Consider the following 47,531-nt stretch of genomic DNA (forward strand, 5'->3'; position numbering starts at 1 on the left):
GCTTTACCTTCTTACTCCTTATACGTCCGATTGGTGGTTTTATTGCACTATCAGGATTGAACTTACCTCGTACCGAAAAATACGCGATATCAGCATTAGGTATTCGCGGTATCGGTACTTTATATTATCTGTCCTATGCGCTCAATCAAGGCTTCTTCGCTGATAAAGATGCACTCAAACTGTGGATTGTTTGTTCAATTGTGATTTTGACTTCCATTTTTATCCACGGTCTAAGCGCAACGAAATTGCTTAAAATGACACCAAAATAAGCAGCATTGATTATCAACGCTGCTTGTAGCTATTATTTCGCTAATAAGAATATTATTGCATCTCTTCTACCCAGCTCAAGACTGCTTCTGTCAATGCAAACTGACGAATATCATTGAGCATAGTGGTATCAAAATTATGAATAAAGGCAAATGACAATTGGCGCTCAGGGTCACACCAAGCAACCGAGCCGTTATACCCCATATGTCCAAACCCTGATAATGCAGGATCAACTTTCTTATCATTGTTGCTGTTATGACTGCATACGCTAAACAATCTATGATAGCCCAATCGCCACTGCATCGCTGCTGGCATGACAGCATCTAGTCCTGAGACTTGTGGTGTGGATAGCTGTTCAAAGGTTGTGCTATCAATAAGCGTCTTTCCTTGCCAAACGCCACCATTGGCTAGCATTGCGTAGATAGTTGCCAGCGCCTGAGCTGAAGCGACACCGTTCGCCGCTGGAATGACAGCTTGTAGCGTCTGACGATTATGATAATCAAGCGCTTGTTTGCCAGCAGGTATCAACGCTGCCTTATAGTTTTTTAGATTAAGCTGACTGGTATTGAAGTACAAACGACTGATATGAGCCGTGTCCAGTATCGGCAATTTATTTTGCTCACTGTCTTTACTCGGGTCTGTCACTTTGCTATCAACTAAGGATTGCTGCTGCCAGCAAGCATAACTGGGCAGGCTCGCATAAGTATGTAAAGTGCTTTGTGAGTCGGCTTTTAGCGTGGGTTTTTGACGTTTATTACGCAGTTGCGTGTTGTCTTCAGTGGATGCCACAAAGTTTTTGGCCAGTTTTGCCACCTGATCTACTTTACTATCTGGCACACCAAAATAGCAGCTGTCTGCAATGCCCAAAGGTGCTGTTAAATAACGGCGCAATGCCTCGGCTAATGACAGATGAGTGACCGCCTCTACGACGCCGCCCAATATCCAACCGTAGACCAATGCACTATAAGCGCTGTCATACGATGCTGCATCCTCAGGTTGTGTGATAGGCATGTCCGCAATATGGCTCAGCATGGTATGCCAATCAAGCACCATCTTACTATCGACATCGAGACTCTGAATCGAAAACAAATCAGCCTGATGAGACATGATTTGTCGCAAAGTAATTTGGTCCTTTCCGTTTGCAGCAAAGGCTGGCCAGTAATGTGCAATGGGTTCGTCATACTCAAGCAGCTGCTGCGAAACCAACACATGCACCAGCGTCGCCAACACCCCTTTACCCGTCGAAAAATTAATCGCTAAGCTATCGGGCCGCCATGACATATCTGGACGCGCCAAGCCCACACTCGCCTGAGCAATGCACTGACCTGCTTGATACACGGCCACAGCCCCGCCAGCAGGTGCATCATCAAGCTGTAAATCTGTCAGCAATTGCTGTAATTTGTTTTGAAAGTCAGCGTTTATAGATGTATTAGAATTTTCTATATTATGATCCATTATTATTACCTTACTCCAGTGATATGAATTATTCTATTTTTAAGATGATAGTAATACGTAAGCTATAGTCAAAGAAGTCTAAAACGGATACAAGCTAGCCGATTATAGATTGCACAAGGATTTCTTTGACTATAAAAAGTATTCGAACCAGTATAAATGAATGGTGAACCAATAAAAAAGGCCACCTATTGGTCGCCTTTTTTATTGTCACACCTGTTTATATTTTAACGTGGTACGAGCAATCGATTATGAACTTCTTGTTCGAGACTGGTCAGACCGTGGCTATGCCCACGCGCCATAGCCGTATCCATCTTACGCCCGCGCAACCATCCTGCCCGTAGAGCCATAGCAGCCCCCACTCTGTTGCCCGACCCACAGTGCATGGCGATTTTTTTGCCATGGTACTGACGCAATATATTATCAAATGCCAATATTTTGAGCTGCTTTAACTCTTTAGCACCGCTGATTGGCAGATGTTCATAATACATACCTGCTCGCTCAACTGCTGCCGACTCATCAAAGCTCAATTCATCATCAGGCTGCAAATTGATGACCAGCTCAATGCCAGCTTTCGCTAAGGCGACGACTTTTTCGTCATCTAACGCACCGCATACAATGGTGTTTGCATCTGGACGAAAATAAGGCTCAAAGATAGATACCAAATCAATGCCATTGTCAGCATCACGGTCAGCGTTGCTATCATTAGCAGCGATGGTATCAGTCTCTACTGAGCCATCCGTTTGATTGGTGTTTGTTGCATTTTTTTGTGAAGTCATTTCTTGTGAAGTCATAATGATAAATATGTTCGTTAAATATGGCTATTAATATAGACGTTTTATGACGCTGTATGCTACTTGCTGTCACGCTTTAGTGTCACAACACCAGACAGATGCGGCTTGTTGTTTTTAGAGCTATACAGTCCAAACTCACAAGTATCGTCTGTATTTGTCAGCTGTGCGACTGGCTCAGCGATCAGCTCTACTTCAGCTGGCAAAAAGATAGGCAGTTTGAATGCGACATCAATGGTATAAGCATCAGGCAGATCACCCATCAGAGCAAGACTCTTGGCTTTTGACCACATACCATGTGCAATCGCTTTCGGAAAACCAAACGCACGCGCTGATAATGGATGTAAATGAATCAGATTAAAATCACCTGATACAAAGGCATAACGACGACCGATGTCTTCAGGCACTTCAAAAATACTATGAACACCTTCTTCATGTACGTCTGGCTTGACCAAAACTGGACGCGGTGTACCTTTTTTATCTTTGCTACTGCTGGCTTTTTTGCTGCGTGATAAGTAAGTCGATGTTCCTTCCCAAATCACTTCGTCTTCCGACTTTACGATAGTCACAAAGTCAAACTGCTGACCTTGAGCATGATCGCGCAGGTTATCAAAAGTGACTGACATGGCTACCGTCTCGCGCTCTCCGATTGGGCGGTACTGAGTGACGCTATTATCGACGTGAACAAGACCTAGCATAGCAAATGGAAATGGCTCTTTGACCATCATGTTCATCTGCAACGTTTGTGACAATACCGAAAAGTAAGTCGCTGGGACTTTACCATCATCTGCAAAGCCGCAAATTTTGCGATAGTCATTTAGGTTTTCTTGATCGATATGCAAGTCATCTACGTAATAAGTAGATTGCGGCAATTGGTCTCTACTGACCTTGCCACCATTACCAATAGGCAATAAGCTTTTGACAATATTGGCATAGGTGGTGTGCGCCTTTGGCAACGCATCATAATGTTTGTCTGACATAAATAAATCCTAAGTGTGGCTTAAACAAGTTCTGTAACGTATATAAAGACATTTTGGCGTCATTGACTAAAGCCTACTATTAAATCATCTAATAAGCATTATATTTAGTCAACCTCATGAGTATTTCTAATAGCAAAAAATAGTTTGGCGGTTGGTTCTTGTGTTTTTATCATAAAAAAGCCACCCTTGGGCAGCTTTATTATAATTTATTAGCGATTATTTCGTAAGCATATGTGATACCAATCAGAAATAATAGCTCGTATCATACAACTACTGTCTCTATCTGCACCTTACTTCTCACACATACCTATTAATTAATCAACATTATGCACCAAGTAAGCTTTGACCACAGACGCGAACCGTGTTGCCATTTAGACCGCCAGACGCAGGTGAAGCGAACCATGCGATGGTCTCAGCCACATCTACTGGTAAGCCACCTTGGCTCATCGAGTTCATGCGGCGACCCGCTTCACGAATAGCAAATGGAATGGCTTCGGTCATTTGTGTTTCGATGAAACCAGGAGCGACTGCATTGATCGTCATGCCTTTAGCGTTGTCTTCTAATTGCTTGGCAGTTGCGTTAACCAAACCAATCACACCTGCTTTCGACGTGGCATAGTTGGTTTGACCCATGTTGCCTGCAATACCTGAGATTGACGACACACATACGATACGTGCGTTTTCTTTGAGTACGTCATTGTCCAACAAGTAACGGTTCAATCTAGCGATACTGCCCAAGTTGATATCGATGACCATATTCCACTTTTTCTCATCCATCTTAGCCAACGTCTTATCACGAGTCACGCCAGCATTATGGATAATTGAATCGAGGCCGCCACGTTTTTGGGCAGCGTCAGCGATTTCTGCACCAGCATCTTCGCTAGTGATATCTACCGTCAAAGCAGAGCCACTGATTTCATTAGCGACTTTCTGTAGGTCAGCTTGCTGCTGCGGTACATCAAGACAGATAACATGCGCCCCTTCGCGAGCCAATACACGAGCGATGGCTTCGCCAATACCGCGACTTGCGCCAGTTACTAGCATAGTCTTGCCACCTAAAGGCTGATTCCAATCAACATCGACTGAGCTGCCCTTACTGACGCGCACCACTTGTCCTGACACATAAGCTGAACGTGCTGAGGTAAAAAAGCGTAAGGTCGAATCTAGGTTTTGTTCTGCACCTTCTTCAACATAAATCAGCTGCGCTGTGATACCGCGCTTAAATTCTTTACCCACTGATTTTACAAAGCCTTCAAGCGAACGCTGAGCCATTGCAAATTCGATATCAGTGATGTTTTCTGGCGTGCGACCAACCACAACCACACGGCCTGATTTTTCTACGCGGCGTGCAACCGTGTGGAAAAATTCATAAAGCTCTTTTAACTGTTCAGCATTGCTGATATTACTGGCATCAAAAAGCAGTACTTTGAATTGATCATCGCTGCCCGTGTTGGCTTTTGCCTCTACGCCTGCATCGGCAAGGGCGTCTTTGATGTCATCACTGCTGTTTACATATACTTCAGCATGAACGTCTGACAGGATACGCGCAACAGACTCACTAACGCTCTTATCATCGCCAGTGGCACGGCCAACCAACACACTACCACGGACCAAACGCTCGCCGCTTTCAAAACGATCAAGCGTTGTTGGCATCGGTAAGCCTAAGTTTTTTGCTACTTTTTTGCCAATAGAAGACTGAACAAAATCACCATAACGGTCTGACATAATATATTCCCTATAAATAATGAATGAATGGTTCGAATAATAGTAAACGAAAAATATAATGTGCCTATTATATAGATACATCAACATTGTAATTATTGATATTTAGTAAATTGCCTCAAAACTAGCCTAACTATACACTTCCCTTATAAACAAGTCCAAAAACAGGTAATGTCTACAACAATCTGTAAACAAGTCAGTATACAAGCCAGTCGTTTTTAGCAGCATTAAAAGCCACTATAACATGCTAAAATCCGACCTATAAGTTATGGCACATTTGATTATCGATAACAATATATTATCAAACGTACGGTGATGCAATGCTACTATTTTTTACTAGTCAGTCTATCAAAATCCTGAGTTATAGTTATGAATCTACTACTGACCTTATATAAGCGTCACATAGTTTGCCAAAGATATACATTAAGTGGGCAAAAACGCCTTATGATAAACAACAGTATCGCGTAATAAATGATAATATTTGCTTGTATAAAATAACTTAACCATTTCACTTCTTTCTTCCAACCATACTTTTTAAGGATAATATTATGATTAATAAAAACAATCACCCTGATAGCCCTGTTGTCGAAAGTACTGTTGTTAAAGCGACTGATACAAAAGCGGACAATACGCAAAAAGAAACCGCTGCAAAAAACACGGCTGCTAAAGATAATAATGTTAAAGAAACGGCGAACGAAAAAGCGGTCGATAATAAAGTAGAAACCACTGCGGCTAAAACGCCCACCCCTACTGCTAAAAAAGTCAGCAAAACCAAACCAGCTTCAACTCTAAATCGCGTGGCAATCTTAGGTGGTAATCGTATCCCATTTGCTCGTTCAAACGGCTCATACGCTGACGTTAGCAACACAGATATGCTAACGGCTGCATTAGACGGCTTGGTTGAGCGCTATAACCTACAAGACGAGACATTAGGTGAAGTCGTGTCTGGTGCAGTCATGAAGCTGAGCCGTGATATCAACCTAACTCGTGAAGCGACATTGAACACAGCACTAAACCCACACACGCCAACTTATGATATCTCACAAGCTTGCGGTACTGGCTTGCAGGCGACATTTGCTTCTGCTAACAAGATCGCGCTTGGTCTGATTGATTCAGCCATCACTGGCGGTGTAGATACGACGTCTGATGCGCCTATCGCGATTGGCGATGGTCTGCGTAAAGTACTTATCAAACTTGGCGCAGCAAAAGACAACAAGCAGCGCCTAAAAGCCCTGATGGGTCTAAATCCAAAAGACCTGATTGATTCACCACAAAACGGTGAGCCACGTACTGGCCTATCAATGGGCGATCATCAGGCGATCACCGCACTTGAGTGGAATATCAGTCGCGAAGCACAAGATGAGCTTGCCTTTAATAGCCATCAAAACCTAGCGCGTGCTTATGATGAAGGTTTCTTTGACGATTTGATCACACCGTATAAAGGTCTGACTCGTGACAATAACTTGCGTCCAGATACCACTTTAGAAAAACTGGCTAAGTTAAAGCCTGTATTTGGCAAAAAGAACGCCAACCCAACGATGACTGCTGCCAACTCTACACCGCTCACTGACGGGGCGTCTTGTATACTACTAGGTACTGATGAGTGGGCAAAAGAGCACGGCCTAAAACCACTTGCTTATATCGTTCATCAAGAAACTGCAGCGGTAGATTTCATCGGTAAGTCTGGCACAACTGAAGGCCTATTAATGGCACCAGCTTATGCTGTGCCACGTATGCTTGAGCGTGCGGGCTTGACACTACAAGACTTTGACTTTTATGAAATTCATGAAGCCTTTGCTTCACAAGTGTTATCAACACTCGCCGCTTGGGAAAATGAAAAATTCTGTGAAGAGCGTTTAGGGTTAGATGCACCTCTAGGATCAATCGATCGTAGCAAATTAAACGTCAATGGGTCATCACTCGCGGCAGGTCATCCATTTGCTGCCACTGGTGGTCGCATTCTAGCCACTGCGGCTAAACTGCTGGATCAAAAAGGCTCAGGTCGTGCACTAATCTCTATCTGTGCCGCAGGCGGTCAAGGTGTGACTTGTATTCTAGAAAAATAATCTTGATTACTTTTAAATTAAGAAGAAATGCTGATTGATTATTTTAATCAGCACCCATCTATCAATAAAAAATGCCCTTTAATTTATTTAAAGGGCATTTTTTATTAGCCGTATTTTGTTATTATAAAAATGATCTAGATAACAGCCTCTCAAAAAAGCCGATACGCCAAACAAAGGTAATATTTATGGGTAAGACAAAAAATTTATTGAAAAAAATGAGGCAAATCATTTTTGGCTCTGAAGCATTGGTAATAACAGAACCGCGCACAACAACTGATTTTCAATCCCTAGTGACCAAGGAGCACTTAGATCAGTATAATCGTGAGCAAACCATTCTTTCTGAACGTATCGAAAAAGAAGTGCTTGATGATGAGCTGCGACGAAAAATGCATCAAGATTTAATCGATACTTATGATGAAGAATTAGAAAATGAAGTAGATGACTATGCACGCGACTTTCGTTTTAATGGGCGTGAGATGAGCGAGCAAGAAAAACTGGATCGACGTACCTACTTTCATGAATTGGTACGATTACAGCGAGAGCTGATAAAACTACAAGATTGGGTGGTTGATCGTGGTGAGCGTATCGTCGTTATCTTTGAAGGGCGGGATTCTGCTGGCAAAGGTGGCGCCATTAAACGCATTACTCAGCGCTTAAATCCAAGAGTTTGCCGTGTCGCAGCCTTACCTGCCCCCACTGAACGCGAGCAAACACAATGGTATTTTCAACGCTATGTCGCCCATTTGCCAGCAGCGGGTGAGATCGTATTGTTTGACCGTAGTTGGTACAACCGCGGCGGTGTTGAGCGAGTCATGGGCTTTTGCACAGATGCACAGTATGAAGAGTTCTTTCAGTCGGTGCCAGATTTTGAGCGTATGCTCGTACGATCAGGCATTCGCTTAGTAAAATATTGGTTTTCCATTACCGATGATGAGCAACATGCACGCTTTATGAGTCGGATATATGACCCTCTCAAGCAGTGGAAACTCTCACCAATGGATCTACAATCACGCCGCCGCTGGGAAGATTATACCAAAGCAAAAGAGACCATGTTTGAACGCACTCATATCCCTGAAGCACCGTGGTGGGTCGTAGAAGGCAACAATAAAAAGCGCGCAAGGCTAAACTGCATTGCCCATTTACTCGAACAAATCCCCTATAAAGAAGTGCCTCGTGACGAAGTAGAGTTGCCCAATCGCAAACGCGATGATGAATATTACCGAGAACCCATCCCAAATGACATGTATGTACCGCCTCGCTATTAGCCCCTACTTATATACGACCTAAGTGATTTTGGCATTCATATGCAGCCTTATAATATTATAAGGCTGCTTTTTTAGCGAGTGGGTTAAAAAAAGCGATGCGTGCAATCGATCAGAAAAAATACCAACCCAAAAAACGCTACATGGTATAAGTTGATTGTAAGCTATCAATTTTCCCAGCCAACAATCGCTCAACTTCGTTTTTGATTCTTAGACCAGCGACATCACTGCCAATTTGCACAGCGAAACCTGCTGGTCGACTGCCTTGAGTTTTAGCATTGATCCAAACGATCTTTCCGTTCATCGGTAGGCGTTCGCTTGAGTTAGGTAACGTAACGGCAATGAACACTTCATCACCCAATTTTTGAGGCTGATTGGAGGGTACAAATAAAGCGCCATTACTTACGAAAGACAAATAGCTGGCATACAACGTTTCAATATTTTCCATATGACAGGTTAAAATCCCGCCACGTCCTGGCATTGCCATAGTCAGCTTCCTTTATCAATTGGGTCTAATGTATTTTTATGAATTACTGAGAGTATATAAATAAAGTCGATTGCAAATTGCCAAGCTCTCATTAAACGTGATCTCACCGCTTTATAAGCATGCCAATTCCTGCATTAGCTTATCATAAGCAAATTTTTCTTGCACATTTTGTTGTAGGGCAACTTTGGTCTGCTGCATACTATTGGCAAATGCCTCTAATCCACTATCCGTGGGTTGATAAGAGGCTAGTATCGTGGATAGATTGACGTCTTTTTGTAATTCATCAAGTCCTAAACAGACACGGCGTATGTCAAGAAGCATCAGCTCAGACAGCTGTATAAATTCTTTAATGCCCAATTGGTTTTGCCAATAATCACTGGCTGCCACACTACTGCGCTTACCGCTACGTAGCGCCTGCCATGTCGTCAGCCATAAGGCGCGCTTGCTATACCATGGTGCCTGTGCCATGGCTATAGCCGCCAGTGGTGCACCATTTGCCAGCTGTATCAGCTGTTCAATCGCCGTTTTAGCAACGGCTTCACGATTGATGGTATGACCGAGTGCATACGTCACATAATCGACCGCTACAGTGGGCTCGATAGTCTGTAATGCCAACTGCTGTACGCGGCTTTTAATGGTTGGCAGTAGCTGTGCTGGCGTATCACTAATCAAAAACAGATGTACTTGCGCTTGCGGCTCTTCCAATGTTTTAAGCAGTGCATTGGCAGCAGCAATAGTCATTTTCTCCGCATGATCTAACACACAGATACGCATCCCTTGCCCGCCTTGATAAATAAAAGGTTGCAGGGCACGAATGTCATCAATTTTGATTTTAAGGGCGCTATGACTGGCTGCTTTGCTGGATTTTTTGTCTTTTGCGCTGCTGCTTGGTTTTTCCTTAAGGCTATCACTCTCTGCACTGACTGGCATACTGACCAGTGGTAATACTTGCAAGCTTGGATGAGTTCCCGACTTGAGCCACTGACAGCTCTCACACGCACTACAAGCGCCCAGTGGGTTTGTGCTACGCTCACGGCATAATAGCCAAGCGACCAATCGCCAGACAAAAGCGCGTTTGCCCATACCTTGCATACCAGCAGCGAGCAGCGCATGCGGCAAAGACTGCTGTGTTAATACACGTTTGGTCAATTGTAACCACAACGCCTGCTGCCATGGCAGTAATGGGGCAAAATACATACGGTCGGTGTTATCTAGTGCGTCCATACTTCCTGTCAAATCATTCATGGTTATGGCTCTATCACGTTTTTTAGGTACTTAGGATGCAGCACGATAACGATGCTCTGAAATTGTACACAACTTCGCTCAGACTATGATTCAGTAGAATGTTGAAAGTTATCTAAACTCATCGCGTTTAAGCGGTCTAAATCTTCTTGTGTGTCGACTCCAGCCGGTAATTGACAGGCAGCTTCTGCGATTGCGATATGCTCACCATTTTCTAAAACCCTTAACTGCTCTAGGCTTTCGAGTATCTCAAGTGGCGTTTGTGGCCAGTTTACGAACTGCTGCAATAGACTGACACGATAAGCATATAAACCCAAGTGACGATAAGCATTTTTTGGTGTTGGTCTTTGGTTATCACTCGCCAACACGACATCACGATCACAAGGAATGGGCGCACGGCTAAAATAAAGCGCACGCTGTAAGTCGTGAGCATATTGGCTGACCACTTTTACCACTGATGGTCGTTGGAATGTCTCGTAGTCATCGATAGGCTCACAGAGTGTGGCCATCACGCTATCTTTGTCCGCTACCAAAAGTGCCTGCACTTGCTCTAGTAATAAAGGTGGCACAAGGGGCTCATCCCCTTGCATATTTACCACAATGTCATGGTCAGCCCAGCCTTTAATAGCGGCAACTTCTGCCAAGCGATCAGTACCAGAAGCATGTTCGCTACTGGTCATAACGACATCAAAGCCCGCATCACTACATACCTTTGCAATTTGCTCATCATCAGTCGCAATACACATATCGTCAGCAAAGTTCGCTGTCTGCGCCTTTTCGGCCACCCAAAGTATCATTGGCTTACCATGAATACTCAGCAATGGCTTACCAGGTAGCCGTGTACTCTTAAAACGTGCAGGAATCACGATATGGGTTTTGGCAGGGGTGGCGACAAACGACATGGTGTATTCCTATGAAAATTATACGGCGATTTAAAATATTAGCGGCTATCTATAAATTAGGGTGTGTCCTCATTTTAAAAATGGTGATAAAAATGAGATAAATTGCAGTCAAACAAGGAAAATAGCGCAGATAATATCGGGATATTAACCAGCTATTTAACGATGTTTGGCAAAATTTAGCCATTTTTAGCCCGTTTAGATATGATCAATTGAATTGAGGACACGCCCTAGGCTGTCGTACTTATATCATGGTCGATACGAATCCCTAACGCCTGTAGCTGCTCATCTAGATTATCATAACAGTTATCGGATAATATGGCGGTCACTGGCAACACCCACAACCTGCTTACGAGTTCTGCATACTCATCATTTAATGCTTGCGCCGCAATATGCTCTGACAACAACGCGCTTATTTTTACCGCATCTTTACTGGTCACAACAATAGGACAATCGCGATATTGCAAAAGTTCAGCCAAGCTAAAATCATAGTGATCAGGATAAGGGTGCCCGATAACCTCAAAGCCAATAGACTCTAACGTATCAAAAAAACGCTGCGGATAGCCGATACCACTAACAGCATGAATTTGGCTGTTATTAGCAGGCTTGACATTGTTTGGTTGAGGCGCAAGTGATGTAGGACTCCATAGACGCTGCAATTCATCAGCTTGCAAATGCATGGTCAAACGTTCAAGACTTTGAGTTAAATTTGTATCTGGCTTTTCATGATAAATAACATTGGCACCCTCTAATCGTGACACTGGCTCTCGCAAAAAACCCGTTGGCAGTAGTTGCTCATTGCCAAACCCACGAGCGGCATCCACCACAATCCATTCGATATCACGTTGTAGTGCATAGTGCTGCAAACCATCATCCGCAATAATCAATTGCAAATCAGGCTCAACATTTAATAAAGCAGTAATCGCTTGCTGACGATTGGGGCACACTGTCATCGCAGCACCCGTCATATGAGCAATCAAGCATGGCTCATCTCCTACCACGTGGGGTAAACTGGTCGTGCTAACCAATGCGGGCATTTGGCTCGTATCACCGCCATATCCGCGACTAATCACCCCTACTTTTATGCCTTTTTTTTGCAGATAAGTGACCAAAGCTATAATCAACGGCGTCTTACCGCTACCGCCCACACTAATATTACCAATGACCATCACTGGAATAGGTGCTCGATAGCTTGATAATAGGCCAATCTTATAAGCTTGACGACGCAGCATCGTCATTAGCCCATATAACCAGCTAATGGGTAGTAATAGCCACAGCCAAGCCGCCTTACGTTGCCATGCATCGGTTATTGTCGTCTCAATGCTCATTAATAACGATCACTTATCTTATTGGTTCATGGCTGCTTAAAAGCTGGCTGACAACTCTATAAAATGACTACTCAAAATCTCGAGCATACATTTGCGCATAGTGGCCTTGCAGCTGCATTAGCGCATCATGCGTTCCTAACTCAACAATCTGGCCGCCATCCATCACCGCAATACGGTCAGCTGACTCGATAGTCGTCAATCGATGTGCAATCACCAATGTCGTACGGTCTTTCATAACGTTGTCGAGCGCTTGCTGAATGTAATACTCAGACTCATTGTCAAGGGCACTGGTGGCCTCATCTAAGATTAGAATCGGTGCATCTTTTAATAGCGCACGAGCAATCGATAATCGCTGACGCTGTCCGCCAGACAATTGCAATCCTTCAGCACCGATTTCACTTTGATAGCCGTTTGGCATTTTCATAATAAAATCATGAGCAAAAGCTTCTTTCGCTGCTCGCTCAACTTCAGCTTGAGTCTTATTCGCCAGACTTCCATAAGCAATATTGTTGAATACCGTGGTATTGAACAGTACAACTTGCTGGTTCACCATCGCGATTTGGGCGCGCAAACTCTCTAATTTAATATCTTCGATTGGTATGCCATCTAATGTAATCTGCCCTGAGGTCGTGGTGAGCGTACGTGTCAATAAGTTGACCAAAGAGGATTTTCCCGCGCCACTTCGTCCGACCAACGCTACTGTTTCGCCTGCTCGGATATCCAAACTAAAATCACGTAAAGCGATGGTTGAGTCAGGATAGGTTAAACCGACATTATTCAGATTGACCTCACCTGATAAAGAAGGGCTTTGTATGCCTGTATCAACTTCTTCAGTCTCATCAATTAACGCAAAAATCGACTCACCAGCGGCAATGCCTCTTTGTAGCTTTTGGTTGACATCAGTGAGCGAGCGTACTGGTTTGCTGAGCAAGCCAGCGGCGGCAATATAAGATATGAATTCGCCCGCTGTGATATTGTCAATTATCGATGGCTGTAGTGCTAGCCATACTACTACAGACATGGCCATCGCCATCAATAGCTGTACGGCTGGGGTGTTAATACTATTGGTAACCACGATTTTCATACCTTGACGCAAGTTCTTTTTCGATACTTCGTCGAAACGGTGTGCCTCATAAGGTTGACCACCATAGTTTTTTACCACTTGATAGCCACCAACCACCTCGTTGGTTATGTGACTAACACCGCCCATGGTTTCTTGGATACCTTTGGAAAGTTTGATATATCGTTTGGAAGCCACTCTAACCAACCATAAAATGGGCGGCAAGACTAAAAATAAAATCAAGGTCAATCGCCAATTGGTATAAAGTAAAAACCCAATTAACGCTACAACGGTCAAACCATCACGCACTAAGGTTTTCATTGAATCGGTACTGGCCGCTGTTACCTGCTCTACATCAAAAATAAGCTTCGATGAGATCGTTCCAGAGGAGTTGGCCAAATAAAAAGAGCTTGGTAAACGCAATAATTTATTAAAGACTTCCACCCGTAGCTCATAAACCAAGTTACGTGAGACCAAAGCAGAGTAGTAATTACCTAAAAAGCTACCGACACCCCGTACAAAGAATAGGGCAATAATTAAAAGTGGAAATAAAGCTTGTTTACTACGGTCATCTTGGTTAATCGCATCGGTGATGTATTGCAATAGTTTGGCAATCCAAATCTCTGTTGCCGCATTGATTGCAAACCCTAATACAACTAACAATAAGGCCCACCAATAAGGCTTCAGGTAGCTTAGCAGACGTAATAATGTATTGAGTTTGGGTGGTGAAGATGACTGTACATTATTGGATGCTTTATTTTTTTTAGAATGGCTCATAAAAGCCTCAATTTGGATATCATGATATGAATGAGCTGTGTTTATCACACAGTTTTATGATGGTAAGAATACACATATTATTGTGGCAAAGTTTGACCAAGTGGCACAACCGTACTGATGTTTAAGTTCAAAAATCCAAGCTTTCCAGCGATATCCATCACTCGTACCACAGATTGATGGGTAGCATTGGCGTCCGCTGCAATGACAAACAACATATCGCGATTACTACCCGCCTCTTGTTGTAGCATACTGGTCAACTCTGCCTCATTACTACTGGCAAGCGTAATACCATTGACCAAGTAACTGCCATCTTCTTGTACCGCCACTTCAATACTGTTTTTTTGTTCAGTTAATGCGACACCTTCAGCTTCAGGCAGAATGATATTTAAGCGACTAAAATGATTAAATGACGTTGCTAGCAGCAAAAATATGATCAAAAATAGCAAACAGTCAATCATTGGGGTTAGATTAATTTCGAGCGGCTCAACAGTCGGTTTTCTAAAGCGCATATCACTCTCTTTAATTTACTTAATACTCATGTTCTCGATGGGTTATCACTATCATCACTGATACTAAGAAGTAACGGCAACATTCTGATTTGGGCTTAACGCATCTGCTGGATATGCGTTGTCTACCGTGTTATCCAATGATGCACGGTGTGCAGGCACATTCACATTAGTAGCAGGTATGTTTTCGATCAAATGATAATCATATAGCTCTTGAATCATGAGTCCCGCTTGAGTCTCAAATTGGGCATTAACATCGATGATACGGCGCTGAAAATAGCGATAAGCAACCAGTGCTGGGATAGCAACAATCATACCCGCAGCAGTCGTAATCAACGCTTGTGACACACCAGCAGCAAGCATCGTTGGGTCTTGCATAGCACCATCGGTAATCGCCAAGAATGAAGAGATAATACCTAGTACCGTACCTAATAAGCCCAGCAATGGCGCAATCGCACCTATAGTTCCAAGCATATTGATGTTTTTTTCTAACTGATGCACTTGCACACTTGCACGATTTTGCATGTGCATCGTCATTGAATCTAAACCATATTGCCGATAAAGAAGCCCTGTCGCTAGAATATCACCCAATGGTGTTTTTTCTTTGACATTCATCAATTGTGTACGACCAATATCGCCATTTTCACGTAGACGAGTTATTAGCTGTTCACGCAATCTACTGGGTGCAACTTTATTAAACTGTAAGGTATGGCTACGCTCAATGATGATAACCAATGCCAATATTGAACATACCACGATAGGTGTCATCAACCAACCACCCGCTTTTACCAATTCCCACATACTGACTCTCTTCCATATTCTTGCAAAAATAGTTGTTATAGAGACGATTTAGCGTTTGGATAGGGGCTGCTAACTCGTAAATGACCTGAAATTTAGGCTTCTATATGTTTAATTAAGGCAGCCAGCTGATCTTGATTTTGAAAAAATATTTCAACACTGCCCTGTCCATCTTTTTTATGCTTCAGTTTGACTTCAGCACCAAGCACATCTGTCAATCTCTGTGTCAAACGCTCTACATCACGAGACTGAGCTTGTTCAGTGCGATTGGTTTTGGGCGCAGGCTGCAAAATTGACTTAACCAATTTTTCAGCTTCTCGCACAGTCATACCACCATCGATAATTTTTTGCGCGATGATCGGCTGCTGCTCAGAGGATAGTGCCAAAAGCGTGCGGGCATGACCCATGTCTAGAGCGCTATTGGCCAAATGATCTTTCACCGTATCATGTAGCTGATTCAAACGCAGCAAGTTCGATACCGTCGTACGTGCTTTACCAACGACCTCTGCAATCATCGCATGACTCATACCAAACTCAGTATGAAAGCGCTGCAATGCCGCCGCCTGCTCAATCACCGACAAATCTTCACGCTGGATGTTTTCAATCAACGCCAATGCAATCGCCAACTCATCAGACAAGGCGCGCTCAATCGCAGGAATAACGAACTTTCCTGCCATTTTTGCGGCACGCCAGCGGCGCTCACCAGCAATAATTTCGTGAGTAACAAACGCCTCACTCTTGTCTTCATTTGCCAGTAATGGACGAATAACGATAGGCTGCATCACACCATGCTGTTCAATAGAAGACGCCAACTCTGCCAGCGCCGTTTCACTCATATCGCGGCGTGGTTGATACTTACCTGCTTGCAAGCGAGTGACATCGATTTGTACTAGGCTGATCTGATCTTCTGGCGCGTTCATATCTGTGTTATTGCCACGGGATTTATTGATAGTGGCCTTGCTCGTAGCACGTGGTGCGCGCGATGAGCGAGTGCTATTATCACTAGCAACCGCATTATCCGTGGTTTTTGCCGTCGGTTTTTTACTGGCTTTGGCCGGCGCGGTATCAGTAGACTCACTATCTACAGAAACACTATCTACAGGCACATTAGCATCTGGCGCAACACTGTCACGCGCAGCCATATCATCTTGCAAGGCAGAGGCGGTAATTTGCTTTTCTTTTTTGATCGACCCTAATAAGGCATCTAAGCCCCGATTAGCAGCCAACCCTCTTTTCTTCGCCATGATTACCTATCCTCTAACGCTAAAATAAAAGCCAATTGATTACTGATGCGGCTTACTAAATACGATGTTAAGTGCTCTATTGTTAAGCCGTTCTTATAGAAAAGATTCACTGCTTTGTTTCATTACTTCAGCAGCCAGTTTTTGGTACGCGCGTGCGCCCTTCGACCATCTTTCATACGCAATGACTGGCAAGCCATGCGCAGGTGCTTCTGCCAAGCGAATGTTTCTTGGAATATGCGTCTTGTACATAATATCGCCAAAGTGTGCTTCTAGCTCAGTAGACACATCACGGGCGAGCGTGTTGCGTGCATCAAATAGCGTTCTAACCACGCCGCGAATGTACAGCTTAGGATTCAACTCTGTCAAACGTTCAATGGTTTGTGATAAGTCTGCCAACCCTTCTAATGCATAATACTCGCACTGCATAGGAATAATCACACTATCAGTAGCAACCAATGCGTTAATCGTCAATAAGTTCAAACTAGGTGCACAATCTATAATCACATAATCGTATGGCTGTTTTTGCGCAGAGACCTGATCTTTAACCAATTCAGCCATGGCGGTTTTGAACAATTCGTGACTGTCGGTCTTACTCATCAATGTGATGTCCATGCCAGCCAAATCACGATTGGCACCAATGACATCAAACCCTGCTGGACTAGTAACAATGACTTCAGACAACGCGACGCCATCTAGCAAAACGTCCGCTATGGTCAGATCTAACTCGTTTTTGTCAACGCCTGTACCACTGGTCGCATTACCTTGTGGGTCTAGGTCAATCAGCAGTACGTGCTTGCGCTTAGCAGCCAAGCTGGCGGTCAAATTTACTGCTGTCGTGGTTTTACCCACACCGCCTTTTTGATTCGCAATTGCTATGATTTCCATACACTCACTCAATTTTATTAGGGTCTATTACTTTTGATTCGATTGGTAACATGGTCTTTTCTGCTCAGCCCTTCATAATAAACAGCCGTTTATCGTATAAATAGCTCGATTTACGTTCGCGCATTTTAAATGCTTTTAAATACTATGTCATTTAAATACGGACGTAAACTGAGTTTCACGAAAAATAGCGGCCGCTTCATGACTGCAAAGTATTTATGATTTAACTATCTTTGCTAGACATTTCGATTAAATGGCGACTGTCATGCAAGCGCGGTACGGTCAGCTTAATCGTTTTAATATGCCAATCACTATCCAGTGCTTGCAGCTCTTCTTCACTCGGCGCTTTGCCTTTCATCGCGCATAAATAGCCCCCATCTGCCAATCTTGGCTGTGCCACTTCCACAAAATCGATCAAACTGGCAAACGCTCGTGATGTCACGACATCATAGCTGGCTTCATGCGCTTCAATGCGCGAGGCAATCGGCTGCATATTACTCAAGCCAAGCTCACTACTGATTTGCTTAATGAAGCGAATTTTCTTCTGGTTGCTATCAAGCGCTGTACATTGGCGCTCAGGCTGACAAATAGCGATAATAACCGCTGGTAAGCCTGCTCCCGTGCCAATATCAAGCAACGATCCAGCAGGTAAATGCGCTATAATAGACAAACAATCAATCACATGTTTGACAAGCGCTTCTTCTGGGTCAGTAATGGCGGTCAGATTATACGCTTTATTCCACAACAAAAGCTGGTCTAAGTACAATAATAACGTGCGCTGTTGCGTTTCACTTAACGGTAGACTTAGCTCATTTGTCGCTTGAGCCAAGATATTGGCCAGCTTTGGCAATTGTGCGCCAAGCTTTACAAAGCCAGTCGGATCGATACGGATATTATCCGTGCTAGCAGACGATGAAGCATTTTTAGTGGAAGCTGACATACAACGAGTTATCCAGTTTTGACTTGTGAACCGTTTATTTTATCATGCAGTCTGCCCATTGAATAGTTGCAGATTGCGCCAATGTGGGACATCTTATACTATCTACGCTGTTCATGAGGCGTTATTCTGCTTTGATTGCCTCCAATTCGCTGATTAAGTCATTCGTTTTTTACTGTTTACGCTCAAGCATTTGCCTAAATATGATACAAAACTGCGCTTAATGACTTCGCTAATAGGTGACTATATCTTGTAAGATGTCATGATTGATTATAAAAACTCAGAATACGCATGATCAGAAAAAACCAATCACTTCTCATATTCCTTTAATACTTTTTAAGATGATTTTTCAAACGCCTATGACAGAACAACCCTACACCCCTATATCGCAAGTATCAAAAGACGCTAACAATATGGTAGCACTTACTACCGATACAAAAAACATTAAGCAAACAGCACCTGATACCCCAAACCCTATCTTCACAGAAGTTCAGCAAAATTGTCGCATTTCCGCTGAGCAATTAAAACGCTATAGCGACCCTGATGAATTGCCTACAGACACACGTACTGCGCCTGACCTAGATGTTGGCTTCGGTCAACAACGCGCGCTCAAAGCCTTACATACAGCATTGGACATTAACGCCAGTGGCTATCATGTGTTTGCCGCTGGTGAGAACGGTCTGGGCAAGCGTACTGTTATTAGTCGCCTGCTCACTCGCATTGCCGCCGATGCGCCAACGCCTGATGATTGGGTTTATGTGCATAATTTTACCGATCCACGTACACCATTGGCGTTACGCCTATCTGCTGGTCAGGCCTCACTACTACAACAGCAAGTCAATAACTTATGGCAACAGGCAAAAAAGCGGTTGAGCCAACGCTTTCGTAGTGATCAATACCAAAGTAAAATTGAAGCCATTAAAAACAATACTCATCAAAAAGAGCGTCATGCCTACGACGCCCTCAATGCTGAAGGCAAACAATATGATTTGGCGTTGACGTTTAGATCCTTTGATAATAAGGCAATGTTTGTCCATCCCAGTCAACTGCCTACAGAAAATAATAACGATGATGACAAGCAGGTAAAGACACCTAGCAATCGTAAAGATTTAGCAAATACCCATGATAGCAAAGAAGATACCATTCTGAGCGATGATGGCACTGATCTTGATAGCAATGAGAACGACAACCAAGACTCTACATATGGCAATAATGAATATGAAGCCGAGCTGAGTAATTTTGTCCAAAAAAATCATATGCAGAAGCGACTGAGTCAGCTGACCATTGCTTTAGAGCAATTAGAAGACGAAGCCAATGATGAGATTGAAACCCTACATCGAAATATTGCACGCCGTGCGCTACAGCCTTTATTTGTGCCTATCTATGAGCAGTTTTCTACTCAACCGCTGGTCAGTGATTATCTCAAGGCTGTGTTTGATGATATGGTCACTCATGTCGAGCGCATCGTCAATGGTGATGATGAAGAGTTTGTAACGGCAGTATTGGCTACGACGCCTAGCCGTTATGCGGTCAACGTTATTGTTAGTCACACGCCAGACAGTGGTGCACCAGTGATTTTTGAAGATTTGCCAACCCATCTTAACTTGTTGGGTCATGTCGAACAAATCACCCAATTAGGCACTGTGACCACTGATGTCAGTATGATTCGCGCAGGCGCTCTACACCGCGCCAATGGCGGCTATTTACTTTTAGAAGCCAGCCATTTACTGGAGCACCCCTATGCATGGCAGGGCTTAAAGCGTGCATTACAATCACGCAAAATCAAGCTATCGAGCCTTGAGCAAATGCTGACGCTAACAGGTAGCTTGTCTCTATCACCAGCGCCCATTGACTTAGGTATCAAAGTCATATTACTAGGCGAAGCGGACTTATATTATGAGCTGTTAGAGCTTGAGCCTGAATTTGATGCGGTATTCAAAGTCCGAGCTGACTTTCATGACGATGTGCCTCGTACCAGTGAGCATGAATTGGCCTTGGTCGCAAAAATGGCCGATATCATCGATTATGCTGGTCTTTATCCGTTTGATAGTAGCGCGCAAGCCACCCTACTTGAGCATTTAAGCTTGCAAGCGGAAGAACAAGATCGCTTAAGCCTACACAGTGATTTATTGATCAAACTATTGCATGAATCAAACCGTCATGCTCGTTTAAACAATGAGAATATGGTGACGGCAAATCATGTCACTCAAGCAATCGATGACATGGATGAGCGTTCAGGATATTTGCGCGATCTGTACTGGGATGAACTTAAGAATGGTCAGCAGCTGATCCAAACGCAAGGCGACGCTATTGGACAAGTTAATGCGCTTACTGTGGTCAGTTATGCCGATAGTGAGTTTGGTATGCCAGCACGGCTTACTGCGGTCATTCAGCCCAATATTGGCACAGGTGAAATCCTCGATATTGAGCGTGATGTAGACTTGGGCGGTAGCTTACACGCCAAAGGCATGCTGATTATGACCAGCTATTTGCGAGCATTGTTTAGCCAGCATCATGCGCTGAATTTTAGTGCCTCGCTCGCATTCGAGCAGAGCTACGCGCAAATTGATGGCGATAGTGCCACCGTTAGCGAAGGCTGTGCGCTGCTATCCGCGCTAGCAAATGTCCCAATCAATCAGTCTCTTGCTATTACTGGCTCTATGAATCAGCTGGGCGAAGTACAGGCGGTTGGTGGCATCAATGCCAAAATCGCAGGGTTTTTTGATGCCTGCCGCGAGCAAGCACTGACAGGCGAGCAAGGCGTGGTCATCCCAATGGCCAATGTCAAACAACTGATGCTACGTGACGACATTATTGATGCGGTCAATGCAGGCAAGTTTCATATCTATGGCGTCTATACCTTAAGTCAGGCATTAACGTTAATGACGGGTCTGCCCATCGACACTATGAACAAAAAAGGGCGTTATCGTAAAGACACCCTGTTTGGCAAAGTATTAAGCCGTCTGATGCTGTGGGATGAAAACCAAGAAAACAGTGATGATATCGATGATGAAAAATCCAAAAAGAAAGCCAAGAAAAAGCGCAAAGCAAAACGTCAAAAAAAAGACGGCAAGAGCATAAAAGAAAAGCTGAAAAGCGAAAAAGGCAGCGAGAAAAACGATACTGAATCTGCAGATGCATTAGATGATAGTGAGACAAAAACCATCAAATAATCATCAGCATTTGAGAACGTCTCTAGACGCTGCGATGCTTTTCTGCGATGATTAACGGTGCTTGACCGAGCAACAACTTGTACGAAACCGACTTGTAATTTCATAAAGGGTATCTCTTAATGACTGTACATCCTACTGATGCTGATAACATCCAAGCTCAGTCCAATCCTGATGCGCCAGCCAATACGCTTGCAGCTGCAGACAATGGTGCCTCAAAAGACACCAACGACAATCGACATGGTGCGGCAACCACTGCGCGACAATGGCAGGTACTATCGCAGTTACAGCGTAATCGTTGGGTGGGCACGACGCACATCTATGAGCAGCTCATGATGGCAGGTTTTGATATCAGTCTACGTACGGTTCAACGCGATTTGAATGCGCTGGCCAAGCGTTTTCCTATCGAAAAAAACAATGCCAATCCACAAGGCTGGCGGTGGTGCGATGATGCACCGCTGCAAAGCTTGCCGCATATGAACCTATCACAAGCCGTTGCTTTTAATATGGTCGAGGCCAATCTTACTCAGCTGCTGCCCCCTGTTATTTTAGATGAATTATTTCCTTGGTTTGACTTGGCAAGACGACAGCTCAAAAACAGCAAGGTGACGCATTCATGGATAGACAGAGTGCGTATCGAACCCGCCACGCAGCCTCTCATCGCACCAGACATAGACTTGGACAGCAAAGACAACATTTACCACGCCCTATTTTATCAACTCCAGATTCATGCTTGCTATACTCGCAGCAACAAATTACAAGCCAGCGAATACACCCTAAACCCTATCGCAATTATCCAGCGCGGCGTGATTATCTATCTACTGGCAACTCGTACTGATGATCCAAAAGCCACTATTCGCACCTTTGCGCTACATCGTTTTGACAACGTTGAGATTCTCGATACTGCTGCAAAAACGCCTGATAGCTTTCAACTCGACACCTATTTGGACGAAGGCAGCATGGGCTTTAGTCATCCACTGTTTGGTGAGCTGGCTGAGCGTGGCAAGAATACAGTCGTTGAGCTACAGTTCACCCAACAAGCTGGTAAGAGCCTTACGGAGAGTAAGCTCAATGACGATCAGACCGTGACCCTAAATGATGATGGTACCCTCACGATAACAGCCACTGTCAATTTGACCTCACAGCTGGTCTGGTGGCTACGCGGTTTTGGCAGTGGTCTACTGAATGCTAAGCCTGAGCTGCTCTATCAAGCTGTATTAGATAACGATTAGAATAAAGTATTAAAATTAAAAATAAAGAACTAAAAAGGAAAGTTATGTCGACCACTGCCCCTTCACCACTACTTTCAGACAGTTTACGAGGACTGGGATTGGACGCAGGAACCTTATTTTTTGCGCTCAATTATGAATTTACTAAGATTGAGCCAAAAGGATTGCTTAAGCGCTTCAAAAAAAATCAAAGCGCAATGGATATTGATTTGGCTTGCGTCTTATATGATGACAACTGCGTTACGAGTGACATCGTCTGGTTCAAACAATTGCGTGATAAATATGAGTCAATCAAGCATCAAGGAGACAGTCTAAACGGCAAAGATCGCGGTGAGCAAGCCATGTATCTTGCCCCCCTTGATCAAGAGCAAATCAGATTGGAACTTGAAAAAATTCCAGCTCATATCACTCATATCGCTTTAATCGCCAACTCATACCACGGTCATCCATTTTCTAGAGTTAAAACAGGCGAGATTCACTTAAGTGATGATGAAGGCAACCGTTGCTTTGAGGTCAACCTTAAGCAACTCCCACGCGATTGTACAACGCTTTGGGTAGCGCATTTGCGGCGATCTGTTGATGACTGGCATTTGACATTGCAAAACTTGCCACTTACTGCAGAAGAGTTGGCTGGGGCCGCGCAAGAAGTGGCACATGAATTAGCACGGGCACTGCCTATCCCTCAATCCATATAAATAAACAAAATATTTATGATCATAAAAAAGGTGCGATGTTATCAAAACGTCGCACCTTTTTTTATGGTGATTTTCTAAATATCAAATAGGGCGTGTTTGATATTCGACCATGGCACTGGTAAGTTTTATAACGATTCGCCGCAATGTGGGCAGAAGTTCTTTTGGCGTGTTTCAACCTCTCTTTCACGGCGCTCAAGCGATTGCTCTCGAAGCACCTGTAGCACGATATTTTGCGCCTGCTCTTTATCCAACCCCAGCTCGCGGCGTATTTTATCGATCATCATCTGATTTTGTACCAGATCAAAGTCACTATCAATTAACTGCTCACGAAAGTGCTGTTCGAGCTCCTCACGGCGCTGAGCCAATTCATTCGCCAACCCTGTCGCTAGAATACCCGCAGGCAATGCCGCCAGACCCACACCCAATATCGTAATGACAGCGCCTAATATTTTACCAGCATTGGTGATTGGTATGACATCACCATAGCCCACCGTTGTCAGTGTTACCACAGCCCACCACATCGCTTTGGGTATAGACTCAAATTCTTCTGGCTGCGCGTGATTTTCTACCAAATAAATACCACTAGAGGCCGTTACGATCATGATAATCAAAATGAAAATGACGGCTTGAAATGAGCCTTTTTCTTTACTAAGGACCACCAGCAAAATACGCATCGACGCAAAATAGCGGGTCAGTTTAAGAATTCTAAACAAGCGTAAAATACGTAAGAAGCGTAAATCAATATTGACAAAGAAATTTAAGAAGGCTGGTACGATGGCTATTAAATCAATCAATGCAGATGGGCTTAATAGCCAATCCCAACGCTGTTTCCACGTTGTGTTATCAGGTTTGGCTTCCGCCACACACCACAGACGCAACAAATACTCAACAGAAAATACAAAGATAGAGAAGTTTTCGAATAAACTGAAATAGTCTTGATAAGGGTAATACCACTGATCGACAGACTCTGTGATCACAGCAGCCACGTTGGTCATGATTAAAAGTATTAAAAAATAGTCCACGCAGCGGCTAAACAGCGTATCGTGCGCATCATTTTGCAGAATATTGTAAACAAAAAGACGCAAGCGCCGTATAGATTGGAATAGCATACCAGCCCTATGCGGTGAAATACCGATTTGATATTAATAGAATAAAACAACTATCTCAGAATACGATCCAACACGCTATCACGATCTACTATCTATATCAGTGCGTGTTGAACATTGGCCAAGGCCTGTCTTCATTGCAAAAATGGTGATAAAAATGAGATAAATTGCCGTCAAACCAGAAAAATAGCGCAGATAATATCGGGATATTAACCCACTATTTGACGATGCGTGGCAAGAATTAGCCATTTTTAGCCCCTACAAATGACTATCGAATGCATTGAAGATACGGCCTAGGCAAAATGTAGATAATAAATATAGATAGACATCAGCAGTATAAACACAATGGCGACGATAGAGAACCTTAAGAACTGCTCATCAGCACGAAGTTGTTGGCTAATATCTTGAGCAGGTATCAAAAATAAGTGGCATTCTGGACAGCAAGAATCCACTTGATTCAATATCTTTGTAGTACGCGCATTTGTACAGCGTAGAGGAGAGTTACTGCAATAGCCCAGCATAATATATTGCACCTCTTGTTAGAACATAAATAAGAAAGACTGACTCACATCAATGAAACTTACCTAAAAAGCAGCTTTGACTTTATTTAATTATAGACTGTAGTCAATTAGATTGCGTAGAAATGTAATTTATTACAGAAATCTTGCTAATTTATACGTAAAACCTTACAAGTAGTAATGTTTTCGTACTATAATAGCGACTTAATGTTACAGATTAAATATCAATCATAACATTGTGTATCGGTAACTAATGCGATCCCTTATTAGAAACTGACCAATAATTATCTATCACATTGAGGAACTAAACGATGAAACTACAATCCCTAGTTTTAGCCGCTGCTACTGCACTTACAATGACTACTGCTTTTGCCGTACCTGCTGGCACTTGGTCTGTTGCTGCCGGTGCACACATGGTCGATCCAAAAAGTGATAACGGTACAATTGCAAATGGCACTATTGGTGTAGATGTAGACAGTGATATCCAACCAACTATTAGCGGCGAATACTTTATCGCTAACAACGTTGGTGTAGAATTGTTAGCCGCCACACCATTCCATCATGATATTACATTAACTGCTGGTAACGCCACTATTGATGCTAAAACCCAGCATCTACCGCCTACGTTATCAGTACAATATCATTTTGATTATGAAAATATGCCAATGAACATCAAGCCTTTCATTGGTGTTGGTGTTAACTACACGACTTTCTTTAAAGAAAAAATCTATAGTGATGCTTACGAAAAATTAGAACTTGATGATAGCGTTGGCGTAGCTGGCCACATTGGTCTTGACATTCCTTTTGCCCCAACTGAATACTTCCGTATTGATGCTCGTTATATGGACATCAAAACAGACGCCAGTGTTGAGTCTAATGGTAATACTGTTGAGCTTGGCGAAGTCGATATCAGCCCTTGGGTATACGGTGTAGCATTTGTAAAACAGTTCTAATGTCATAGAGAAATCGTTAAAAAAGGCCAGCTACCATGCTGGCTTTTTTGTGCCTGCTAATTACGGCTATTACTGTCTACTCTAGCTACTAAATAATAATGCATAAAAAAGACCGTCCGTAGACAGTCTTTTTTCAAACCAACACTATTATGTATTTAGATTTATAGCAAAATTCGGCGTGGGTCTGCCAGTAGCGTTGCAATATAACGGGTAAATACTGCGGCATCTGCCCCATTAATGACACGGTGATCATAAGACAGTGATAGCGGCAACATCAAACGTGGCTCAAAGCTTTGCTTTTTGGCATCCCAACGTGGCTGCATACTTGCTTCAGAGACACCTAAGATACCAACTTGTGGCCAATTTACCAGTGGTGTAAACGCTGTACCACCTAGGTTACCTTGGCTTGAGATCGTAAAGCTCGCTCCTTGCAAATCTTTGGTGCTGAGCTTCTTATCACGCGCTTTAACGGCAAGCTCACCGATTTCAATAGCAATTTGCTTCAGACCTTTATCTTGCACGTTTTTGATAACGGGTACGATGAGGCCGTCATCAGTTGCCACTGCAATACCCATATTGACACTTTTACGCAAGATAACTTGAGTATTGTCATCACTTAAATGACTGTTGAAGCGTGGATGCTGTGTCAATGCATAAGCAGTTGCTTTGACCACAAAAGCTAAGATAGTGAAGCCAATACCTTCTGCTTTCATGCCACCTTTTAGCTCACCGCGCAGCTTTTCAGTCTCGGTAATATCTGATAAGTCAAACTGTGTCACTTGCGGTAGCAATGTATTGTAATTGAGCTGCGGTATCGATACTTTCTGCAAGCGGCTAAGATCTTGGGTCGATGTTTCACCCCAAATCTCAGTATTACTCATATCAGGCAAGCTCGGTAAGCCTGAGCTAGCCACACCACTACTGACAGGTGCTCCTTTTTGAGTACTCAGACTCTCTTTGACATGCGCAAACAAGTCTTCTTTTAGAATACGATCATTTAGTGCCGAACCATTCACTTGTGTGATGTCCACACCCAACTGACGTGCCAGCTTACGTACGGCTGGACCTGCATAGACATTGGCCAGCTTTTCATTTACTTGTGTTTCTGTCAGCTTGTCATTGTTTTTACTGGCGGCCGCCTTAGGGGCCGTAGGTTTTGCTACTTGTTTTGGCTCGCCAGTTGTTTTAGCAGCAGCTTTGTCATCTGATTTAGCTGGTACTGATTCTTTTGATTTAGACGTCTCAGGCTCGTCATTAGCATCATCTGTACCACTGGCCACGATAACGATAAAGTCCTGACCGTTGGCAACCATATCACCTGCTTCGACCAAGATTTTCTCAACCTTACCAGCAACTGGCGCGGGCACTTCAACAGAGGCTTTATCAGATTCAATCAGCAAAATTGACTGTTCAGCACTGACCATGTCACCAACGCTGACCATGATTTCTGAAACTTGTGCTTCATCAACACCTAGGTCAGGCAGTGCATGAGTCGTCGCCTTGCCCGCATTAGCGGCTGGCTTTGCAGCAGACTCTGATGGCTTTGACTCAGGGGCCACTGGCTCGACTTTTGCTTCTGACTTAGCAGCGGTGCTTTCTACATCACTCGCTTTTTGATTGTCATCACTTTCTGCACTGTCATCTGTACTCTCAAGCTCAATCAGCACCATGCCTTCACTAACTTGATCACCAATGGCGATGCTAATCTTAGTAACTTTACCAGCAGCAGAACTTGGTACTTCAACCGACGCTTTGTCAGATTCTAATAACACAATGTTGTCATCTTTTTCGATGACATCACCGATTTCTACCATAATCTCGCTGACTTCGGCGCTATCAACACCTAAATCGGGGGCTTTAATGTCCATGATTTATTTCCTCGTCTTATGGTTATTATTATTTGACATCACTATCATCGAGTACATTTGCATCTGCTTGATCTTCAGCACGACCTTCACTACTGATTTCGTCATCATCTTCCGCAACAAACTCAGGGACAGGATTTGGATTTACATTACCTGGTGCTGGTGCATCTGGAGAATGATCGTAGTAAGACTGCTGTTGCCATGCAGGTGGATGATCCACATCGATACCTAGGCTAGAAATAGCGTCTTTAACCAAACGCATCTCAACTTCACCCTCATCCGCTAGACGTTTGAGCGTTGCAACGACGATATGCGCGGCATCAACATTGAAGAAACTGCGTAAGTTTTCACGAGTATCTGAGCGACCATAACCATCAGTACCCAACGTGGTATAAGGGCGGCTATCTGGCAACCAAGCACGAATCTGCTCTGAATAGTTGCGCATGTAGTCGGTGGCAGCAACAACGATACCTTCGTGCGGCGCCAATTGCTCAGTAACCCATGGCACACGCTCTTCATCCATTGGATGCAGACGGTTATAATCGTCACAAGCCATACCATCACGAGTCAATTCGTTGAAGCTGGTCACACTCCATACGTTAGACGTAATGTTGAATTCGTCTTTTAGTATCTGTGCCGCTTTTTGTACTTCACGTAAGATAACACCTGAGCCCAATAGCTGTACTTGTGCTGAGCCATTGTCCTCTAACAAGTACATACCACGTTTGATGCCTTCTTCGGCACCTTTTGGCATTTCAGGTTGCTCGTAGTTCTCATTCATTAGCGTTAGATAGTAATAGACGCGCTCGCCTTCACCATACATGCGGCGTAAACCATCATGCATAACCACTGCTAACTCATAACCAAAGCATGGATCATAGGTCACACAGTTCGGCACGACATTGAACAAGATTTGTGAATGGCCATCTTGATGCTGTAAGCCTTCGCCATTAAGTGTCGTACGACCAGCAGTTGCGCCTAATAAGAAGCCCTGTGCTTGGCAATCACCTGCCGCCCAAGCCAAATCGCCCACACGCTGGAAACCAAACATTGAATAATAGATATACATCGGAATCATCGGCAACGCATTCACAGAATAACTGGTTGCCAACGCAATCCAAGTACTCATTGCGCCTGCTTCGTTGATGCCTTCTTCTAACATGTGACCGTCGATGGCTTCTTTATAGCCCATCAATGCTTCACTGTCTTCTGGCGTATATTTCTGGCCAACAGCTGAGTAAATGCCCAGTTGACGGAACATACCTTCTAGACCGAAAGTACGTGCTTCATCAGGCACGATTGGTACGACACGGTCTTGGATATCTTTGTTTTTTAGCATCGCTGATAGTAAGCGGACGAATACCATGGTCGTCGATTGCTCTTTACCGTTACTGCCTTTTAATACCCGATCGAACATCGATAATTCAGGGATATTCAGTGGAATATGACCACTGCGACGATTTGGCAAATGACCACCTAACGACTCACGACGACCTTTTAGATACTTCATCTCCGCTGAACCTTCTTCAGGGCGGTAGAATGGTAGGGTCTCTAGCTGCGCGTCCGTAAATGGCAAATCAAAACGATCACGGAAATACATCAAGGCTTCTTGATCAAGTTTTTTCACCTGATGCGATTTGTTGACCGCTTGCGTTTGAGCAGACAAGCCATAACCTTTAACGGTTTTAACCAAAATAACCGTCGGCTGACCTTTGGTTTTCATGGCTTCACTAAATGCAGCATAAACTTTAACTGGATCATGGCCACCGCGGTTCAGACGCGAGATTTCTTCGTCAGTCAACGCATCTGCCATCTCTTCTAGCTCTGGATATTTACCAAAGAACTCTTTGCGGGTAAATTCAGGCGTACGCGCTTCATATAACTGATATTCGCCATCCACCACTTCTTCCATACGTTGTTTAAGGACACCCGTATGATCTTTACCAAGTAATGAATCCCAGTTGCCACCCCAAATAACTTTGATGACTCGCCAGCCTGCGCCGCGGAATACTGACTCTAGCTCTTGAATGATTTTGCCGTTACCACGGACTGGACCATCAAGACGCTGCAAGTTACAGTTAACTACCCATATGAGGTTGTCCAACTTCTCACGACCAGCAAGAGAAATAGCACCCAAGCTTTCTGGCTCATCCGTCTCACCATCACCTAAGAATGTCCAAATCTTACGACCTTCTTTTTCTAGCAATCCACGGTTTTCCATATAGCGATGTACATGGGCGTGATAGATAGACATGATTGGGCCAAGTCCCATCGATACCGTTGGGAACTGCCAATAATCAGGCATGAGATAGGGATGTGGATAGCTTGATAGACCTTTGCCACCTACTTCACGGCGGAAATTATCTAGCTGATCTTCGGTCAAACGACCTTCTAGATAAGAGCGCGCATAGATACCTGGCGCTGAGTGACCTTGATAATAAATCATGTCACCACCGAAGTGATCGCTAGCCGCGCGGAAGAAGTGGTTAAAACCTGTTTCATAAAGCGTCGCACTAGATGCGAATGTCGCTAAGTGACCACCCAAATCATCATCGTTTTTATTGGCACGCATAACCATGGCAAGTGCGTTATAACGAATCAAAGCACGTATCTTACGCTCCATGCCTAAATCGCCTGGATACATTGGCTCATCTTCGACCGCAATACTATTGACGTAAGCGGTGTCTAGTCTATTGAACGGTAGTCCTTCCTGAACTGCCATATTATATAAGGCTTTTAATAAAAACTGAGCGCGATCCTTGTCTGCATGTTTAATCACAGACTCAAAGGCTGCTAGCCATTCCTGAGTTTCGGTGCTATCAGCATCCTTATAATAATTCATTATTTTTGATCCTTTTATATCAGTCATACCTACCTAATGGCAGGGCTCTGTTGAATAATTTGTGATGAGGAATAGGTTTACTTATGACATCCTTGCTACGCCCAAGCATTCCTTTGTTTTATGCGGTGACATACAGCTCGATTATAAAAAATAGTATTACATCGTATTAGCCCATGCGTCAAATCAACACATTTGCTAAACAATCCATCATGTTATGGCTATCTTTTTTATCGCGCAATGCTAATCATTGATTGATTATGACATTCTATTATAAGCGTTTATTATCCAGTTGTTTATGGCTGTAGAGAAATGATGAAGTAACAAGTATTTTTTAAATAAATAATGATTAGTTTTTTTAAAAATGACTACTCATATGTACCGATTATTCTCTATACATCGTTACTAGGGCGTGTCCTCATTTTAAAAATGGTGATAAAAATGAGATAAATTGACGCCAAACGAGGAAAATAGTGCAGATAATATCGAGATATTGACCAACTATTTGACGATGTTTGGCAAAATTTAGCTATTTTTAGCCCATTTAAAGGACACTCGTTTGAATTGAGGACACGCCCTAGGCCATATCCTCGTTTCAGGGCGTGTCTTCATTTCAAAAATAAGAGGCTTTGCCGTCAAACAAGAAAAATAGCGCTAATGATATCGAGATATAAACCAGCTATAGTTGATTCAAAATAAAGCTGGTTCATACGAGCATCATCGTTCTACTCTTCTTAAAACCAACCGACTATATTTGATCATTTTTGGCAAAATTTATCTATTTTTGGCCCATTTAGAGGACTATCATTTGCATTGAGAACATGTCTTAGCACCCTCATTTTTCATTAAATACAGCTTTTAGATATAGTTAAATTGTTTATATACAATTGGTTACATAGTGTTTATGATTAATAGTAATGCACACTTTTCATCGTGCTTGTTACCTTACACTTGCCAAGGCCTTTTTTGCTTGAGTGATGAACTAACTTAGCGTTTGCCGACTACTAGGACTGGCATTATGAAAAAAAATCATGACTCTCTATCCTTACCTCCTCATTCATGTAACCATACTTTGTATTACATAAAAATGCTGGTGGCAATGATTTTAGTGTCAGGTTTTAGTCGTTCAGTATTTGCGGCAGCCACATGCCCTACCGATCAACGGATGTACTATGTAGGTGCAGCAGCCCCAAGCACAGCATACAAATCACTACCTTTATCTGGCTGGGTAGAAGGCAGCTTAACCAGAACTTATACTTTTTTAGAGAGCACTGGCAATAAAACCCTAACCATCAACTTTCCTTTATTTTTAGATAAGTATACGACCTACACTTCACAGCCTCCTTACTATGGCACACTCAATGGCGCTACATTAAATGCCATTACTATGATACATAATTCTACTGCCATTAAAGAAAACCATATCATGGATGTGACCGTCAACAGACCTGTCACAAGGCTTGGTTATGTCGCACAAGATGTGGACTCGATTAGCAGAAACGGCAATAGTAATGGTCGTGTTCCCTATCAAGAAGCGGTTGACGTATCCTCAACGGCTGGCACGTTGACCTACCAGCCCAACTTTCACACGATCAATCTTTCATTTGATATAGTCACCTCTATTTTACGATCCGCTTGTAGTGGTGGTTCGACCAGCTATGCTTGTCCCATTGAAGCAACATGGGGCCCAAAAGCCGCTAACAGTCCTTTTAGTCTGACTCATAGTAACCAGCGCAGTGATTACGACGTAGGACATGTTTTAGGGTATTCAGACTTTTATTTTTGTATGGCGCCGCCCAAGCTCGTGGTAAAAAAAGTATTAAACGGTGCACGTGTGAATAATAATGATCAGTTTGAGATTGTCGTTAGTGAGGGATCAATAGCGACAAACAGCTTCACCACTACGGGCACAGGATCAGCTATTACCAATGGTACGAGTGCGACACTTAGTTTGGCAGAAAGCACAAGCTATACCATTACTGAACGAGTGATAAATGGTACTTTAGGTGATATCGCAAATTACAATGCGACTTATACTTGCGTCAACACCACCACAGGTAGCACCACCATTATGCCAACTGCGGCGATGTCTTATGATGCCACTGCCAAAACTCGCTCCTTTACGCTTGCCAATACTGCTTATGGTGATGACATCACGTGTACGATTACTAATGAGTCAAACTATATATTTTCAGGCATTGTCTTTAATGATAATGGCGGTATCGTCGCTAGTGACGGCAAAAAATCAGACATTTCTAGTACTTTTACTGGTAATAGTAACTATTTTAATGGCACTTACGATAGTGCAAATGAGCTGGGAATATACGACAGTAATTTGAGTATACGTTTGACTGACTGTAATGGTAACAACATTACTAGCCCTACACCCAATCCTCAAACCGTTTCAAACAGTTCTGCTACCAGAGGTCGATATAGCTTCATAGTACCCGCTAGTGCACTAGTCAACAAAACAAAAGTCTGTCTCATAGAGACTGAGCCAAATACGTGGGATTACACAGTAGACACGACCGCAGATAGCCGAGAAGTGACGCTCACCGATAACGTTTATAACTACAATAACTTGGACTTTGGTGAGGTCAAAGCAAATAATGCTGCTCTGGTATTGATAAAATCGCAATACTTTCATAAGTGCAACGACAGCTTAGACTACCAAAGCATTAGTACCAATAACAGCGATCCAACCGTGGGTTTTAGTATGAACTCAGTCAGTGGCGCTATTCCAAGAAACTGTATTGCCTATGCCATTCACGCTTACAACCGTGGTCATCTAGGACTCCAGCAAGTACAAATTCGTGACCAACTACAAAGCAACCTTGTTACTTCAGTATTTAGACGTCCTACGCCTTTATTTTTGCCGACATCAGTGAGTAGCCCTATCGTTACGTATGGTAGTAACGGTGAAATACGTTCTAATCAATTTAACTTGGCGGCTGTCCCTTTAGGCAGCACGCAACCAATTTCAGCCGTTTTGTATTTCAATACAAAATATGGCACAACACCGTAGACTTTGCCTGTCATACTTATCTGAAGCGAAAAACCCATCGCTTTTGCTTTTATCAAGTATCTATATCGTTGTTATCTTTAGACAAACAGTTTTAGGCTACATAGTGTCTGTGCTTGATTTCAATCATTCGATATGGACACTTCGTCATACTATAACTACCTTTCGTAACATATTGTTAGTATTTACTTACTATTGTATTTAATATTGTGTACTGAAGAATTCTAACGGTAATGTTTGTTTTGCTTGTTACTTGAAAAAGCAAAAATAAGAGGGTGCGATAATATGTTTTATACATCTCGAAATAATTTATATTCACATGTAAAAAGTGTGCCTATCTATCAATTCATTATATTAACTGCCTTTTTATTCATTGTTTTCAATAGTCATTCATCCTATGCGATCGCCCCAAACCCTGGCGCGATTTGTGCTAATAACTTCTCACAAGGTAGCCTCACGAATAGTGATTACACCAATCTGGTATCGGCCGTCAATACTAATAACTACGTTAGCATCGCGGGAAATGCTTCAGGTAGCATTCCATTACAGATCAAAATAAGTACGATAGAATCTAGCACGGCCACATTAAAGTCGAACTTCGGTGTCATTACCGCATCCAACACTAGTGCCATTAATATCAGAAGAACCTTTCCTACCACCGCAGATTTTACTGACATCACGCTTGAATTTCGTAATAGCATAACGGCGCAGCCTCTATACTTGACCAATGTCGCACTTAGTGCTTTCGACATTGACTACGCGAATAGCAATGGCAACACTTTTGATGACTTTATACAAATTACTGGTGTGAATGAATCAGGTAACACCATCGCTGGTACTTTTCAGTCAATAACTGGCTCAAATATCGGGTTCAATCAAAGTCCACAAGGGCAAGGGTTGTTTACTAGAACGGTGACTGATCCTAACTGTCCTGCCAAAGGTTTGGGCACGCAATGCCAAGGATCTGTACAGTTTTCTCAACCAGTATCATCGGTGAAAATTCGCTATGCAAACACCGGTTACCTTGCAACCACCTCCAACCAAGAAGTCGACTTTCGAGTAGACAATTACTGCTATGTTCCACAGTATGTTTTCTCTGGTATTGTTTTTGATGACAATGGTGGTATTACAGCAGCTCAATCAAGTGCAACCAATGCGGATATTACCGCTGGCGTTTATGCAAACAATTCAAACTATTTTAATGGGGTTTTTAACCCTTCTGCCCCTGAAACAGGTATTAGTGGTAGCACGGTCAAACTCGCAAGTTGTACCAATACTTCAACGGTATATGCCATGCAGCCAGTGACAGCCAGTGGTACGACAATCGGTCAATATCAAATCAGTGTACCGATTAGTACTCTAAATGGTAATACCAGTAATCTTTGTTTGGTAGAGGAGCGTACTGGCAATACATACCCTCTACGCACTACGGGCGATAGTAAAGCCCTCTCATTTGCAACCAGTACGTATAGTTATCCAAATAACAACTTCGGTAGAGTCATCGCTAAAAACGCAGGATTGGTACTCGAAAAAGAACAAGCGCCTAACAACTGTAAATTTACTAATTTCAGTGGCTTAACTTATAGTAAGAATGCGCTGACCAGCTCTGATACGGGAATAGGGACTGACATACGCCCAGGATTATGTATTGCTTATAAGATTACCGTCACCAATCGCGCCAATATTGATATTAACGACTTTGTCATGAAAGATGTTTTGCAGAAAAAATCGCCGAATGGCGCCACTATTACGTCCGTACTGGCGCTGCCTGCAAGAGCTGCAAATGAATTTTCTGACAACCTTACGGCAGGTCAGAACGGCACGGTGATTACAAAACCATTTACATTGATTAAAAGAGCGAAACGATCGTTTTACTTCAACACCCAATATGGATCAACACAATCTAACTAACTTTAATACCTTCCTCATTGAGGTAGCGCTGATAGACAAGCATCCGTCATTTTTATCAGCGCTACCCCTCGCCTTTACTGTTAAACCCTCATTTCTATCATTACTCATTGTCTCGCCACAAGAGATAAACGAGCGTCAAGTAAATACCAACGCCCTATAAAACTCATTACCGTTAAAGTCATTTTTGATTCCGCCTATCAGATTTAATGGTCTTAAATCAAGGATTTATTAGCACCTTCGATGATATAACGATATAATAAAATCAAGTTACATTATTAACACAATTAAAAAACGCGAAACACATGGTCGGTTTGAATTTATGTTTTTTTAATCCTGATTTCTTGATTTTGACGAGCCAGATAACCGTATTGTGCGCTACTTGGTTGTAAACATGATATTAACAACTCCTTAGGAATCTGTAATGACTATTAAATATTCTCTAAAACGGATCATATTACCTGCCATTGTGGCCTTGGCAATGCTCAGCAACGCGCAAGCAGCTGAAGCGTTAAAAATGGAACTGCAAGCCAACAAAATCACCAAAACAGCAGATGGCAAGGTGAGTTATATCGCAGCCTCCAACGCTCAAAAAGGTGAAACCGTACAATATCGCGCGACTTATACCAATACCATTGATACGCCTATTAGCGATGTTTCCGTAACGCTGCCTATCCCTGCCAATATGGTGTTTACAGGGGAGGCCAAACCTAATAGTGCACAAGCAACTATCGATGGTAAAAACTATGCCGATATGCCTCTCATGCGTAAAGTAGATGGCAAATTGGTCAAAATTCCATTGTCTGAATATAAAGCACTGCGTTGGAACATCAAATGGCTTCCAGCAAGCAAATCCGCTGACGTATCTCTTAATACAACAGTTAATTAAACAACGGTTAATTAATTTTTATTACTTTTACCTTACATTTTTGCTCAGGAGAATAACGGGATGACTTCCAACGCTTTTAAATACTCAGTACTCGCTGTTGCTATCACAACATCTTTGGGTGTTGCTAGCACTGCCAATGCTGCTAAATCAGTGGGCGACTCGACGCCGACTATTGATAACATCGCGACAGCAACTTATAGCATCGCAGGTATCGCACAAACACCTGTAGAATCCAACAAAGTTACGGTTAATATTACACAGAGCGCCGCCTTTAGCTTAACAGCTAAGAATGTGGATGGTGATCTCACGGATGATTACAACAAGCTGGCGGTTGTGACCCCTAAAGGTAGAGTCGCGTTTAACCATACATTGACCAACTCAGGTAACGTAGAAGATACCTATACGCTAAACTTGGCGCAGGGCGGTGATATTCCGAATAACCCGCAAGGTGCAGGATCTTATGATTTTGCCACTACCAACGTGACTTACACTATTTACAATGCAGACGGGACTGAAAAAAGCACCCAAACCGTTACAGGCACGGTATTCCAAAACACTAATATAGTGCTTAAACCCAATGAACGTGCTGATATTTTGGTTTCTGCTAAAACCTCTGGCAACATCGGTGGTGACTCGCAGAACCTAACATTATCTGCTACTAGTGCGTTCTTTACAGCGTCTGATGTGACCAAAGCGACGCTAACCAATATTGACAACAGTGTGACGAAAGTACCTGTTTTCAAAATTACCAGTAAAGTCAGTAGCACTCTGAACTTGAATGACCCTACCTCAAAAGTTACTTATACCGTGACTGTGCGTAATGATGAAAATGCTCCATACGCTGCTAATGCTAATAACATTATGGTTTTTGATGGCTTGCCAGCAGGCTTACGTTTAGCAGACCAGCCAAATATCAGCGTCAGTAACAACGCGACCATCACATCAGGAAACGAAGGTAAAGGTACGAGTAGTGCAAGTGATAGCATTAGGGTCACTTTACTGAATCTTGCACCAGGTCAAGAAGCTACTATCAAGTTTGATGTGCAAAAAGATCAAGCGGAAACACTGGCTGATCTCAAAACCACACTCAATCATGCAGCCGTTACGCTGGATCTTGGCGAAAATCAAATCATCTATGATACGACTGATGCCAATGATACCCAGCAAAATACTGCTAACTTCTACCCTTCAACTGATGACAGTGAAATCACAGACGGCACCGTAAACACAGTCATCGGTAGTGACTCAACAGCACCACTGGTATCCAATCAACGTGCCGTTAGCATTGTCTCCCCTACCAAAAAAGAAATTCCTACCACGACTACTGCTAACACACTAGTAACCCACTCTGCCGTCATCAGCAACACGGGTAAAGAAACGGAAGGTGATGCCGTTGGCGAAATCAAGCTGACCATTACCTCTGGCTCTGGCAACAAAGTGACCGTGGTTGCTGGATCAGTTGAGCTGGTATACGACGCTGATAACAATCCAGCCACACCCAATACGACTTACACCATTACTAGAGATGGCAACGGTGATTACGACTTAAGTACCGCCATACCTAAAAATGGTGCGCCAGCTTGGACAGGTATGGTTCCAAACTCAACCGTGACCATCAATTACCAAGTCGAATCTAACGAAGCAGTGGTTGGTACGACAGAAAATACGACCGTGACATTAGTCGTTGGTGGTCAAGATGCACCAACAACAGGTGATCGTCTTGTTAGAAATGAAACCACTGTGAAAGGATTGAAGCTTCTGAAGGAGCAAGCACTTAATGAGACTTGTGCGGCCAGTAGTACGCTTACCTTCACTCAAGGGGCCGTTGCTGCCAAGCCTGGCAACTGCATCGTGTACAAAATCACCGCTTTCAATGACTTCTCTGCGGCAGACCCACGTTTTACTTTTGACAACGTGGTGATAACAGATACGACAGCACGTTTTAACGACAAAGCCATTATACAAAGTGCTAGTACCACTTATGTGTTCCCAGTCAAATTGGATGATGTTACTAGTAATAGCGAAATACCAGCAACCAACAGCTACAACGCATCTGCCAGCACCTCAGCTATTAGTGGCACTGTGACTAGCTTGGCTCCGCAAAAATATGCAGCCATGGTATTTGCTGTGAAGCTCAATCCTGCGGGCTCTACAACTCCTTAATAGTTGACTTTTTGTACCGTGTTATCTGTCATTCAATGACAGATAACATGATTGCTGTCTTTACGCCCCTTTAATAAGAACATAAAAGCAATTCATACATTTTATAGGTTTTATTGGATAAGCGACTTATGACTAACTCTGTAATGACACCGTCTAATCGTAATACATTGTGTACAGCGAAGGTTTCTGCGCTGTCATTGGCAATGTTGTTTATGCAATCAAACATAGCATTCGCGGCACCTGACTCACTGGTACAGCTAATCAACAATACGGCTCAAGCCAGCTACAATATCAATAATCAAACTGAGGTGCTGATTAGCACCCGCTCAAACCAAGTACAAGTCAAAACCTCTGCCCTACCTGAATACGGTATTAGCTTAACGCAGCAATCGTTACGCACGGCCATGCCTAATACAGAAGTAAGTTGGGTCAACGTATTGAGCAACACAAGCTATAGCGATCAAACGGTTGAGCTAACATTTGATATATCGCCAACCGTTTCTAATTTAAAAGTCTATCAAGACCTTAATAATAATGGAAAGGTTGATTCAGAAGACAGACAAATCATGCTCGATAACTTGAGCGCTCAGATCAAGCTTGGTCAGAGCGAAAGCATTCAACTTATCGTACAGGCTCTATCAGACACCAATGGCAAAGATGGCGATACTGCCGATGTGAAGATCGGCGCTATCATACTAGAAGATCCATCTATCGCGGCGGTTGAAGCAATCGACAGGCTGATTATCGTCGAACCTGAAATCAAATTTACTACTTCGCAATTTGATGGCACTAGAAGTACCTCACAAGTTGATGAAAACGTCTATGTTGATGCAAGCTACGCACAATGTAACGTCAATCCCAATGAGCCTGATGAAGTTTGGATTACCATTAAATCCTCTAATCGACCTACTGGTAGTGGTGATAGTTACACCCTAAAAGCGATAGAGACTGGTAACAATACTGGTAAATACCGCCTGTCTGCTCCGACACAAAACAATGCCAACGCCATCAATGATGATATTATTCAAACCTTAAAAGGCGATGCTTTAATCGCCACATTAGATGCTTGCGTTGATCCGACAGCTGATAGTATTAGCAGCAACCTCAGCAGTAATATTGCCATCATAGACAATTCATCTGCTTTAAAAGTAGAAAAGGAAGGCGATGTAAAGACCGCAGAGTTTGGCGATTATGTCAATTACACTATCAAAGTCACCAATGATGGTAAATTCCCCGCCTACAATGTTGAGTTGAAAGATGCGCTGCCACGTGGCTTTGATTACGTTGAGAATAGTGTACGTGTTAGCCCAACTTCTGATATCACTATCAACCAAACGCAAACGACTGAGTTCAAAGCGGACGGTAAATATCAAGTACTCAACTTGGGCACGCTCACTGCAGGCGAAACCAAAAACATTACTTACCGTGTCCTTATTGGATCAACAGCATTAGGTGGCGATGGTATCAACCGCGCGACTGCACACGGTCGTGATGACAGCAACAATACATTGACATCAAGAGAGGCGCAGTGGCCTGTCGAAGTAAGCCGCGGCGTCATGAATACTGATGGTATTATCATCGGTAAGGTCTATCACGATATCAACCGTGACGGCATTCAACAAAAAGAAGATGGCGAGCTGGGTGTCGCTGGTGTACGTATCTACATGGAGAACGGTAACTTCATCGTAACCGACCCTGAAGGCAAGTACAACTTTTATGGTGTCAGCGCCAAAACACACGTACTCAAAGTTGACCGTACTACCATCCCTCATGCCACTGAGATGGTTACCCAAAGTAATCGCAATGCGGGTGACGCGGGCAGCCGTTTTGTTGATTTGAAATACGGTGAACTGCATCGTGCAGACTTTGCGATAGTTGGCGGTATGGCAGATAGTACTGAGCGCTTGAACACCGAACTGGTCGCTCGTAGCAAGCGGATCAGTGCAAAAAACGACACGCTTGAGCAAGCGGTGAAGTCTGAGCTGACATTAGAGCCTGATTATGATACCGACACGACCGACAATGTAAATGCTAGTGGCTGTACCCTCAATCGCGACCTAGATCTTGGTAATAACTGTGACTCTGCGATCGTCAATGAGATGGTCAATCCAGTAGACAGCCGTGTTGATATGGCAGTAACCACTGTCGCACCGCCTGTAGAAAAAGAGCTCGAAGAGTACTTAAAAGAAGTCGCCAATAATGATGTCACCTTTATTAACCTAAATGAAGGTCAGCAGCTCAGTACTTATAAACAAATGGTACAGGTGCAGGCTCCACTCGGGTCTTTGTTCACACTATATGCCAATGGCAAAGCCGTCTCAGAACAAAAAATCGGTAAAACCGCTGAGCAAGAAAAACAAAACGTAACTGCTTTCGACTATTATGCCGTAGATTTACAGCGTGGCAAAAACACCTTACGTGGTGTCGCCACTGACGTAAATGGTCAAACAATCTCTGAGCGCACGATAAATATATTGACGCCAGATAGCCTGCAAGCCATTGACTATCGTACTCAAACACAGCTAGTGCCAGCAGATGGCGTTAGCGAATATCAAGTGGTTATTAGTCTAAAAGACCGTGATGGTCGTCCATATATCGCTTCAACGCCAATGACGATTGATACCAATATCGGACGTATCAATCTCAAAGACGGCAGTCAGGATCAAGCGGGCACGCAAGTGATCGTCACTGGTGGTGAGCTACTAATACCAGTAGTTGCACCAAGCGCACCAGGTAAAGGCGAGCTGGTTATCGACACGGGCAGTAGCAAGCAAGTGATTCCGCTACAGTTTACCGCGCAATTACGTCCTCTCATTGCCGTCGGTATTGTAGAAGGCGCTATTTCTCTCAAAGATTTTGATGGTGGTAGTATTACAGATGCCCAAGGTGCATTTGAACAAGAGCTGAATGATTTTTCTGGTAATGATGATTACACCGCCTCTGGTCGTGCTGCGATGTTCCTCAAAGGAAAAGTGCGCGGCGACTATCTGCTAACGCTTGCTTATGACAGTGACAAAAAAGGCGAGCGTTTGTTCCGTGATATCGACCCTGGCGAATACTATCCTGTCTATGGTGATTCATCCGCCAAAGGATTTGATGCGCAATCTACGAGCAAACTCTATGTACGCCTTGATAAAGGTCGCTCATACGCTATGTATGGCGATCTGAAAACGCAGGTGTCCAACGATGAAGGCATCAAACTTGGTCAATACAACCGTACATTAACTGGTATAAAAGCTCAATTTGAAGACAGTAATACTCGCGTTACTGCATTTATAGCAGAGACCAGTACCAGCCAGCGTGTTAATGAAACTCGCGGTTTGGGCATATCAGGCCCATACCCACTGGCTGAAAACTTTGATGCGGTATTAGAAAACTCTGAAACGGTTGAAGTCATTACTCGTGATGCCAACAATCCTGGATTAATCATCAACCGTAAGACCCTTACTCGCTTTGCTGATTATGAAATCGACCCTATCAGCCGTAGCTTGTTCCTTACCTCACCGATTGCCAGTCAAGATATCGAAGGCAACCCTAACTATATTCGTGTCACTGTAGAAGTGGATGAAGGCGGTGAGGATTATTTGGTTGGTGGTATCGCCGCCAAACAACAGCTGACTGACAAAGTCGCTATCGGTGGTAGCTATGTCAATAGCGATGATCCACTCAACAAAGAAGCGCTTGCTAGTATTAATAGCGTCATCAAATTCAACGATAAGCTAAAGCTAGTCGCTGAATTTGCCATGAATAAAGCTGAAAATCCAAACTTTCAGCCAAGTAATCAAATCAACGCTACAGAATTAGATGATAGTGATGTCGAAGGCAATGCGCTACGTATCGAGCTTGACTTTGATAATAAGAAAAACACGCGTGCCAAGGCTTATTATAATGATGCTGACGAAGGTTTTGTCACTGGCGCATCACCACTTACCGCTGGACGTACTGAGTCTGGTGTAGAAATCACTCATACTCTAAACAACAAGCAAACCGCTCTTAAATTAGAAGGCATACGCACAGAAGAGCATACGACCGAAGCCACTCGCCAAGGCGTACAAGCAAGCATCGAGCAACGTCTAAGTGAAAACGTCGTTGGTGAAATTGGGGTTCGTTATTATAAGCAGGACGCCACTGCTGCCTCACGTAATACTCAAGCGGCGACAGACGTTTTAGATACCACAGACGATACGCTGTTCAATGATGACATCATCAACCAGTCCGCGTTAAGTAGCGTCAGTAATGCTGAAAAAGACATCGAAGGAACGACCGTTCGTGCTCGCATCACCTCTCGTCTACCAAAGTTAAATAATAGCTTGGTATTTGCAGAGTATGAGCAAGATATCGAAAACAGCTCACGTAATGCCACTTCTATCGGAGGCGAGACGCCACTCGGAAACTTGGGTCGACTATACGCGCGTCATGATTTGATCAATAGCCTATCTGGTACTTATGGCCTTGATGATACGAACGAACGTCAGCGTACCACCATTGGCTTTGACGCAACTTATATGAAAGACGGTAAAGTTTATAGTGAATACCGTATGCGTGACGCCATCAGTGCTCGCGAAGCTGAAGCTGCTATCGGTCTTAAAAACAAGTGGTATGTTCAAGAAGGGCTGACCTTGAACACGTTGTTTGAGCGTGTTGAATCACTCGAAGGTGAAGAAAACAACACCGCGACGGCGGCAGGCATAGGCGTTGAATACCTTGCCAAAGAGAATTACAAAGCGTCAGGACGTTTTGAAAAACGCTGGGGCGAAACCAGTGATACGTTGCTTGGTAGTGCAGGTATTGCCTATCGCTATACCGATGAAATTACCTTGTTGGCTAAAGACATCTATTCACGCACTGACTATGATGATGGTGATCGTACGATCAATCGTTTTCAACTAGGGGCAGCTTATCGTGACTACGACAGCAATCAGCTGGATATGCTTGCAAAGCTCGAATATCGTTTGGATGACAACAACACTGGTGACGATGCTTATCAAAAAAATACGACCGTTTGGTCATGGAATGGCAATTACCATCCCACACGTCCGCTGACATTGTCTGGTCGTTATGCAGGTAAGTATACAGAGTATCAAGCAGATGGATTGACCAGTGATAACACGGCTCATGCGGTCTACGGCCGTGGCCTTTATGACATCAGTGAACGATGGGATGTTGGCTTGCAAGCGGGTACTTACTGGAATGAGCAAGCGAATGATTTGGCCTATATGCTTGGTGCAGAAGTGGGCTATAGCCCAATGACCAATCTTTGGTTGTCACTTGGTTATAACTTCATGGGCTTTGAAGATGAAGATATTGCTTATGACGACAGTACTCAAGAAGGCGCTTACTTTAGACTACGCTTTAAGTTTGATGAAGACTTATTCAAACGCGAAGATCCTCGCAAAAATAAACGCCTAAATAGCAACTCTGCATTTTAGGGCGTGTTCTCATTCTAAAAATGGACTCATTTTTGCCAAACGAGGACACACTCTAACATAAGGTTTACACCATGTTTCATTCTGCCATTCAAGCAATGTCACCTAAGCCACCAGTATGTATTATGCTGTCAGCTATCTTTTCGTTAACCTTGATGCAGCCTGCTTTAGCTGAGAGTGAGACTGTTCAAGCAGTAACTACAACTAGCATTGCTGACTATTGTCGCCATGACATCCAGACCCAAACACCTTCTTATCAGCATCAAAGCAACCAACAACGTATGTTGAATTGTATGGTGGCGCAGTTACAGCCCTATCAACAAAAAGATAAGACCGCTTATCAACGGTATTTTGCTTATAAAGCACAAGCGTGGCTCAATTATGCCATTCATCAAGACAGTATGAATAGCCGCTCAGCGGCTGGTGACGTTGCGATAGAAATGGCAGAACCCTTATTGCAAGCGCTAGAGACTGATACGACACAAAACATCGCACTACATCAAGACATACCTTCAAATTCTGCTCTCATGCGACCTGATCTATGGGCAACCTTGAGTGCGCTTAAAGACGGTAATGGAATAGCGTCAGCGCCACGTGAGATGGCATTTAGTGAAGTGGCTTTGATTTGGGCGGCAACCAATCAATGCACGCGAGGCTGGCGAGAGTCAGGTATGCACTTTCGTATGGCAGATCGTTGGCTTGAACAAGCACGTGAGGCTTATGTGAATGCGCACGATGCGCAGACCAATGTAAATTTAGAACAGCTAATCGTCCGTTATTATAAGCAGTATGCCCCTTTAGACACGGGTCATGATGTTTGCCGCGGGCAAGTGTTAACCCCAGTTTCATAAATCCATCATAGCCATATTCATGGGCAGTGATATTGTTAAAACCACAGACACAAAAAAGCCGACATATGATGTCGGCTTTTTCTATATATTCTTTAGGCGATTGTTCTACACTGATACTTTTTTACGTGGTAGCTTCTCTGGTAGATAGCAACGTAAATAGGCAATAAATGCTGTATTCGCTTCTTGAACATACTCATCAGTAATGCTTTGATGGCGGCGATAAGACAATGTAAATATAGAGTTGATAATGCTATAGGCAATCAACAGCGTGTCTTGAATATCGTGAAATCCTGGCATTTCATAGCGTTCTGATAAACGCTTATAAACCAAATCAACGATTTGATGGTTCAGATCTTCACCGAAGCCATCCCCTTCAAAATCAGGCGTATTGGTATCATAGATGAGTTTTGCTTTGGTCGCATCATTATGAAATATCGTAATGCACTGATCGATAAGGGCCGTTAGGTAGCCTTGCCATCTATCATAGTTTCCGACATCAACCGTCTCTACTATCTCTAATATTTCAATCGCATTCAAAAAGCGCAATGCTAAAAATATGGCTTCAATATTAGGGAAAAAATGGTAAGCAGAAGCTCTCGGTATACCCGCTTCCTCACACACAGCAGCTAACGTGATGTCGTTAATCGCCTGTGTTTTGCTCAACTTTTTGGCACCAGCCAACAGTTTTTGTCGACGTGCACGGCCTTGCTGACTAGTGAATTTAAACTTATTAGGGACAAGTTTTTTTGCCAATTCCGAGTCTACCAGCACATCTTCAATCTTTTCGTCTTTGTTATCACTCATTATGAATCTCTTAATGTTGCGCCCTATTTTATAAGTATAATCTTCATCGAATAATATTTATCCTCAAATAAAGGATGACTCACTATTGGCTAGAATATAAAGCCAATAGTGTCACTACTATATCCAATGAAGAGGCATCATAAATGCTGACATACTATCAAGCAAGGGACATGAATAGGTTAAAAAACAATACAACGATCAGCAACTTAATAGAGCTAACCGCTTAATTTTATAAAGTTAATCATTGAGTTTTATTTTCGCTCTTATAATACCATGATCAGTCACTCTATCTGCATAGTCCCACTTTAAATGATCATTAAAATAATCAACCCGTTCGACATGACCGAGCGAAAATTTGCTATCAGGTAAAAATTCTTCTGAGACAAACAACTGATCTATAACTTCTGGCATACCTTGGTATATATGAGTATAGGCAACGTCTTTCATCCAACCATAGCGAGCCTGAATACGAGCCGCATCAAAAAGTGCGACATCACGCATACTTTTATCATAATTGACCTCACCCGTTTCAGTCATCAACTGAGTGGTGACACTGCCAGTGACGTCATTCATGTCACCCAGTAATATCAATGGCTCACGAGTGTGCTGTAATCGCTCTATGATAGACATACGAATAGAAGCTGCTTCTGCAGCACGCATACAGAGACTGCGAAGCTTGGCACGAACTCGAATATTTGGATCGTCCATGTCTTCTAACAAATCACCGTTCTCATCACGCAAGAAAAAAGCACGTTTGCTTTTTAGATGCGCGGTAATAATCGTGATCGGTTGCCCGTATGCGTCAACACGTAATACCAAGGGTGGCCGATTGAAACGCTGATAAAGACCAATATCAGGAACGTCAATAACAGCTTTTGGGGCAATCTCTTCTAATAAACTGGTTTCCAGTTGTTCAAATCGACTAATAATCCCAACGGCTGGCGTATGTTGTGCCCCCATGCCTTTAGTATAAGTGCTTGTACTATTATTACTTGCAAGTGGAATAACCGCATGTCCAGGTTGGAAGCCTAATGAAACAGACAATGCCTCTAGGGCATCACTATCCCAAACTTCTTGTACGGCAATAATATCAGCGTGTGCTTTAGCCAATAACTCTGTAAGACCATGTAACTTATGTTCGTAGGCTTTATGGTCATAAACTGGGGCATTATCATAGTAAGTTCGATTAGGATTAGCAAAATTCAGCAAATTCGCCGTTGCTATATAAAACTGCTTGCTACCATCAACGTTATTACTCATATATTCCCTATTGCTTTCGTCATTATAATACAGAATATTCATTTATATGTATACATAGAAAATTTTATGCCAAAAAAAAACTCCCAAAGTTATACTTTGGAAGTTTTAAAATAGCATAAATTTAATGTATTTA

The 47,531-nt window shown here is 43.2% G+C and carries 32 protein-coding genes (1 of these 32 only partly in view); 13 read left to right on the forward strand and 19 right to left on the reverse strand.

Annotated features, from left to right (window positions below; all coding sequences use genetic code 11):
• A protein-coding gene (locus QL982_RS02155) for a cation:proton antiporter (RefSeq protein ID WP_290163023.1) crosses the window boundary here: on the forward strand, window positions 1-269 show its end. It extends 970 nt beyond the left edge of the window; only the last 269 of its 1,239 coding nucleotides appear in the window; its start codon lies beyond the left edge, outside the window; the stop codon is at window positions 267-269.
• Window positions 270-321: 52 nt separating this feature from the next.
• On the opposite strand, the gene QL982_RS02160 is transcribed toward QL982_RS02155, so the two are convergent.
• The 4 genes from QL982_RS02160 to QL982_RS02175 form a co-directional block, all read right to left on the reverse strand.
• On the reverse strand, window positions 322-1,722 hold the full coding sequence (locus tag QL982_RS02160; protein WP_290163021.1) for a serine hydrolase domain-containing protein: 1,401 nt from the start codon (window positions 1,720-1,722) through the stop codon (window positions 322-324).
• Between the two features lie 224 nt (window positions 1,723-1,946).
• Complete coding sequence (locus QL982_RS02165) at window positions 1,947-2,498, reverse strand: sulfur transferase domain-containing protein (RefSeq protein ID WP_290163019.1); 552 nt, start codon at window positions 2,496-2,498, stop codon at window positions 1,947-1,949.
• Between the two features lie 74 nt (window positions 2,499-2,572).
• Complete coding sequence (locus QL982_RS02170) at window positions 2,573-3,490, reverse strand: MaoC/PaaZ C-terminal domain-containing protein (RefSeq protein ID WP_290163016.1); 918 nt, start codon at window positions 3,488-3,490, stop codon at window positions 2,573-2,575.
• Between the two features lie 324 nt (window positions 3,491-3,814).
• Window positions 3,815-5,215 (reverse strand): 3-oxoacyl-ACP reductase, encoded by a 1,401-nt coding sequence (locus QL982_RS02175; RefSeq protein WP_290163015.1) that lies wholly within the window; start codon window positions 5,213-5,215, stop codon window positions 3,815-3,817.
• A gap of 545 nt (window positions 5,216-5,760) precedes the next feature.
• Between QL982_RS02175 and QL982_RS02180 the strand changes: the two genes are divergently transcribed.
• Together QL982_RS02180 and ppk2 are read left to right on the forward strand one after the other, a co-directional pair.
• A complete protein-coding gene (locus QL982_RS02180; protein ID WP_290163013.1) occupies window positions 5,761-7,278 on the forward strand; it encodes an acetyl-CoA C-acetyltransferase in 1,518 nt (505 codons plus the stop codon).
• A 185-nt stretch (window positions 7,279-7,463) separates the two neighbouring features.
• Window positions 7,464-8,543 carry a polyphosphate kinase 2 gene (ppk2, locus tag QL982_RS02185; protein ID WP_290163011.1) on the forward strand — a complete coding sequence of 360 codons (1,080 nt, stop codon included), beginning with the start codon at window positions 7,464-7,466 and terminating at the stop codon, window positions 8,541-8,543.
• A gap of 136 nt (window positions 8,544-8,679) precedes the next feature.
• On the opposite strand, the gene QL982_RS02190 is transcribed toward ppk2, so the two are convergent.
• The 10 genes from QL982_RS02190 to rsmG all read right to left on the reverse strand — a co-directional run bounded on the left by QL982_RS02190 (window position 8,680) and on the right by rsmG (window position 18,703).
• Complete coding sequence (locus QL982_RS02190; protein WP_290163009.1) at window positions 8,680-9,027, reverse strand: PilZ domain-containing protein; 348 nt, start codon at window positions 9,025-9,027, stop codon at window positions 8,680-8,682.
• A gap of 111 nt (window positions 9,028-9,138) precedes the next feature.
• Complete coding sequence (locus QL982_RS02195; protein WP_290163007.1) at window positions 9,139-10,272, reverse strand: DNA polymerase III subunit delta'; 1,134 nt, start codon at window positions 10,270-10,272, stop codon at window positions 9,139-9,141.
• Between the two features lie 83 nt (window positions 10,273-10,355).
• Window positions 10,356-11,171: a 3-deoxy-manno-octulosonate cytidylyltransferase gene (kdsB, locus tag QL982_RS02200; RefSeq protein WP_290163005.1), complete on the reverse strand. Its 816-nt coding sequence runs from the start codon at window positions 11,169-11,171 to the stop codon at window positions 10,356-10,358.
• A 227-nt stretch (window positions 11,172-11,398) separates the two neighbouring features.
• The gene (gene lpxK, locus QL982_RS02205) at window positions 11,399-12,496 is read right to left on the reverse strand and encodes a tetraacyldisaccharide 4'-kinase (RefSeq protein ID WP_290163003.1); all 1,098 of its coding nucleotides are present in this window, start codon (window positions 12,494-12,496) and stop codon (window positions 11,399-11,401) included.
• A 67-nt stretch (window positions 12,497-12,563) separates the two neighbouring features.
• Entirely contained in the window at window positions 12,564-14,333 is a 1,770-nt protein-coding gene (msbA, locus tag QL982_RS02210) for a lipid A export permease/ATP-binding protein MsbA (protein ID WP_290163001.1), read from the reverse strand.
• A gap of 77 nt (window positions 14,334-14,410) precedes the next feature.
• Complete coding sequence (locus QL982_RS02215) at window positions 14,411-14,842, reverse strand: biopolymer transporter ExbD (RefSeq protein ID WP_290162999.1); 432 nt, start codon at window positions 14,840-14,842, stop codon at window positions 14,411-14,413.
• Between the two features lie 63 nt (window positions 14,843-14,905).
• Complete coding sequence (locus tag QL982_RS02220) at window positions 14,906-15,640, reverse strand: MotA/TolQ/ExbB proton channel family protein (RefSeq protein ID WP_290162997.1); 735 nt, start codon at window positions 15,638-15,640, stop codon at window positions 14,906-14,908.
• A gap of 92 nt (window positions 15,641-15,732) precedes the next feature.
• A complete protein-coding gene (locus QL982_RS02225; protein ID WP_290162995.1) occupies window positions 15,733-16,881 on the reverse strand; it encodes a ParB/RepB/Spo0J family partition protein in 1,149 nt (382 codons plus the stop codon).
• A gap of 93 nt (window positions 16,882-16,974) precedes the next feature.
• Window positions 16,975-17,766, reverse strand: a complete 792-nt coding sequence (locus tag QL982_RS02230) for a ParA family protein (RefSeq protein WP_290162993.1) — start codon at window positions 17,764-17,766, stop codon at window positions 16,975-16,977.
• A gap of 220 nt (window positions 17,767-17,986) precedes the next feature.
• Window positions 17,987-18,703 carry a 16S rRNA (guanine(527)-N(7))-methyltransferase RsmG gene (gene rsmG, locus QL982_RS02235; protein ID WP_290162991.1) on the reverse strand — a complete coding sequence of 239 codons (717 nt, stop codon included), beginning with the start codon at window positions 18,701-18,703 and terminating at the stop codon, window positions 17,987-17,989.
• 410 nt (window positions 18,704-19,113) lie between these two features.
• Between rsmG and QL982_RS02240 the strand changes: the two genes are divergently transcribed.
• The 3 genes from QL982_RS02240 (at window position 19,114) to QL982_RS02250 (ending at window position 23,794) form a co-directional block, all read left to right on the forward strand.
• Window positions 19,114-21,873, forward strand: coding sequence for an ATP-binding protein (locus QL982_RS02240; RefSeq protein ID WP_290162989.1), 2,760 nt, complete (start codon window positions 19,114-19,116; stop codon window positions 21,871-21,873).
• A gap of 119 nt (window positions 21,874-21,992) precedes the next feature.
• The gene (locus QL982_RS02245) at window positions 21,993-23,102 is read left to right on the forward strand and encodes a WYL domain-containing protein (RefSeq protein WP_290162987.1); all 1,110 of its coding nucleotides are present in this window, start codon (window positions 21,993-21,995) and stop codon (window positions 23,100-23,102) included.
• A 44-nt stretch (window positions 23,103-23,146) separates the two neighbouring features.
• Window positions 23,147-23,794, forward strand: a complete 648-nt coding sequence (locus QL982_RS02250) for a TerD family protein (protein ID WP_290162985.1) — start codon at window positions 23,147-23,149, stop codon at window positions 23,792-23,794.
• Between the two features lie 125 nt (window positions 23,795-23,919).
• Here QL982_RS02250 and QL982_RS02255 read toward each other — a convergent pair whose 3' ends face one another.
• Window positions 23,920-24,903, reverse strand: coding sequence for an ion transporter (locus QL982_RS02255; RefSeq protein WP_290162983.1), 984 nt, complete (start codon window positions 24,901-24,903; stop codon window positions 23,920-23,922).
• A gap of 826 nt (window positions 24,904-25,729) precedes the next feature.
• Here QL982_RS02255 and QL982_RS02260 point away from each other — a divergent pair.
• Window positions 25,730-26,371, forward strand: coding sequence for an OmpW family outer membrane protein (locus tag QL982_RS02260; protein WP_290162979.1), 642 nt, complete (start codon window positions 25,730-25,732; stop codon window positions 26,369-26,371).
• 161 nt (window positions 26,372-26,532) lie between these two features.
• On the opposite strand, the gene QL982_RS02265 is transcribed toward QL982_RS02260, so the two are convergent.
• Both QL982_RS02265 and aceE read right to left on the reverse strand, forming a co-directional pair.
• Window positions 26,533-28,239 carry a 2-oxo acid dehydrogenase subunit E2 gene (locus QL982_RS02265; RefSeq protein ID WP_290162978.1) on the reverse strand — a complete coding sequence of 569 codons (1,707 nt, stop codon included), beginning with the start codon at window positions 28,237-28,239 and terminating at the stop codon, window positions 26,533-26,535.
• 28 nt (window positions 28,240-28,267) lie between these two features.
• Window positions 28,268-31,078 carry a pyruvate dehydrogenase (acetyl-transferring), homodimeric type gene (aceE, locus tag QL982_RS02270; RefSeq protein WP_290162976.1) on the reverse strand — a complete coding sequence of 937 codons (2,811 nt, stop codon included), beginning with the start codon at window positions 31,076-31,078 and terminating at the stop codon, window positions 28,268-28,270.
• A 1,015-nt stretch (window positions 31,079-32,093) separates the two neighbouring features.
• Between aceE and QL982_RS02275 the strand changes: the two genes are divergently transcribed.
• From QL982_RS02275 to QL982_RS02300, 6 genes are all read left to right on the forward strand, one after another.
• On the forward strand, window positions 32,094-34,100 hold the full coding sequence (locus QL982_RS02275) for a hypothetical protein (RefSeq protein ID WP_290164686.1): 2,007 nt from the start codon (window positions 32,094-32,096) through the stop codon (window positions 34,098-34,100).
• A 282-nt stretch (window positions 34,101-34,382) separates the two neighbouring features.
• A complete protein-coding gene (locus QL982_RS02280; protein ID WP_290164687.1) occupies window positions 34,383-36,008 on the forward strand; it encodes a hypothetical protein in 1,626 nt (541 codons plus the stop codon).
• Between the two features lie 421 nt (window positions 36,009-36,429).
• On the forward strand, window positions 36,430-36,894 hold the full coding sequence (locus tag QL982_RS02285) for a hypothetical protein (protein WP_290164688.1): 465 nt from the start codon (window positions 36,430-36,432) through the stop codon (window positions 36,892-36,894).
• A gap of 60 nt (window positions 36,895-36,954) precedes the next feature.
• Entirely contained in the window at window positions 36,955-39,057 is a 2,103-nt protein-coding gene (locus QL982_RS02290; RefSeq protein WP_290190139.1) for a hypothetical protein, read from the forward strand.
• A gap of 128 nt (window positions 39,058-39,185) precedes the next feature.
• The gene (locus QL982_RS02295) at window positions 39,186-44,486 is read left to right on the forward strand and encodes an SdrD B-like domain-containing protein (RefSeq protein WP_290190140.1); all 5,301 of its coding nucleotides are present in this window, start codon (window positions 39,186-39,188) and stop codon (window positions 44,484-44,486) included.
• Between the two features lie 71 nt (window positions 44,487-44,557).
• The gene (locus QL982_RS02300) at window positions 44,558-45,334 is read left to right on the forward strand and encodes a hypothetical protein (RefSeq protein WP_290164691.1); all 777 of its coding nucleotides are present in this window, start codon (window positions 44,558-44,560) and stop codon (window positions 45,332-45,334) included.
• A gap of 105 nt (window positions 45,335-45,439) precedes the next feature.
• Here the strand turns inward: QL982_RS02300 and QL982_RS02305 are convergent, their stop codons facing one another.
• Together QL982_RS02305 and QL982_RS02310 are read right to left on the reverse strand one after the other, a co-directional pair.
• Window positions 45,440-46,138 carry a TetR/AcrR family transcriptional regulator gene (locus tag QL982_RS02305; protein ID WP_290164692.1) on the reverse strand — a complete coding sequence of 233 codons (699 nt, stop codon included), beginning with the start codon at window positions 46,136-46,138 and terminating at the stop codon, window positions 45,440-45,442.
• Window positions 46,139-46,375: 237 nt separating this feature from the next.
• Window positions 46,376-47,398: an endonuclease/exonuclease/phosphatase family protein gene (locus QL982_RS02310; RefSeq protein ID WP_290164693.1), complete on the reverse strand. Its 1,023-nt coding sequence runs from the start codon at window positions 47,396-47,398 to the stop codon at window positions 46,376-46,378.
• Window positions 47,399-47,531: the final 133 nt, after the last annotated feature.

It is taken from the genome of Psychrobacter sp. 5A.1, from assembly GCF_030407455.1.
GTDB lineage: Bacteria > Pseudomonadota > Gammaproteobacteria > Pseudomonadales > Moraxellaceae > Psychrobacter.

Bases quoted from the DNA above. Each gene is read 5' to 3' on its own strand.
- QL982_RS02160 (WP_290163021.1), bottom strand. From the start codon at position 1,722: ATGGATCATAATATAGAAAATTCTAATACATCTATAAACGCTGACTTT.
- QL982_RS02165 (WP_290163019.1), bottom strand. From the start codon at position 2,498: ATGACTTCACAAAAAAATGCAACAAACACCAATCAAACGGATGGCTCA.
- QL982_RS02170 (WP_290163016.1), bottom strand. From the start codon at position 3,490: ATGTCAGACAAACATTATGATGCGTTGCCAAAGGCGCACACCACCTAT.
- QL982_RS02175 (WP_290163015.1), bottom strand. From the start codon at position 5,215: ATGTCAGACCGTTATGGTGATTTTGTTCAGTCTTCTATTGGCAAAAAA.
- QL982_RS02180 (WP_290163013.1), top strand. From the start codon at position 5,761: ATGATTAATAAAAACAATCACCCTGATAGCCCTGTTGTCGAAAGTACT.
- ppk2 (WP_290163011.1), top strand. From the start codon at position 7,464: ATGGGTAAGACAAAAAATTTATTGAAAAAAATGAGGCAAATCATTTTT.
- QL982_RS02190 (WP_290163009.1), bottom strand. From the start codon at position 9,027: ATGGCAATGCCAGGACGTGGCGGGATTTTAACCTGTCATATGGAAAAT.
- QL982_RS02195 (WP_290163007.1), bottom strand. From the start codon at position 10,272: ATGAATGATTTGACAGGAAGTATGGACGCACTAGATAACACCGACCGT.
- kdsB (WP_290163005.1), bottom strand. From the start codon at position 11,171: ATGTCGTTTGTCGCCACCCCTGCCAAAACCCATATCGTGATTCCTGCA.
- lpxK (WP_290163003.1), bottom strand. From the start codon at position 12,496: ATGAGCATTGAGACGACAATAACCGATGCATGGCAACGTAAGGCGGCT.
- msbA (WP_290163001.1), bottom strand. From the start codon at position 14,333: ATGAGCCATTCTAAAAAAAATAAAGCATCCAATAATGTACAGTCATCT.
- QL982_RS02215 (WP_290162999.1), bottom strand. From the start codon at position 14,842: ATGCGCTTTAGAAAACCGACTGTTGAGCCGCTCGAAATTAATCTAACC.
- QL982_RS02220 (WP_290162997.1), bottom strand. From the start codon at position 15,640: ATGTGGGAATTGGTAAAAGCGGGTGGTTGGTTGATGACACCTATCGTG.
- QL982_RS02225 (WP_290162995.1), bottom strand. From the start codon at position 16,881: ATGGCGAAGAAAAGAGGGTTGGCTGCTAATCGGGGCTTAGATGCCTTA.
- QL982_RS02230 (WP_290162993.1), bottom strand. From the start codon at position 17,766: ATGGAAATCATAGCAATTGCGAATCAAAAAGGCGGTGTGGGTAAAACC.
- rsmG (WP_290162991.1), bottom strand. From the start codon at position 18,703: ATGTCAGCTTCCACTAAAAATGCTTCATCGTCTGCTAGCACGGATAAT.
- QL982_RS02240 (WP_290162989.1), top strand. From the start codon at position 19,114: ATGGTAGCACTTACTACCGATACAAAAAACATTAAGCAAACAGCACCT.
- QL982_RS02245 (WP_290162987.1), top strand. From the start codon at position 21,993: ATGACTGTACATCCTACTGATGCTGATAACATCCAAGCTCAGTCCAAT.
- QL982_RS02250 (WP_290162985.1), top strand. From the start codon at position 23,147: ATGTCGACCACTGCCCCTTCACCACTACTTTCAGACAGTTTACGAGGA.
- QL982_RS02255 (WP_290162983.1), bottom strand. From the start codon at position 24,903: ATGCTATTCCAATCTATACGGCGCTTGCGTCTTTTTGTTTACAATATT.
- QL982_RS02260 (WP_290162979.1), top strand. From the start codon at position 25,730: ATGAAACTACAATCCCTAGTTTTAGCCGCTGCTACTGCACTTACAATG.
- QL982_RS02265 (WP_290162978.1), bottom strand. From the start codon at position 28,239: ATGGACATTAAAGCCCCCGATTTAGGTGTTGATAGCGCCGAAGTCAGC.
- aceE (WP_290162976.1), bottom strand. From the start codon at position 31,078: ATGAATTATTATAAGGATGCTGATAGCACCGAAACTCAGGAATGGCTA.
- QL982_RS02275 (WP_290164686.1), top strand. From the start codon at position 32,094: ATGAAAAAAAATCATGACTCTCTATCCTTACCTCCTCATTCATGTAAC.
- QL982_RS02280 (WP_290164687.1), top strand. From the start codon at position 34,383: ATGTTTTATACATCTCGAAATAATTTATATTCACATGTAAAAAGTGTG.
- QL982_RS02285 (WP_290164688.1), top strand. From the start codon at position 36,430: ATGACTATTAAATATTCTCTAAAACGGATCATATTACCTGCCATTGTG.
- QL982_RS02290 (WP_290190139.1), top strand. From the start codon at position 36,955: ATGACTTCCAACGCTTTTAAATACTCAGTACTCGCTGTTGCTATCACA.
- QL982_RS02295 (WP_290190140.1), top strand. From the start codon at position 39,186: ATGACTAACTCTGTAATGACACCGTCTAATCGTAATACATTGTGTACA.
- QL982_RS02300 (WP_290164691.1), top strand. From the start codon at position 44,558: ATGTTTCATTCTGCCATTCAAGCAATGTCACCTAAGCCACCAGTATGT.
- QL982_RS02305 (WP_290164692.1), bottom strand. From the start codon at position 46,138: ATGAGTGATAACAAAGACGAAAAGATTGAAGATGTGCTGGTAGACTCG.
- QL982_RS02310 (WP_290164693.1), bottom strand. From the start codon at position 47,398: ATGAGTAATAACGTTGATGGTAGCAAGCAGTTTTATATAGCAACGGCG.